The sequence below is a fragment of the Lacrimispora sp. 210928-DFI.3.58 genome (assembly GCF_020554865.1).
GTDB lineage: Bacteria > Bacillota > Clostridia > Lachnospirales > Lachnospiraceae > Enterocloster.
This window is the reverse complement of sequence record NZ_JAJCIC010000025.1, coordinates 1-57,671: the sequence shown is the minus strand read 5'-3', so window position 1 is coordinate 57,671 and position 57,671 is coordinate 1. Positions and strand designations below refer to the sequence as shown.

The window sequence follows — 57,671 nt, the reverse complement described above, 5'->3', positions numbered from 1 at the left end:
GGCATTTACAGGGGTATCCTATCTGACACCTCAGGACAGGAAGAATCTTCTGGGACACCAGGCCTATATGCTGGAGGCGGTGAAGAGCTTGTCAGATATTAAGCCGATTCCCATGAGGGTGGAGTGGGAGGACAAGGTACTGGAGGAGGAGTTTGCCTTTGGCATGGTGACGAATACCTTGAGCGTAGGCGGCTTTAGGGGGCTGGTGAACCAGTCGGTTGCCTTAAATGACGGACTCTTTGAGGTGCTCCTGATCAGGATGCCCAGGACGCCGGGGGATCTAAGCAACATCATCTCCTACATGTTCTTAAAAGAAGAGCCCAACGAATATGTGTACAAGTTCAAGACCTCCTCCCTGCGCATTACCTCTGAGAAAGAAGTGGACTGGGTTCTGGACGGGGAGTACGGAGGAGCCAGGACAGAGGTGGAGATCGCAAACCTGAGAGAAAAGGTGAAGATCATGCTGGGAAGTGAATAAATGGATGGCCGCCATAGCGGAAAAACAGAAGAAAACTGTCGAAAAATGTTGAAATACGGATAAAGTTAGTATATAATGATAAGTTGTGGAACTACCCACATTTACCTTTAAGCGAAAGGACGTTTATCAGTGGAAAAGGACGATTTTTTAAAGAAGCTGGAAAAGCTGGTCGAGCAGGCGAAGAAAAAGCACAATACGCTGGACGCTGGCGAGATCAATGATTTTTTTACCGGGGATAATCTGTCACCGGAGCAGATGGATCAGATTTACAGTTACCTGGAGAACCGCAATATCGATGTGGTTCCCGTACTGGACGAGGCGATGTTAAGCGGTGATCCGGCGCTCATGGAGGAGATTGATCTGGACCTGGATTTAGACGATGACAGCTTCATGAAGGACGCAGAGGAAGAAGAAATCGACCTGGATGCAGTGGACCTGTTAGAGGGGATCGGCACAGAGGATCCGGTCCGCATGTATCTGAAGGAAATCGGCACCGTACCCCTTCTTACGGCAGATGAGGAGTTAGAACTGGCCCAGCGCAAGGCTGATGGCGATGAGTCTGCAAAAGAACGGCTGATCGAGGCCAATCTCCGTCTTGTAGTCAGCATTGCGAAGCGTTATACGGGCAGAGGAATGAGCTTTTTGGATCTGGTACAGGAAGGAAACCTGGGACTGATTAAAGGCGTAGAGAAATTCGACTATACAAAGGGTTATAAGTTAAGTACATATGCAACATGGTGGATCCGCCAGTCCGTGACAAGAGCCCTGGCAGACCAGGCAAGGACCATCCGGGTGCCGGTGCATATGGTTGAGACGATCAATAAGATGTCAAAAATGCAGAGAAAGCTTACTCTGGAGCTGGGTTATGAGCCATCAGTGACAGAACTGGCAGAGGCACTGGACATGACAGAGGACAAGGTCATGGAGATCATGCAGATCGCCAGAGAGCCGGCTTCCCTGGAGACGCCAATCGGTGAGGAGGACGACTCCAACTTAGGCGATTTCGTGGCGGACAACAATGTTGTCACCCCGGAGGGAAATGTGGAATCTGTTATGCTCAGAGAGCATATTGATGCACTGTTGGGCGATCTGAAGGAGAGGGAGCGCCAGGTGATCGTGCTCCGGTTTGGCCTGGAGGACGGCCATCCCAGGACCTTGGAGGAGGTTGGCAAGGAGTTCAATGTCACCAGGGAGCGTATCCGGCAGATCGAGGCAAAGGCTTTGAGAAAGCTGAGAAACCCTGTAAGGAGCAAGCGCATCAGGGATTTCCTGTAGGCGAAACTGTGAAGGATAAAGAGGATGCTGCAGAAGCTTGTGTTTCTGCAGTATCCTTTTTAAGAATATGGACGATTTATCGAGAACAAAAGAAAGGAAGGGTCAGATGGCCTGTCAGGCAAGCAAGAGGAATTACCAGAGAGAGCTGGATAAGATACTAGAGGGCCTTGAGGGAAAAGAAAAGCGGCCTTCCCTGCTCCTCCACAGCTGCTGTGCGCCCTGCAGCAGCTATGTGCTGGAATATCTGAGCAGGTATTTTGATATTACTCTTTTCTATTATAATCCCAATATCTATCCCCCGTCAGAGTACGGAGAGCGGGTAGCGGAGCAGAAGCGCCTGATCGCGGAGATGAAGCTTGCGCGGCCTGTGCATTTTCTGGAGGGAAGCTATGACACGGAAGCATTTTACCGCATGGCAAAGGGACATGAAAAGGACAGGGAGGGAGGAGAGCGCTGTTTCCTCTGCTATGAGCTGAGGCTTCGGGAAGCGGCAAAGGCAGCAAAAGAGGGCGGATTTGACTATTTTACCACCACCTTATCCATCAGTCCCCTTAAAAATGCGGCAAAGCTCAATGAGATCGGCCTGGCTCTTTCCGAGGAAACAGGCATCCCCTATCTGGTGTCTGATTTTAAAAAGAAAAACGGCTATAAGCGTTCCGTGGAATTATCATCGGAATACGGACTTTACAGACAGGATTACTGTGGCTGTGTATATTCCATGGAGGAAGCAAAAGCGAGAAAATCAAGCGGTCATTGAGAAGTTTTGCTTGTGAAAAAATCGCTCAGGATTTTGCCGATTAACTTGACATGGGAAGTCGGATGTAATAGAATCATTTATGAGGGACATGGTTGCCAACTGTGTTCGAGAGTATAAAACAGTGAATAAGGAGAGTGTAGTATGATCAGCAAAACATTAACTATTGTAAATCCTTCCGGTTTACACTTAAGACCAGCAGGTGTGCTGTCTCAGACAGCTATGAAGTTCAAGAGCGATGTTACGATTGAGTGCGGGGAGAAGAAGATCATCGCAAAGAGCGTGCTGAACGTAATGGCAGCAGGCATCAAGTGCGGAACTGAGATCAATTTGATCTGCGATGGCGAGGATGAGGAAGCTGCTATGCAGACTCTGACCGAAGCGATCGAGGGCGGACTGGGCGAGATGTAATCAAACGTCTTATAGGACTGGCTGGGGATGTATCCATAAGGATGCATCCCTTTTTTTACGAGCGTTCCTGTTTTTTATTACGCTCGTTCCTCGCTTCATAAAAACTTACGGGAACCGCGAACTCAGCTTTGCTTCGTTTGCGCAGCAAATAGTTCGCGAGGTCTTTCACGAGCGTTCCTATTTTTTAATTCTTTGTTTGCAATTCTTAATCCTTCCTTACTTCCGTTGAGAAGAGAAAAAAGATATGTTATGGTAAATACAGGTATTATGAAAGAAGAAAAGTGAGGAGGAGAGAATATGAAAGGATGGAAAAAAATGGAAGAGGGAGCCGGGACACGCAGAAGGACAAAAATCCCGCAGGTGAGAGTATGGGGAACAGCGTTCCTGCTCTCGGCCCTGGTACTGGCGGGCTGCGGTGCTGGTTCCAGCAAGAGCTCCGTAGTGGCGGCAGAAACTGCGGCAGCCGCTATGGGAATGCCGGAAAGAGGCATTTATATGGCTGCCATGGATGCAGCGCCGGAAGAAGCGGCGTTTGAGGGAGAGATCCCGGCCAACGATAGCCTGGGGGATACGAAGCTGTCCTCGGAGTCAGGAAGCCTGCAGGCTGTAAGTACAGCCCGGAAGCTGATACGCAATGTCAGCATGGATGTGGAGACAAAGGAGTTTGAGACGCTGGTACAGTCTGTGACAGGGAAGATCACAGAGCTGGGAGGCTATGTAGAGCAGTCGGAGATGTCAGGAAGCCGTTTAAATTATCTGGGAGAAGCGATTCCCAGATATGCCTCCATTACGGCAAGGATCCCTTCTGAACGCCTTGATTCCTTTGTGGCAGAGGTGGAGGCCAGCGGGAATGTCACGAGCAGGTCAGAGTCCACAGAGGATGTGACCCTGCAGTACAGCGATGTGGAGAGCCGGAAAAAGTCTCTGGAGATCGAGCAGGAACGCATCTGGGCCCTGCTTGAAAAGGCAGATTCCCTGGATTCCGTGATCGCTCTGGAGGAGCGCCTGTCAGAGATACGCTATGAGCTGGAATCCCTGGGCTCCAGGCTGCGCCTTTATGACAATCAGGTAGAGTACAGCACAGTGAGGCTTTCCATATCCGAGGTAAAGGATCTGACCCCGGCAGCCCCTGAGACCACCTCAGCCAGGATCCAAAAGGGCTTTGAGGATAATCTGGAGGCACTTTCTCTCATGCTCACCAACGCGCTCATCGGCATCCTCACATCAGCGCCCTTCTGGCTTCCTCTTGTGCTGGCAGCACTGATCGTCTGGAGGCTGGTGCGCAGGATCAAGAGAAAGACAGGGGCAAAGGAGAAAGAGAAGAAGCTGGCAGGACTTCCGTTCAGAGCCAAGGAGATGAAGGAAGAGGAGAAGAAAGAGGACGATAAATAAATAGAAGAGTATCGATCAGAGGTATCAGAAGAGCAGGACAGCCGCCAAAATGGAGGAAGTCCTGCTCTTTTGTGTTGGGATTAATGAAAAAAACGAAAAAATAGCAGATAAAATATTATATATGCAGATAATTATTTGTTTAAAATAATAATTATCTAATTATCTGAAAATTTAATTGAAAAAATTGTTTACAAACGAGAAAAAATGTAGTATCATCTCAACTATAAAAAATAGTAACGCTCGTGAGAGACCTTGCGAACTATTTTTCATGCATCGCACGTAAGAGCCCAAAAGACAGGCTCTAAGTGCTCATAGCTATAAAAAATAGGAAATCAATAAAAGCCGCCGGAAATCCCCCACCCCACATATTTCCCGGAAGGCAAAAAGAAAGGATGAGAAAAGTTATGGACCCCAAACAGAAACTGCCAGGACTGTACGATCCGCGTTTTGAGCATGACAACTGCGGTATCGGTGCTGTTGCCAATATTAAGGGAATAAAAACGCACGAGACAGTCGATCAGGCACTCCACATCGTGGAAAATCTGGAACACAGAGCAGGTAAGGATGCAGAAGGAAAGACCGGTGACGGTGTAGGCATCATGCTGCAGATTTCCCATAAGTTCTTTAAAAAGGCTGCTGCTGCCTCCGGTATTGCATTAGGCGGAGAGCGGGAGTATGGTATCGGTATGTTCTTTTTCCCGCAGGATGAGCTTGCCAGGAACCAGGCCATGAAGATGTTTGAGATCATTGTGAAAAAGGAAGGCCTTACCTTCTTAGGCTGGAGGGTAGTCCCCACTGCCCCTGAGGTCTTAGGCAAGAAGGCCGTAGATGTGATGCCCTACATTGCCCAGGGCTTTGTGGCAAAGCCGGAGGGCGTAAAGGCCGGTATTGATTTTGACAGAAAGCTGTATGTGGTGCGCCGCGTGTTTGAGCAGAGTAATGAGGACACCTACGTGGTATCCTTAAGCAGCCGCACCATTGTATATAAAGGAATGTTCCTTGTGGGAGAGCTGAGGCTTTTCTTCCAGGATCTCCAGGATAAGGATTATGAGTCGGCCATTGCCATTGTCCACTCGCGTTTCAGCACCAATACAAATCCAAGCTGGATGCGTGCCCATCCCTACCGTTTCATCGTACATAACGGTGAGATCAACACCATCCGCGGCAACGTAGATAAGATGATCGCCCGCGAGGAAAATATGGAGTCCGAGTACTTTAAGTACGATATGCACAAGGTGCTTCCCATCATCAATGAAGAGGGTTCCGACTCCGCCATGCTTGACAATGCCCTGGAATTTATGGTCATGAGCGGCATGGAGCTTCCCCTGGCCGTGATGGTGACCATCCCTGCACCATGGGAAAATGACAAATACATGGACTCCGAGATCAAGGATTTCTACCGCTACTATGCTACCATGATGGAGCCCTGGGACGGTCCGGCCTCCATCCTGTTTACAGACGGTGACGTGGTGGGAGCTGTCCTTGACAGAAACGGACTGCGTCCATCCAGATATTACATCACGGATAACGGCTATATGATCCTGGCCTCCGAGGTAGGAGCCATTGATATTGACCAGACAAGGGTCGTGAAAAAGGACCGTCTCCGTCCCGGAAAAATGCTCCTGGTCGACACGGTACAGGGACGCCTGATCAGTGATGAGGAGCTGAAAAAACGCTATGCCACCAGACAGCCCTACGGCGAATGGCTGGATTCCAACCTGATCGATATCAAGGATCTGCCTGTTCCGAATAAGGGCGTTCCGGCCATGGAAAAGGAGCAGCGCTCAAAGCTCCAGAAGACCTATGGCTATACCTATGAACAGTACAAGACCATGATTCTTCCTATGGCTCTCAATGGTGCAGAGGCTGTTTCCGCCATGGGTGCAGACAGTCCTCTGGCAGTGCTTTCAAAGAAGCACCAGCCGCTGTTCAACTATTTTAAGCAGATGTTTGCCCAGGTAACGAACCCGCCCATTGACGCCATCCGCGAGGAGATCGTCACGTCCACCACGGTATATGTGGGAGAGGAGGGCAATATTTTAGAGGAAACGGCAGAGAACTGCAAGATCCTGAAGGTATCCAACCCGATCCTTACGGAGACCGATCTTCTGAAGATCAAAAGTATGAAAAAGGAGGGATTTAAGGTAGAGGTGATCCCGATCACCTACTACAAGAATACCTCTCTTGAGAAGGCCCTTGACCGCCTGTTTTTGGAGGTTGACAGAGCCCATAAGGACGGCGGAAATATCATCATCCTTTCCGACCGCGATATCGATGAAAACCATGTGCCGATTCCATCCCTCCTTGCTGTGTCCGCTGTCCACCAGCATCTGGTACGGACGAAGAAGCGTACCAGTATGGCTCTGATCCTGGAGAGCGGCGAGCCCAGAGAGGTCCATCATTTTGCCACCCTCTTAGGCTACGGCGCATGTGCCATCAATCCCTATCTTGCCCATGAGTCCATCCGGTATCTGATCGAGACAAAGATGCTGGATAAGGATTATTACGCAGCTGTGATCGACTATGACCTGGCAGTGCTCCACGGCATTGTAAAGATCGCTTCCAAGATGGGTATTTCCACCATCCAGTCCTACCAGGGCGCTCAGATCTTCGAGGCTATCGGTATCTGCAAGGAAGTGGTGGATAAGTATTTTACCGATACGGTCAGCCGTGTGGAGGGCGTTACCTTAAAGGATATTGCAAATGACGTGGATGTGCTCCATTCAGCCGCTTTTGATCCTCTGGGGCTGGATGTGGACCTGACCTTAGACAGCGTGGGAAGCCACAAGTCACGTTCCGGCCAGGAGGAGCATTTATACAATCCTCTCACCATCCATCTCCTTCAGGAGGCTGCAAGGACAGGGGATTACAGCATATTTAAGCAGTATACCGCAGAGGTTGACCGGAATGACAAGACCTATCACCTGCGTTCCCTGATCGATTTTCATTTCCCGGAGGACGGAGGCATCCCCTTGGACCAGGTGGAGAGTGTGGATTCCATTGTAAAGCGCTTTAAGACAGGCGCTATGTCCTACGGCTCCATTTCCCAGGAAGCACATGAGACCTTAGCCATTGCCATGAACCGTCTCCACGGCAAGTCCAACACAGGTGAAGGCGGCGAGAGCTTAGACAGGCTGGTTCCGGGACCGGCGAACAACAACCGCTGTTCCGCCATCAAGCAGGTGGCATCCGGTCGTTTCGGCGTTACCAGCCGCTACCTTGTAAGTGCCCAGGAGATCCAGATCAAGATGGCCCAGGGCGCAAAGCCCGGTGAGGGCGGACAGCTTCCGGGCAAGAAGGTTTACCCGTGGGTGGCAAGGACCAGGCATTCAACCACAGGCGTTACCCTGATCTCACCGCCGCCTCACCACGATATTTATTCCATCGAGGATCTGGCACAGCTGATCTATGATTTAAAGAACTCCAACACAAGGGCCAGGATCTCTGTCAAGCTGGTGTCTGAGGCAGGAGTGGGAACCGTTTCCGCCGGTGTTGCAAAAGCCGGAGCCCAGGTTATCCTGATCTCCTCCTATGACGGCGGTACAGGTGCGGCTCCCAGAAACTCTATCTACAATGCAGGCCTTCCATGGGAGCTGGGTGTGGCTGAGGCTCACCAGTCCCTGATCATGAACGGCCTCCGTGACAGAGTGGTGCTGGAGACAGACGGAAAGCTGATGACAGGCCGCGATGTTGCCATTGCCTGTATGCTGGGCGCAGAGGAGTTCGGCTTTGCCACAGCTCCCCTTGTTACCATGGGCTGCGTTATGATGCGTGTCTGCAACCTGGATACCTGCCCGATGGGCATTGCCACCCAGAATCCGGAGCTGCGCAAGCGCTTTAAGGGCAAACCGGAGTATGTGGTGAATTTCATGAAATTTATCGCCGAAGAGCTTCGGGAGTACATGGCAAAGCTGGGCGTGCGCACAGTGGATGAGCTTGTGGGACGCACCGATCTCTTAAGGCGCAAGAATAGCGATGAGATCCCATTCAGCCGCGCAAAGGAAGTGAATTTAAGCAGGATCCTGGATAACCCGTATGCGGGACAGAAGCTGGCCGGCTACAATGAAAAACAAGTCTATGACTTTAAGCTGGATGAAACCATTGACGAGAGCGTATTCTTAAAGAAGTTCAAGAGCGCCTTAAGCAATGGGCAGAAAAAGAGCATTCAGGTGGATGTGTCCAATGTGAACCGTACCTTGGGAACTATTTTCGGAGCGGAGATCACAAGAAAGTACCCGGAGGGGCTGCCGGAGGATACCTTTACCATAGGCTGCAACGGAAGCGGCGGCCAGAGCTTTGGCGCATTTATCCCCAAGGGCCTGACACTGGAGCTGGTGGGTGATTCCAACGATTACTTCGGCAAGGGTCTTTCCGGAGGCAAACTGATCGTATACCCGCCTCAGGGTGTGCAGTTTAAGGCAGAGGATAATATTGTAATTGGAAATGTGGCACTGTATGGAGCTACCAGCGGAAAGGCCTTCATAAGCGGTATTGCAGGCGAGCGCTTCTGTGTCCGCAACTCCGGTGCAACGGCTGTTGTGGAGGGCGTGGGAGACCACGGCTGCGAGTACATGACAGGCGGCTGCGTGGTAGTATTAGGTCCCACAGGCAAGAATTTCGCAGCCGGCATGAGCGGCGGCATTGCCTACGTGCTGGACGAGGACAGAAGCCTTTACAAACGCCTCAACAAGGAGCTTGTCTCCTTTGAGGAGGTAACAAATAAATACGATGTACTGGAGCTCAAGGGCCTGATCCAGGAGCATGTGGCTTACACCAACTCCGAGAAGGGCAAGAGGATCCTGGACAACTTCAGCGAGTACCTGCCGAAATTTAAGAAGATCGTTCCTCATGATTACCGGCGCATGATGAATGCCATCGTGCAGATGGAGGAAAAGGGATTGAACAGCGAGCAGGCGCAGATTGAAGCATTTTACGCCAACATCAGAGGCTAAGGAGGTGCAGGAAAATGGGTAAAATGACAGGATTTTTAGAGTATGAGCGTGAGACCAGTAAAGAGGTTGCTCCAAAGGAGCGCATAAAGAATTGGAAGGAATTCCACCTCCCCTTAAAGGAGGCAGAGCAGCGGTGCCAGGGAGCCCGCTGCATGGACTGCGGCGTCCCCTTCTGCCAGTCAGGTATGATGATCGGCGGCATGGTAAGCGGCTGTCCCTTAAACAACCTGATCCCTGAGTGGAATGACCTTGTATATACAGGCAACTGGCATCAGGCCTTTAACAGGCTGAAAAAGACCAACAGCTTCCCGGAGTTCACATCCAGAGTCTGCCCGGCTCCCTGTGAGGCTGCATGTACCTGCGGCTTAAACGGTGACCCGGTGACTGTGAAGGAGAATGAGCGCGCCATTATTGAGAAGGCCTATGCAGAGGGCTTTGCAAAGGTAAAGCCGCCAACGGTCCGCACCGGAAAGCGGGTTGCCGTCATCGGCTCCGGCCCTGCGGGCCTGGCTGCCGCAGACCAGTTAAATAAGCGGGGCCACAGCGTCACCGTATTTGAGCGCAGCGACCGGGTGGGAGGCCTTCTGATGTACGGCATTCCCAATATGAAGCTGGAAAAATGGGTGATCGACCGCAAGGTGGAGGTAATGAAGCAGGAGGGCGTCACCTTCGTGACAAATGCGGACGTGGGCAAAAACTACAAGGCAGCCAAAGTCATGAGGGATTTTGACCGCGTGATTTTAGCCTGCGGCGCCTCCAATCCCAGAAATATCGATGTAACAGGAAGAGATGCCCAGGGGATCTATTTTGCAGTGGATTTCCTAAAGGCCACCACAAAGAGCCTTTTAGATTCCAATTTAGAGGATGGAAATTATATCTCTGCCAAGGATAAGAACGTCATCGTCATAGGCGGCGGCGACACTGGAAACGACTGTGTAGGCACCTCCATCCGCCAGGGCTGCGCCTCCGTGACCCAGCTGGAGATGATGCCAAAGCCTCCTGTAAAGAGAGCCGACAACAACACCTGGCCCGAATGGCCCAGGATCCTGAAAACAGACTACGGCCAGGAAGAAGCCATAAGCGTCTTCGGCTCCGACCCCAGGATCTACCAGACCACTGTCAAGGAATTCATCAAGGATGCCGAGGGCAAGGTCTGCAAAGCCATCCTGGTAAGCCTGGCAGCCCAGAAGGACAATGAGACAGGAAGAGTCATGATGGTGCCCGTAGAAGGTAGCGAAAAGGAGGTCCCTGCAGACCTGGTACTGATCGCAGCCGGATTCTTAGGCACACAGGCATATGTAGCAGACGCCTTTGGGGTAGAGCTGAACAGCCGTACAAATGTGGCAACAGAGGCCGGAGAGTATCAGACAAATGTAGAAAAAGTATTCGTAGCCGGAGACATGCACCGTGGACAGTCCCTGGTAGTATGGGCCATCAGAGAAGGAAGAGAAGTAGCAAAGTCAGTAGACGAAAGCCTGATGGGGTATACAAACTTGGCATAGCTACAAGCAGTGCGCTCGCGCTTGCAAAAGGGCCGGAGAGAAAGGCAGCTTTTCGCTTTTCTCTCCGGCCCTTTTGCAAGCGCGAGCATACGGCGCCAGCCGTCCATCGAGATGTAGCGAAGCGGAATCGAGATGGGAGCACTGCGTTCCCGCGGGAGGCGTCCAACAAACTTTCCCCCGCCGGGCCCCCTAATCCAAATCCCTCAATCCCCCCAAAAACAATCTCTCAAAAAACCTTGCCCTCCCCCAAAAAATATGCTATCCTAACCCCATAAGCTCCCAGGCCGATCAGCACCTGGCATTCATCCGCCTCTATCAGAAAAGCGAAAAAGCGATTTCCCAGATTATAAAAAAATCTCATATATGGAGGCAACATCCCGAAACCATAACTATTCCGAACATGTTTACAACACATTTTTGCCATGTTAAAATATAATACAGATAAAAAAGCGTCTTTACAGCTACATAAAATCCCATCGTGAAAACTTAAAAAAGATGGATAGAATGAATAGATATAGAAACAACAGCAGCCCTTATGATCTTAGGAGAGCAGAAGGGAGAAAAAGAGGAAAGATTCAAGGAGAGCAGCAATGACCGCACTAAAAGTAGAAGATGTAAAGGCATTTACATCCAAATTGTTCGTAAAGGAGGAATTTGATTCCTTTTTGGTAAAAGAAGTAACTATTGTTACATACAATGTTTTTTCCATTGACGGACATATCCGGCAGGGATATTATACAGAGGAAGAGCTGGAGGAGAAGCGGATCGAAGAATTTTCCTCCTGGAGTATGCTGCGTCCTGTCTGCTTTTCCCTGATCAAAGGAAAAAAGCTGCCGGGAAGCTTTCGCATTGTGCTGCAGCTTCCACCGCAGAATGTGGAAAAATTTGCAAAGAGCGCAGGCGCTGGAATTGATGGCAGCCAGATACAGGGGCTGTATCTGAATATCCGTTACGAAGACGGCGCATTATACTGCATAACAGGTACTTCACTGAACTTTTTTACAATGGACAAGACACTGGAACTGGAATGGGATCAGGCTGTGAGAAATTTTATGCGTTCACATGGGATCGTCTGCACAGAGGATTCATGAGCCGGCCAATAGAGAAGGACCGGAAGCCAGTTTTCATGATATCACACAGGAAGGGAGGGATGTAACATGGACAAACATAAGCTGGAGGAAAAACTGAAAAAACTTACTGCCCAGGCTGCATCAAAGGAAAACAAGCTGGAAATGACACAGGTGCTGGACGCCTTTGCGGGAGAACAGGTGACACCTGAGGAGATGGAGGATATATACAGCCGTCTGGAGAAGAAAAAGATCCAGATATTGGCAGAGGAAGGTGGAGAACAGGACGGTTCCGGCGGAGAGGAGGCCTTTCTGGAGGAAGACACAGAAGACAGCCATGATACCGCCGCCAATATGGTCCGGGAGGGCTTTCGCTGGAATATGGACAGCATGGATGAGGACAATGGGGAAGGCTTTTCACCAGGATTTTCCGAGGAAGAGGAGGAGCGGGAAACAGGGGATCTGCTTGACGGCGTGCGCAGCTCAGATCCTATCAGGGAATATTTAAAAGAGATCGGTTCGATTCCTCTCCTGTCCCCTGAACAAGAGCTGGAGCTTGCAAAGCGGAAAACTGCCGGAGATGAGGAGGCAGCAAACCAGCTGGTGGAGGCAAACCTAAGGCTGGTAGTCAGCATCGCAAAGCGCTATGCAGGACGGGGAATGAGCTTTTTGGATCTGGTCCAGGAGGGCAATATCGGCCTTATCAAGGCAGTGGAGAAGTTTGACTACACCAAGGGCTACCGTCTGAGTACCTATGCCACCTGGTGGGTAAAGCAGTCCATCACCCGTTCCCTGGCTGACCAGTCCAGGACCATCCGCCTTCCCGTGCATATGGTGGAGGCCGTGAATAAGATCCGCCGGGCCCAGCGGGCTCTTTCCGTGGAGCTGGGCAGGGAGCCTACCAACGGTGAGGTCGCAAAGGCGGTGCAGATGCCGGAAAAGAGGGTGACAGAGCTTTTGCAGGCATCCGGCGATACGGTTTCCCTGGAAACGCCAGTGGGCGATGAGGATGGCTCCAACCTGGGAGATTTTGTGGCAGATGACACCAATGCCTCCACAGAGGAAAAAGCAGAGAGCATTTTCCTGAGGGAGGAGATTGAAGCCATGCTCCAGGGCCTAAGCCCCAGGGAGCGTGAGGTGATCACCCTGCGCTTTGGCCTGAAGACCGGCCATCCGATGACCCTAGAGGAAGTGGGCAAGCGGTTCAATGTCACAAGAGAGCGCATTCGTCAGATAGAGACAGCGGCCCTTAGGAAGCTGCGCAATCCCTCAAAAAGTAAAAAGATCAGGGATTTCCTGCCATAATGACTGTATAAAAAGCAAATTTATTAGCACTCATTTTAAATGAGTGCTAATTTTATATTGACATTTTCTGATTCAGGTACTAAAATGTACCTTGTGAACAAACTGTTCGGTCAAAATGTATGTCAGGCAGGAAAGCGAAAGGGCAAGTACGCCGTCATACGGTGAAATGATAAATGATATAAGAAAGAGGCGCATGAATTATGGCAAAGAAAGGCAGTTTATCAATTACAAGCGAGAACATTTTCCCTGTGATCAAAAAGTGGCTGTATTCTGACCACGACATTTTCTACAGAGAGCTTATCAGCAATGGCTGTGACGCGATCACAAAGCTGAAAAAGCTGGAGCTCATGGGCGAATATGAGAAGCCGGAGGATGTGGATTATAAGGTCCAGGTAAGTGTGAACCAGAACGACAAGACCATTACGATCACAGATAACGGCCTGGGCATGACAGAGGAAGAGATCGATAAATACATCAACCAGATCGCATTTTCCGGCGTCCAGGACTTTATGGAGAAGTATAAGGACAAGGCCAACGAGGACCAGATCATCGGTCACTTCGGCCTGGGCTTCTATTCCGCTTTCATGGTAGCCGACAAGGTGACCATCGATTCTCTGTCCTACCAGAAGGATGCAAAGCCTGTGCACTGGGAATCTGAGGGCGGTATTGACTTTGAGATGACAGAAGGGGAGAAGGCTGAGACAGGAACCAGCATCACCCTGTACCTCAACGAGGACAGCACAGAGTTCTGCAACGAGTACAGGGCAAGAGAGGTCATTGAGAAATATTGTGCCTTTATGCCGGTGGAGATCTTCTTAAAGAACGAGACAGCAGAGCCACAGTATGAGACCATAGAGAAGGACGAGCTCACTGAGAAGGACACCGTTGTGGAAACCGTCATTGAGCCGGCTAAGACAGAGGAAAAGGAGAAGGAGGACGGCACAAAGGAGACTGTTGAGGTAGAGCCCTCCAGAGAGAAATATAAGATCTTAAAGCGCCCTGTTGCCTTAAATGACATCCATCCCCTGTGGAACAAGCATCCAAATGAGTGCAGTGAGGAGGAGTACAAGGACTTCTACCGCAAGGTATTCAGAGATTACAAGGAGCCGCTGTTCTGGATCCACCTGAACATGGATTATCCCTTCAACTTAAAGGGAATCCTGTACTTCCCGAAGATCAATATGGAGTACGACAGCCTGGAGGGAACCATCAAGCTGTACAATAATCAGGTATTTATTGCAGATAATATCAAGGAGGTCATTCCGGAGTTCCTGATGCTGTTAAAGGGTGTCATCGACTGCCCGGATCTGCCTCTTAACGTATCAAGAAGCGCCCTTCAGAATGACGGCTTTGTGAAGAAGATATCTGATTACATTACAAAGAAGGTAGCAGACAAGCTCTCCGGCATGTGCAAGACAGACAGGGAAAACTATGAGAAATACTGGGACGATATCGCTCCCTTCATCAAGTTCGGCTACATTAAGGATGAAAAGTTCTCAGAAAAAATGGGCGATTACATCCTGTACAAGAACTTAGAGGGCAAGTATCTGACCCTTCAGGACTGCCTGGATGAGAACAAAGAAAAGCATGAGAATACCATCTTCTACGTGACAGATGAGAAGGAGCAGAGCCAGTATATCAACCTGTTCAAGGAGGAGAACATTGACGCAGTGATCATGCCTGCTGCCATTGACAATCCATTTATCAGCCACGTGGAGCAGAAGAAGGAGGGCGTGAAGTTCCTGCGCATTGACACAGACTTAAATGCCGCCTTCAAGGAAGAGGTAAAGGAGGATGACGAGGAGTTCAAGAAGTCCTCCGAGGAGCTGACAGAGGTATTCAAGAAAGCTTTGAATAATGACAAGCTGGATATCAAGGTGGAGAAAATGAAGTCTGCCGGAGTTGCCTCCATGATCACTGTATCAGAGGAAACACGCCGCATGCAGGATATGATGAAGATGTACAGCATGGGCGGCTCCATGGACATGAGCATGTTCGGAGGTATGGGAGAGACTCTGGTTCTGAATGCCAACCATCCTCTGGTAAAATATGTGCTGGAGAACAAGGAGGGGGAGAACACCCAGGTCATCTGCGAACAGCTCTATGACCTTGCAAGCTTAAGCCACGGCCAGCTGTCACCGGAACGGATGACAAAATTTGTAAGCCGCAGCAATGAGATCATGATGATCATGGCCGGACAGAAGGCAGAATAGATCAGGAAAACAGGTAGTCGGTGCCAAGGGGCCGGGCAGCATTGTCCGGTCCTTTTTACGTTTGGCTGTCCGGAGATATAGGGCAGAAACAGCCTGCTTCCCGCGGGCAACGAGGGTGTTGACTATTTCCAAAGGTTATTATATGCTGGAAGCATCTGTTTACAAAGGATAGGGGGAATACAGAAAATGGAGGGATGGACGATGAAGAAAAATCAGATGAGAAAATATATCACGGCCTTTGCATTGGGAACAGCAGTGTGGATGGCAGGAGCCATGTGTACATGGGCAGATCAGGGAACCCAGGCAGCCGGAGCGCCGGGGACATGGGTGCTGGACGAGAGCGGCCGGTTCTGCCATACAGATGAAAACGGCCAGCTTCAGCACAGCGCCTGGATCGAGGAGGGCGGAAGATGGAAATATGTGGATGAAGAGGGGCATATGATATTGTCTGCCACGAAGACCATTGACGGCATCCAGTATACCTTTGGAGCCGACGGGTTCTGGCTGGAGGGAAAGGAACGCCAGGCAGTGGAGCTGGAATTGGGAAGGATTGAGGGAAAAACATATAGAAACCGCTGGGCGGACATCCGTATGACCTTCCCGGAGGCTGCGGTCATGAAGCTGGGAGACGGCAGTAAGGGCACCTATCCCCTGGCAGGAGGAGAACATGTGGAGGAGGATGATCCGGAGCTGAGCTACCGCATTACACTGGATTTCCTGCAGCCGGAGACCGATATGGACACCTATCTGGGGCAGTTTGCGGCAGAGCAGGGAAAGTATGAGTACAAGATGGACTTTGCAGGCCCCATCTCCATCGGAGGCTATGAGTATAAGGCCTGCAGAACATCCCTGGCCTTCAGCGACGGCACGGCCCACCACTCTGACAAATATGTGAGAATGCTGGATGGAGTGATGCTGGAGCTGCATTTTGACTATTTTGACGAGCTGAGAGCGCAGGCGGACAGCGTGTTTGCAAGTATCTCTCCGGCAGAGTAGGAAGAATTGGGGGCTTAGCAAAGCCGCACCGGCCGTCCTCCCGGCAGCCGCGGAGCAGCATGCCGAAACTGGAGATGAATAGTGATTGCATTTTATGATACATACTGTTATAATAAGTAGTAATTAAAACTACGTGTTAAAATGCACGGATAGAAAAACCGGAGGACATTATTATGACTTATAAGATCATTGGAGACAGCTGCCTTGACCTGACAGAAGAGATGAAAAAGGATCCCAGGTATCAGATGATCCCTCTGACCCTGCAGGTGGGGAATACCCAGGTAGTAGATGATGAGACCTTTGACCAGAAGTCATTTATTCAGTTGGTAAACGCATGTCCGGAGAGTCCGAAGACTGCCTGCCCGTCACCGGAGATTTTTAAGAAGGCATATGAGGAGGCGGAGGCGGAGAGCATTTTTGTTATCACGATCTCTAATCATCTCAGCGGCAGTTACAATTCTGCCCTGCTGGCAAAGAAGCTTTACGAGGAAGAGATGGCGGAGAGCGGAAGGCAGGAAGAGATGAAGAAGGTGGAGGTGATCGATTCCCTTTCCGCATCAGCAGGAGAGCTGAACATTGCCCTGCAGATCCAGTCACTCTGTGAGGCCGGACTTTCCTTTGAGGAGGTCGTGGACAAGACACTTGTATTCAGAGACAGGATGAAGACCTATTTCGTCCTGGAAAGCCTGGAAACTCTCCGCAAGAACGGAAGGCTCTCAGGACTTCAGGCATTTTTTGCCACAGCCCTGAATATCAAGCCGGTGATGGGGGCAGACAGCGGCACCATCATCAAGCTGGACCAGGCAAGGGGCATCAACAAGGGCCTGCAGCGCATGTGTGACATTGCAGTGAAGGAGGCCGGGAATACGGCAGATAAGCGCGCAGTGGTATGTCATGTGAATAATCCCCAGCGTGCGATGTATGTCAAGGGAGAGCTGGAAAAGCGGGCTTCCTTTAAGGAAATCGTTATCACCAACGCCGCAGGAGTGGCAACCGTATACGCCAATGACGGCGGCATCGTACTGGCAATCGGAGAATAGATCGTAACAGTTCAGACGGCGGGGGAATCTATGAAAAAATAGCCGTCAAGCTTGCTTGTAAGGCCATTTTTTCATAGATTTCCACATCGGATGGACATCCGATGCTTCTTGTCCGGCCTAGCCGGGCAAGAAGACCGTCTGAACTGTTACGATAGATCAAAGGAAATATCAGGTTATGAGAGGAAAAAAATGGATGTTGGCAGCGGCCTGCTTTATGGGGCTGCTGCTTGCAGTTATAGCAGGCTTTTTTATCTGGCATGGGTCAAGGACCTCCTATGTGAGCTCGAAGCAGATGGAGCAGGAGGCATTTTTAGGGGAAAATGCCGGAAGCAATGAAAACGGAAGCTTCCAAAACAGAGAGGCGGGAAGAGGCGGGAACGCAGGATCCCCGGAGGGAGAGATCAATCTGGGCGGAAACAAAGGCGCTGAGGGCAGTGAGGATGGCAGCCGTGAGGGGGCAGATGCGCAGCTTTTTGAGAGCCGGGCGGAGGAGACGCTCGAAGAGGATAATGGCCCTATCCGCCTTGTCTTTGCAGGTGATGTCCTTCTCTCAGACCACGTGCTGGCAGCCTATGAGCGGGGCGGAGGCATCCGCGGCGTGGTGGATGAGGGGCTTCAGACAGTGATCGACAGCAGTGACCTGTTCATGGTCAATGAGGAATTTCCCTTCAGCAGCAGAGGAAAGGCGGCGGAGGACAAGCAGTTTACCTTCCGCCTGGCGCCGGAAAAGGTATCCCTGTTCCACGAAATGGGCATCGACATAGTGACCCTTGCAAACAACCATGCCCTGGATTTCGGCACAGATGCCCTGGTGGATACCTGTGATGTTCTGGATGAAGCGGGAATATACCGGGTGGGCGCCGGAAGGGATCTGGAGGAAGCCAGAAAGCCGGTGATCCTTGAGGTAAAGGGCAAAAGGATCGGCTTTTTGGGGGCTTCCAGGGTGATCCCCGTGGGCTCCTGGAATGCAACAGCCACAACGCCGGGCATGCTCACCACCTATGATCCCACCCTTCTTCTGGAGGATATCCGGAAGGTCCGGGAGAGCTGTGATTATGTGGTAGTATATGTGCACTGGGGGATTGAGCGCAGGGACAGGCCGGAGGAGTATCAGAGGGGTCTGGGGAAGCAGTACATTGATGCAGGAGCCGACCTTGTGATCGGCAGCCATCCCCATGTGCTCCAGGGAATGGAATATTATAAGGGAAAGCCCATCGTGTACAGCCTGGGGAATTTCGTGTTCGGGAGCAGCATACCGAAGACCGCCCTCCTGACAGCGGAGTGGGACGGGGAGGAGACCACCCTGTCGCTTACGCCGGGCACCTCCTCTGCCGGATATACAAGGGCGCTGACAGGAGAGCAGGAAAAGCAGGACTTTTACCAGTATATCACCGGTCTCTCCTATGGGGCAGCTGTGTCGGCAGACGGGGTGATCATGCCTGTAAATGAATCGCATGTGCCGGCGCTATAACGTATGACCGTTCCAGAGCCGTGACTGCCAGGTCTGCCTCTCTTTAAAACGCTTTGCAAAGCCGTTCAGCACCTGGCGCTTGTTGGCACTCCAGAGGGGAGCGATGAGAAGGCTCTTGGGGCCGTCGCCTGTGAGCCTGTGGATGGTGATAGAAGGGGGCAGAAGCTCCACACAGTCAATGACAAGGTCAATATAGGAATCCATTGTGAAAACAGGGAAGGGATGGGTTTGGTAGATATCTGCCAGATCCGTCCCTTTTAATATGTGGAGGAGCTGGAGCTTGATCCCATCTATGGGACGTGAGGCCAGATAGGCAGCCGTTTCCCTCATCATGTCCCGGGATTCTCCGGGAAGGCCCAGGATCACATGGACGATCACAGTGATGCCTGCTTCCTTTAGACCGGCAAGGGCAGCCTCAAATACAGGGAGCCCGTAGCCCCTCCGTATAAAACGGGCAGACTCCTCATGGATGGTCTGAAGTCCCAATTCGACCCAGACAGGCTTTATGGCATTTAGTTCCCTTAAGAGGGCGAGAACATCACCATCTAAGCAGTCAGGCCTTGTGCCGATGGAAAGGCCTGCAATATCCGGGTGGAGAATGGCCTGGGTAAACAGGGAGCGCAGATAGGGAACAGGGGCATAGGTGTTGGTAAAGGACTGAAAGTAGGCGATAAAGCCCGGTCCCTCTGACTGGAACGGCATTTTTTTCATCACGCGCTCCTTCGCCGCCCCGATCTGGTCACGGATATCCATGGAGGCCGGAGCAGCAAAGTCGCCGGAGCCGCCTTCGCTGCAGAAAATACAGCCTCTTGTGCCCAGAGTTCCATCGCGGTTAGGGCAGGTCATGCCTCCGTCTAAGGACAGCTTGTATATTTTGCGGCCAAAGGTGGTCTTCAATTCATAATCCAGGGAATGGTAGGGAGTATTGTTCCAGGTCAGGCTCACAGAGAGCGCTCCTTTCTGCAGTGTATGTTATGATCTTACCATTATATCACGTTCTTTCTATTTTTTTTATATCTCATCATAGAATATTGTATTGTAGTTCTCAATGGGTTTGTGATAAACTAATAACAAAGAGGGCGTTGCCCTCTGGACACTAGTTTATCTGTGGAAAAGGAGAGGGAAAATTATGAAGGGAAATGACATGATCGAGCTGCTTAAAAGTGGAAAAGCCGATGCCCTGTTTGCAAAGCTTTACGGGGAATCAGCAGTGAAGGAAAATGTTAGGCGCTACGAAGAGCTGTTAAAGGGGTATGGCAAGACCTTTGGGGAGGATCAGGATGTGCTGCTGTTCTCATCACCCGGACGTACGGAGATCAGCGGAAACCATACGGACCACAATCACGGCAAGGTGTTAGCCGGAAGCATCAACCTGGACTGTGTGGGTGTGGCTGCAAAGAACGGAACGGACAGCGTGCGGATCGTCAGCGAGACATATAACCAGGATTTCACCATCGACTTAAACCATCTGGAGCCCAGCGCAAAAAAAGCCGGGACCATTGATCTGGTAAAGGGACTGCTGAAGGGCTTTACGGAGGCAGGCTACCTGGTGGGCGGTTTTAATGCCTATATCACCAGCAATGTGATCAGTGCAGCGGGCGTCAGCTCCTCCGCAGCCTTTGAGATGCTTCTCTGCTCCATGTTAAATACCTTCTTTAATGAGGGACGTATGGACACCGTGGCCTATGCCCACATTGGCAAATACTCCGAGAACCATTACTGGGATAAGGCATCCGGCCTGCTGGATCAGATGGCCTGCGCAGTAGGCGGACTGATCACCATTGATTTTGTAGATCCCCAGGCTCCTGCAGTGGAGAAGATTGATTTTGATTTCGGCTCCCAGGACCACAGCCTGATCATTGTACAGACGGGAAAGGGACATGCGGACTTAAGCGCAGATTACTCCTCTGTTCCGAATGAGATGAAGAAGGTAGCACAGTTCTTTGGAAAAGAGGTGCTGGCCCAGATCACAGAGAAGGATGTGATCGATCACCTTTCTGAGGTGAGAGCATTTGCAGGAGACCGCTCCGTGCTCCGCGCCCTTCATTTCTTTGAGGAGAATAAGAGGGTAGAGGCAGAGGTAAAAGCATTAAAGGAGAACGATTTTGCTTCCTTCCTCACAAATATCACTGCTTCCGGCAACTCCTCCTGGAAATGGCTCCAGAACTGCTTTACCAACTCAAGCTACCAGGAGCAGGGCATTACTGTGACCCTGGCTCTCACAGAGATGTTCATTGCCGAGAAAAAGAGAGGTGCCTGCCGTGTTCATGGAGGCGGATTTGCCGGGGTTATCATGGCAATGCTGCCAAATGACCTGGTAGACGAATACATAGAGTATATTGAAAAGGCTACCGGAAAGGACAGCGCTTACAGGATGAGCATCCGCCCCTACGGCGCCGTATGCATCAATGATCTGCTTTGATCTATATACTTGACCGATAAAACAGGGATGCTTCCCATCAGCCCGCCATGTCAGGCAGCTGTGTGCAGCATCCCTGTTTTTTTATCTCTCCGTAGTGCTTCTGCGCAGCAGGACGGGAGTTATGATCTTGTGGATCGGCTCCTTCAGGGGGACGGGGCGCCTTTTCTTGCGCTCATTCATCTGCTCCACCAGAAGACTCACTGCCTCGTGGGCGATCCTGTCGATCTGCTGTCCCACAGTGCTGATGGGGATCACAGACTCGGTGGAGATGGGGGAGTTGTCAAAGCCCACAATAAGGTAATCTTCAGGCAGAGTACCGTATTTCTGGAACAAAAGATTTAAAAGGATATTGGCATGAGTGTCATTGGAGACAAAGATGCCCTTTTTGAGACCGGGATAATTCTCACTGATCTCCTTCAGGGCCTCTCCCAGCTTGTTTCTGGCCTCCTCATAGGTATTGCCGAAGCTCTTGTATATGATCTGGTGCTTTAAATGCTTTTCCTCACAGATATCCAGAAAGCCCTGTATCCTTCCATAGGCAGGAACCTCCGGTGCGGTGGGAGAATTGATGTGTATCAGGATATCACAGTCATGTTTTGCCAGAAGGCTGGTGGCCTGGATGGCGCCCATGTAATTGTCTGTGTTGACGCTGCATACGTACCTGTCTTCCCTCTCAATGGTGACAATGGGAAGCTGGAGCTCTGCCAGCTCCTTGGAGGGAATGGTATGGCTTAAGATGATCAGGCCCTCGATCTTGTAGGCCATAAGCTCCTTGATATACTGACGTTCGATATCCCCGTTTTCATTGCCGATGAAAACAAGGAATTTGTAGCCGTATTCCGCATAGGTGGACAAGATCTGGTTCAGCATCTCGGAGTAATAGTTGTTGAACAGATCAGGAATGATGATGCCCACAAATTCGGTCTTGCCGTTTGCCAGAATGCGGGCCACCTTATTTTCCTTGTAATTGAGTTCCTTCAGCGCATTGGCAATGATCTCCTGGTTCTCCAGGGTAAGAGAATCCGGGTTATTAAAGTACCTGGATATGGTGGTCTTTGAAAAATTCGTGTACTGTGCAATATCGCTGAAGGTCGGATTCTTTTTCTGTGCCATGTAAATCACATCCTTTTGCCGCCTGCAGAAGGCTGCTCCTGAAATTTCGAATTATGACAAGTATAGCACAAAGACGAAAAGAAAAACAGTAAGTAATGGGTTAAGTAACCGGTTTTGTAACATGTGCATAAAGATGGCCTATCAAAAACATGCATATGTTACAAAATTAAGATTGCCTTATTGACGCACAGTTGACAATATGGTAATATAAAGACATGTAAAGTAACCGGTTACTTTACCGATAACGTAACCGATTATAAAAATGAGACGAGGCTATATCAAGGAGGAAAGGATGCATGAAAAGGAAGAGATTGACGAGAGTCACAGCGCTGGCACTGACGGCGCTTCTGTTGCCCGCCGCGCTGACAGGGTGCAGATTTGGTTTTGCCAGTGATCCGGATGATCCGAATGAGGTGAAGACGGAGATACCGATCAATATGTCTGTGGATACCTTTGCATACGATGAAAGCCTGAAGGGAACCAGCATCACCCTTCTGAATTCAAAGGCTGAGATCCAGGTGGCACTGAATAAGATGAGTGAAGTATTTGAGGAAAGGTCAGGAGTACATGTGGAGGTCATGCCGGTCACAGATGGTGATTCTCCCTACACAAAGGTAGTAAGCCTTTACAACTCTGGAAATCCCCCTACGCTGTCCATCCTTGATACGACGGACGTGATCGCCCTTGCAGAGGAAAAGGCAGAGGATCTGACAGCGGAGCCATGGACAGCAGAGGCAGAGGAGTATCTGACAAGAGTGAATGACAAGGTGTACAGCCTTCCTCTCTGTATCGAGGGACGCGGCATCATATACCACAAGGCCGTGATCGAGGATACCCTGGGAAGAGAGTTTGATCCCGCCTCCATCAAGACCTTAAGTGATTTCAAGGGGATCCTGGAGGAGCTCCGGGCGGCAGGCATGGAGCGTCCCATCTCCCTGGCAAAGGAGGACTGGTCCTTAGGAGCCCATCACCTGCAGTACGCTTATGAGCTCTACGACGGAACCTCAGAGGGAGCTCAGGAGGTGATTGGGAAGATCAAGGCAGGAACCCTGGATCTCAGTACATATGACAGGCTTTCCCAGTTTCTGGATATGTTCGATGTGCTGAAGGAGTACAATGTGGCAAAGGCCGATCCCCTGGGAGCTGACTATGACGAGATGGCCATTGACCTGGCTGACGGCAAGACGGCCTTCTGGTTCAACGGCAACTGGGCATGGCCCAACCTGGAGGAGGCAGGTGCGGATACACAGGACGAATACGGCTTCCTTCCATATTTTGTGAGCGATGACGAGAGTGACTTTGCAAACAGCAATATCCAGGGATCCCCTTCCAAGCAGGTCATGATGGACGGGCAGATCGCAACGGATAAGCAGAAGGCCGCTGCAAAGGAGTTCTTAAACTGGATGGTATACAGCGAAATCGGACAGCAGATGGTGGTAAACAGCTGCAGCATCATTCCGCCATTTCAAAATAACCCATATGAGCCGGCAGATCCTTTGAGCCGCGATATTTACGAGAAGGTCCACTCTGGCAATGCATTTAACGCCTCAGCCATTGTTCCCAACGACCACTGGTCCATACTGGGAGCATCCATGCAGAAGTATCTGGCAGGAAGATGCGACAGGGCAGAGCTGATCAGGGAAATCGAAGCTTATTGGGCAGAACAGAAATAGGAGAGGTTCGGATTATGAAGTCAAAAAATAATGGAAAAGATTTCTGTATGTTTGCATTACCGGGAATGTTCTGCTTCTTTGCAGTTGTGATAATTCCCTTTGTTTACGGCGTTTATCTTACCCTGACAGACTGGAACGGAGTCTCCAAGGTAAAGAATTTTATTGGATTTGAAAATTTTGGAGGCGTTGTGCGCGACAGCCAGTTCTGGACTTCCTTAGGACTGACCTTCCAGTACGTGATCGCAGTGGTGATCCTGGTAAATGTCCTTGCCTTCGGCATTGCCTATCTCCTCACAAGAGGCATTAAGGGACAGGATTTCTTCCGGGCAGGCTTCTTTACCCCCAACCTGATCGGAGGTATCGTCCTGGGCTATATCTGGCAGTTCGTATTCTCCAGAGCCTTTGTCAGCATCGGAGAGGCCACTGGCTGGGAACTGTTTGCGGCCTCCTGGCTCTCCACGCCGGGCAAGGCATTTGCCGCCCTGGTGCTGGTGTCTGTGTGGCAGCTGTCAGGTTATATGATCCTGATCTACGTGGCGGGCTTTATGGGCCTCAGCGAGGATGTGATGGAGGCAGCCAGCATTGACGGAGCTGCCGGCTGGGTGAAATTAAAGAATATCATAATGCCTCTTATGATGTCATCCGTTACAATCTGCCTTTTCCTTACCCTGTCAAGGGCATTCATGGTCTACGATGTGAACCTGTCCCTGACAGCAGGAGGCCCCTACGGCTCCACACAGATGGCGGCCATGCATGTGTATGAGAAGGCCTTTACCTCCAGACAGTTCGGTGTAGGCCAGGCAGAAGCCCTCATCTTATTTATTGTTGTTGCATGTATCAGCGGTATCCAGGTATATCTGACAAAGAGACAGGAGGTAGAAGCATAATGAAGCAGACAACGGTTGGAGGAAATAAGCGGAAGGTGACAAACGCCCTTTTTATCGGATTACTGGTCATTGTTTTTATTGCCTATATGTTTCCCTTTCTGATGGTGGTCATCAATTCCCTAAAGCAGAAGCGGGATATCATCAAGAGCCCCTTTTCCTGGCTGTTCACCATCAAGGGACTGTCCTTTGACAACTTTGTGAAGGCATTTACACAGATGGACTTCTTAAATGCCTTTAAGAATTCCCTGATCGTGACAGGCTGTGCCACTGTGCTGGTAACCCTTTTGGCATCCATGCTGGCATACTATATTGTGCGCCACAGCAACATGATCTCCAATATCACCTTTGCGTTGATGGTAGCCTCCATGATCATCCCCTTCCAGGCCATCATGATCCCATTGGTGAGCATCTACGGCGGCACGCTGAACGTATTGAACCACAGGATCACTCTGATCTTCATGCATACAGGCTTTTCCATGGCAATGTCCGTGTTCATGTTCCACGGCTTTATCCGGGGGAATGTGCCGATTGCTTTGGAGGAGGCCAGCTGCATTGACGGCTGTACCCACGCGGAGACATTTTTTAAGATCGTGCTTCCTCTTTTGAAGCCCATTATCTCCACCATGGTGATCTTAAACTCCCTGGCCTTCTGGAATGACTTCCTGCTGCCATCCCTGGTGCTGACAGACAAGAAGCTTCTGACGCTGCCTCTTTCTACCTACAGTTTTTACGGGACATATTCCGCAGACTATGGTACAATCATGGCAGGGCTGCTGCTGTGCGTGATCCCGATCCTCATTCTGTATATCGTGCTCCAGAAGCAGATCATCGGAGGTGTGGTTGCCGGTGCAGTAAAGTAGTTAACTTATACCGCCTATGGGCGGCAAGACTTTTCGTATAAGGAATGCATGAAATATGACAGTGAATAAGATACATGTAAAAGCCCCGGGGGGCTGGATGAATGATCCGAACGGCTTCATATATTATAAAGGAGAATATCATTTGTTTTACCAATATTTCCCATATGATACACGGTGGGGGACCATGCGCTGGGGCCATGCAGTGAGCAGGGACCTGGTGGTCTGGGAGCACAGAGGAGTTGCCCTTTTCCCCACTATTTGCGAGGATCAGAACGGCTGCTTCTCAGGAAGCGCCCTGGAGTATGATGGGAAAATGTATCTGTTTTATACGGGAGTACACTATCATAAGCCCGATCCGAAGGACATCCACCATTGTCTGGATGAACAGTTTGACTCTGCCCAGCTCATGCTGTGCTCAGAGGACGGGAAGCATTTTGATAATTTTAAAGGGAAGCAGGTTATTATCCCGCCCATAGAGGATAAGCGTGTGGGAGACAGGACACATACCAGGGATCCGAAGGTGTGGCGTGGAAGAAACGGCTGGTACCTGGTCTTAGGAAGCACGACAGAGGATGGCAGAGGAAAGCTCTTATTCTACAAGAGCAATGACCTGGCCAGCTGGAGCTATGTAAACAGCGTATCCCATGAGCCCCACTGGGGCTGGATGTGGGAATGCCCGGAATACCTGGAGACAGAGGGCGGGAATGTGCTGCTGCTCTCCTCCATGGGCATCATAAAGGATGGAAAGAGGGAGGAGAATCAGATCATCTGTGCGGCAGTGGACTTTGAGGAGAAGGGCTGTGTCATGAGTCTGCCGGATACCTTCCAGTACGCAGATCATGGACTGGATCTTTATGCCACCCAGAGCATAAAGGATGAGGAAGGACGGCAGATCATGGTTGCCTGGCTGCGTATGCCGGAGGCTGTGGACGGGGAATGGATCGGCATGCTCTGTATGCCGCGGGTGATCGAGGTGAAGGAAGGCTTTGTCTATTTCAGGCCCCATCCCAATGTGGAAAGCCGCTACACAAGACAGATCACAGCACCCTCGGAGGCCGATGAGGCCGGCTACCGGGTAAGCCTTGATATGGAGGAGGGAGAGCGCCTGGATATAGGCGGTTATCAGATCTTCCGGGAAGGAAACAGGATCCATACGGACAGAAGCGCCGTGTTCGGCGGCCATAAGGAATACAGGCTTGCCTTTGAGACCCCGGAGCTGAGATCAGGCTGTCATCTGGATATTTATGTCAGCTCCAATATCGTCGAGGTATTTATCAATCAGGGAGAATATGTGATCAGCAATGCGGTCTACGGTTTGACCGGAAAGCTGCAGTTTGATTCCATGGAAAGGCTGAGGCTCTGCACCCTGGAGTCTTAAACAGGATCAGACAGATCAAATATCAAATAAGCGCCTGCGCTGTCCACGGACAAAAGAGTCCGGGGCAGTGCAGGCGCTTGTTGGTTTCGCTGGATATCAGCTGTTCTTGTGATAGGATTCCAGGAGCTGGTTCTTCATATGCCACAGCTCATTGGACAGGTCCACATGGACCTCGTGAGGGTTCATCAGACGCTTGGACTCATCCCACAGGGTATCCAGCTCCCTCTTGCAGTAGGCCTGGATATCCATTACCTTCGGGGACTTATATACGCAGGTTCCATTTAAGAATACAGGAACAAGGAGCTCCCTCACGGTGTAGCTTCCCGGAGCCAGCAGGGTCTTTTTCCAGGTCTCAATGGGATCAAAGAGAAGCAGGGAGTTGTTGGTATCAAACTTCTCGCCGACTAAGCAGATCAGGTCAGCGATGATCTTTCCTGTGGCCTTGTCGTATATACGCTGGATGGTCTTGTTGCCTGGGTTGGTGATCTTTTCTGCATTTTCAGAGAGCTTGATCTTTGGGATAAACTTTCCGCTTGCCTTGTCCTTTATAGCAGCCAGCTTGTAGACGCCGCCAAAGGAGGGGCAGTCCTTTGAGGTGATAAGATTGGTTCCCACACCCCAGGAGTTGATGGTGGCTCCCTGCATCTTCAGGCTGTCGATCAGGTATTCATCCAGATCATTGGAGGCAGAGATGACAGCATCGGAGAACCCGGCCTCATCCAGCATCTTTTTGGCCTTTTTGGAGAGGTAAGCTAAGTCGCCGCTGTCTAAGCGGATGCCGTAAAAGGTAAGAGGGATGTCGGCCTCCCGCATTTCCGTAAATACCTTGATGGCATTGGGGATGCCGGAGTTTAAGGTGTCATAGGTGTCTACTAACAGAATGCAGGCAGTGGGATACAGCTTTGCATAGGTGCGGAAGGCAGTGAGCTCATCGGGAAAGCTCATGATCCAGCTGTGGGCATGGGTTCCCTTTACAGGCACATCGAACATTTTGCCGCAGAGCACATTGGAGGTGCCGATGCAGCCTGCGATCATGGCAGCCCTTGCGCCGTAGGTGCCTGCGTCCGGTCCCTGGGCACGCCGGAGTCCGAACTCCATGACACCGTCCCCCTTGGCAGCATGGACAATGCGCTCTGTCTTCGTGGCGATCAGGCTCTGGTGGTTGATGATATTTAAGAGAGCCGTCTCGATGAGCTGGGCCTGCATGATGGGAGCGATGACCTTTACAATGGGCTCCCTGGGGAAGATCACAGTGCCCTCAGGAATGGCATAGATATCACCGGTGAATTTGAACTCATGGAGATATTCCAGGAAATCTTCCTCAAAGAGATGGAGGCCTCTCAAATATTCGATGTCGCTGTCATCGAAATGCAGGTCACGGATATATTCGATGGCCTGTTCAAGACCTGCGCAGATGGAAAAGCCGTTGCCGTGTGGATTAGTGCGGAAAAACGCGTCAAAGATCACGGTTTCGTTGGCGTCCTTTTCCTTAAAATAGCCCTGCATCATAGTGAGCTCGTACAGGTCAGTGAGTAACGTGAGATTTCTTTGGTCCATGATAGTTCCTCCTAGTTGTGAGCACTTAGCGAGGTGGCTCGTTTTATTGACAGAAGTATAGCATAGATTTTACAAAAGGCAAATAGGTTGATAAAAAAATAACGAGTCCATTGCCTGCCTGACAGGAGGGGCATCTTTGAAGGACAGCCTTTATTGATAATACTTTCATATGGAAGAATAAAAGAACTTTACGCAGGAAAAAACAGAAAATTACGGTAAACCATTTAGAAAAAAAGGAAAACCAGAAATCGCTTGTGTTTTGAAAATCAGGATGCTATAATCCACCTAACATACAGAGCAGGAGAACAAAGAGGTCTCAGCCGGAAGGCGAGGGGCCTCTTTTGTTTACGAAGCCGGATTGTCCTGTATGAAGCTGAGAATGAGGAGGAAATGATTATGAAAAAGAAATGGTTGTCAGTAGCTCTCACCGCGGCAATGACCGCAGGACTTCTTGCAGGGTGCGGTTCCTCTGCACAGCAGGCGGCTGCAGGAGGCAGCACGACGGCTGCAGCAGCTGCCGGATCCACTGAGGCTGCATCCGCCGCCGGGGAAACCGCAGCCACCGAGGCCGCTCCTGCCGGGGCAGCAGGAGAGGAGGATAAGGTCATTAAGATCGGTGTGATCTGTTCCCTGACAGGTGGTTCCGCCATCTACGGCGAGGGCGCACAGAACGCTGTTACCATGGCGGCAGAGGAGATCAACGCATCGGATCCGGAGTACAAGATCGAGATCGTCAACAACGGAAAGCTGATGGATGATGCAACAGATGCAAAGCAGGCGATCAATGCCTATAATGGCCTGATGGCCCAGGGACCGGAGGCGATCGTTGGCTGCTTCTTCTCCTCTGTTACCTTACCGATTGCAGAACAGGCGTCAAAGGACGGCATGCTCCTGCTGGCAACAGGCGCTACCAACAAGGATGTCACCTTAAAGGGCGACGCCATTTTCCGGAACTGCTTTATTGACCCCTATCAGGGCAAGATGGCTGCACAGTTTGCAAAGGAGCAGGGCTGGACTAAGGCTGCTGTGATCTATGCAAAGGATGACGATTACTCCAACGGCCTGAAGGATGCATTCATTGAAAATGCAGAGGCCAACGGCATTGAGGTGGTTTATACAGGTGAGTGCACCACAAAGGATACCGACTTTTCCGCTCAGGCCTCCCAGGTGGTTGCCAACGGAGCAGACTTCCTGTTCTATCCCTGCTTCTTAGACACCGTACCGCTGTTAGTAGGTGCAGCCAGAAATGCCGGCTTTGAGGGAGCGATCATGGGCGGCGATGGCTGGGACGGCTCCGATACCTCCGGCCTGGAGGCTGAGTTTGCAAACTGCTATTTCACCAACCACTATTCTTCTGAGGACACGGCTCCTGCAGTTGCCAACTTCGTATCCAAATATACAGAGACCTACGGAACAGAGAGCTTAAATGCCTGCGCAGCGCTGTACTATGATGCCATTTACATGCTGGAGGAGGCTGCAAAGAACGGCGGCGGCAGCGATACGGCCTCCCTTATAAAGGGCATGACCGGAATGACCTTCACCGGCGTGGGCGGAACCTTTACTCTGGATGCCAACGGTGATCCTGAGAAATCCGTAGCCATCAACACCTACGAGGATGGACAGGTAAAATGGATGATGACCCTTTCTCCTACCGGTGCAAAGGAATAATGAACGTTGTGATCATGAAATAAGAAGCTGACAGATGTGCATAGAAGTCTTCTCAATCGGCTGATATGCACATCTTGTCTTTTCCTGAAAGGATTTTGCTTATGACATTCTCGCTTTTCATTCAGAATCTGATAAATGGACTGAACCAGGGCGCCATCTATGCGCTGATCGCCCTGGGCTACACCATGGTTTATGGTATCATCCGAATGATCAACTTTGCCCATGGTGATTTTATCATGATCGGCGCATATACCTTATTCTATACCATACCGCTGATGGCAAACGCAGGAATGCCGGTATGGCTTTCTGTATTTCTGGCAGTGGTGGTATGCTCCCTTGTGGGCGTGCTGGTAGAGACAGTGGCCTACAAGCCGGTGCGGAAGGCCGGCTCCATGTCGGCGCTGATCACTGCCATGGCCATGAGCCTGTTTTTGGAGAACCTGGCTATGGTGCTGTTCGGAGCAAAGCCGCACAATGTGCCGAAGATATTTTCCCTGCCTGCCGTAAAGGTCATGGGAGTGACGCTGCCCATGAACGTGCTGCTGTCTATTATCATCGGTTTGGTGATGATGGTCTCCCTGCAGCTTTTCATCAAGAAGACAAAGCTTGGAAAGGCCATGCGGGCAGTGCCCCAGGACAGGGATGCCTCCGTCCTGACAGGCATCAACGTAAACAGGATCATCACCATCACCTTTGCCATCGGCTCCGGCCTGGCGGCAGTGGCAGCGCTGATGTACTGTGCCAATTATCCCCGCGTCACCAATGACATGGGCTCCATGATGGGTTTAAAGGCGTTTATCGCCGCTGTGCTGGGCGGGATCGGCATTATTCCGGGAGCCATGCTGGGCGGTGTCCTGGTAGGTTTGGTGGAGATCTTTGTGAAGCTGTTTGCACCGGGCTGGTATGAGGCAGTGACCTATAGCCTGCTGATCGTGATCCTGCTCGTAAAACCCTCCGGCATTCTGGGCAAGAATGTGGGAGAGAAAGTCTGATGGAGGTGGAATACAATGAAAAAGGCTTATAAAATATCCTACCTCCTGAATGTACTGGGGGTACTGGCGATATTCCTTCTGTTTGTCTTCCTGTTTGAGACACAGATATTCGGCACAAAAACACAGTATATCAAGGGAATCTGCACAACTGCCTGCTATACGATCATCATGGTGGCCTCTCTGAATCTGATCGTGGGCTGCATGGGAGAATTTTCCTTAGGCCATGCAGGTTTTGTATCTGTGGGAGCCTATGCCTCCGCCATTGTGTCGGGTGCGCTGGCAGGGAAGGGTCTTCCGGACCTGGGACTGCTGCTGTTGGCTCTGCTGGCCGGGGGACTTGCCTCAGCGGCGGCGGGAGTGCTGGTGGGTATTCCGGCCCTGCGCCTGCGGGGGGACTATTTGGCCATTGTTACCGTGGCTTTTGCCGAGATCATCCGCGTAGCTTTCTGCAACTTCGAGATCACCGGAGGCGGAAAGACGATGAGCGGCATCCTGAAGCTGGCGGATTTCTACTGGTGCTACTGGATCATGGTGGTGTGCGTGACTGTGATGTATATGTATGTGAGGAGCCGGTACGGGCGCACCGTAAAGGCCATCCGGGAGGATTATATTGCAGCGGCCTCCTCCGGCATCAATGTGACCTACTACAAGGTGCTGACCTTTGCGGTGGCAGCATTTTTTGCAGGGATCGGCGGCGGTATCTATGCCCACTATATGACAGCCATGATCCCCACCAATTTCAACTTTATGTACTCCGCAGAGCTTCTGTCCGAGGTCATTATCGGCGGAACGGGCTCCCTCACGGGCTCCATTCTCGGTGCGGCCTTTCTGTCCTCCCTGCCGGAGATGATGCGGCAGTTCTCCCAGTACAGAATGCTGGCCTACTCGGTGGTGCTGGTGCTGGTAATGATCTTTAAACCGGGCGGTATCTTCGGCTCCTGGGAGTTTTCCCTGTCGCGGCTTCTGAAGGCAGGGACCGGGAAGGCGTCTGTGAGGAAAGAAACGCCAAAACAGGCAGACAGCCAGGGAAAGGCAGGTGTATGACATGGCAGGAACAGAAAAGGAAAAAGTACCTGTCTTACGGGCACAGAATCTGGGGATCCAGTTCGGCGGCTTAAAGGCCGTGGACAGCTTTAATATGGAGATCGGAGAGTCGGAGCTGGTGGGTCTCATCGGGCCAAACGGCGCCGGTAAGACCACGGTATTCAATCTGATCACGGGTGTGTATAAGCCCACCGAGGGCTCCTTTTACCTGAATGGGGAATGCATGAACGGAAAGAAGACCCATCAGATCGTCCAGGCAGGCATTGCCAGAACCTTTCAGAATATCAGGCTGTTTAAGAAAATGTCTGTGATCGACAATGTGAAGGCGGCCATGCAGCAGGATCTGACCTACAAGCTGCCCCATGCGATCCTGCGCACCCCTCTGTACTGGAGGGAGGAGGAAAAGCTGACAGAGCGGGCCAGGGAGCTCCTTGATATCGTCCATCTGTCCGGCAAGGAGGACTACGATGCAGCGAATCTCCCCTACGGGCAGCAGCGCCGCTTAGAGATCGCCAGGGCATTGGCAACGGATATGAAGCTGCTTTTGTTAGATGAGCCTGCGGCAGGCATGAATCCTACGGAGACAGAGGAGCTGTTAGAGATCATCAACTATATCCGTGACCAGTTTAAGATATCCGTGCTTTTGATCGAGCATGACATGAGCCTAGTGATGAAGATCTGCCAGAGGATCCAGGTGCTGGATTTCGGCACCACCATTGCCTCCGGCACACCGGAGGAGATCGCAAATAACCCAAAGGTAATCGAGGCATACCTGGGCAAGGAGGACGAGGAGGTGCAGGCCAATGCTTGAGATCAATCATCTGGAGGTGTCCTATGGCGCAGTCCATGCCATCCACGGTGTCTCCCTGAAGGTAAATGACGGGGAGATCGTGTCCCTCATCGGTGCCAACGGCGCAGGAAAGACCACGATCCTTCGGACCATTTCGGGGCTGAAAAAGGCGGACAGCGGGGAGATACGCTTTGACGGGGCAGATTTGAGAAAAACGGAGCCCAGCAGGATCATTAACCTGAAGCTGGCCCATGTGCCGGAGGGGCGCCACATTTTTGCACAGATGACAGTGGAGGAAAACCTGGAAATGGGGGCCTTTGCAGACGGAAGCGGCATGGAGGCTGCCATGGCAGATGTGTATGAGCGTTTCCCAAGGCTTCGGGAGCGGCGCAGGCAGCTGGCGGGCACTCTCTCCGGCGGTGAGCAGCAGATGCTGGCAGTAGGCCGGGCCCTGATGTCAAAGCCGAAGATGATCCTGATGGATGAGCCGTCCATGGGCTTGTCTCCTCTGTTGGTAAAGGAAATATTTTCCATTATTAAGGAAGTAAATAAAAAGGGGATCACCATCCTTCTGGTGGAGCAGAACGCGAAAATGGCCTTGGCCATCTCCAACAGGGCCTATGTGCTGGAGACAGGAAGGATCTCCATCGAGGGAAGCGCAAAGGAGCTTTTGGATGATGCCCGTGTGAAAAAGGCCTATCTGGGACAATAGGAGGAAATGGATATGTCAGAGCAGAACTATTTTGCAATTGCGATCACAAGGACCTGCGGAAGCGGCGGGGGAAGCTATATCGGTAAGAAGCTGGCGGCAGATTACGGCATTGATGTGTATGACAGAAAGCTTTTGCGGCTGGCTTCGGAGAACAGCGGCATCAACGAGACCATTTTTGCCAATGCCGATGAGAACACCAGAAAGACGCTGCTGTACCGGGTGTCCAAGCGCATCTATAATGGTGAGATCATCCCGCCGGAGAGCGGAAACTTTGTGTCGGACCAGAATCTGTTCAACTACCAGGCAAAGGTGCTGCGGGAGCTTTTAGAGCAGGAATCCTATGTCTGCATTGGCCGGGCAGCAGATTTTGTGCTCCGGGATAAGCCCAATGTGCTTACGGTTTATCTGGACGCTCCTTATGAGAGCCGGGTAAAGCGGGAGATGGAGCGCCAGGGCATAAAGCGCGATGCGGCAGAAAAATATATTAAACGCCTGGATAAGTACAGGAATGAATATTATGTGTACCATACAGGAAAAAAATGGAAAAACCCGGAGAATTACGATCTGTGCCTGGATACGGCAAGTCTGGGATTGGACAATAGCGTGGCATTGATTAAGGAATATGTGCGGCTGAAATTCGGAGTGGTGGCCGGAAGATAACCTTCCTGGAGCAGGGAGATTCTGAGGGACCACAAAAAGATTGGAGGTAATAGAATATGAAGGAGCTTGCTTATTATGACGGTGCAGTGGGAACCCCGGATGAGCTGCAGGTGCCGTTTAATGACCGGGTACACTTTTTCGGAGACGGTGTCTACGATGCCACGGTGGGCGGAAACCACAAGGTGTATCTGTTGAAGGATCATCTGGACCGCTTCTATTCTAGTGCCAGGGCATTGGATATGAAGGTCCCCATGGAAAAGGAGGAGCTGGGAGAGCTCCTGACCTCCCTCCTGGCTAAGGTGGAGGGAGATACCCATTTTGTCTATTGGCAGGTGACCAGGGGAGCAGCCTCCCGCAACCATGTGTACGACGAGGAGATAAAGGGGAAGCTGTGGGTGATGATCCGTCCAAATAAGCTGCGGGACCCGGATGTGCCCATCAAGCTGATGACAAAGGAGGATACCAGGTTTTACCACTGCAATATCAAGACCCTGAACCTGCTGCCGTCGGTTATGGCAGCCCAGGAGGCCAAGAGGGCGGGAGTGGATGAGACCGTGTTCCACAGGGGAAACCTGGTGACAGAGTGCGCCCATAGCAATGTGTCCATCCTGAAGGACGGAGTGTTTTTCTCTCATCCCAATGACAATCTGATCCTGCGGGGAATATCCAAAACCCATATGATCGCTGCCTGCTACCGTCTGGGGATCCAGGTGATGGAGCGGGCATTTACCCTGGATGAGCTGATGGATGCAGACGAGATCATTGTCACCTCCTCCTCCAACTTCTGCCTTCACGCCTGCCAGGTGGACGGCAGGGAGGCCGGAGGGAAGGATCGGGGGACGTTAAAGGCCATTCAGGATGCTGTCATCGGAGAATATCTGGAATATACCGGAAAAACCAGCATTTTTTGAGGTTGTGAAAGGACGGTCGGAAAGGAGCTTTCTATGGATCGGGAAGGATTGGAAAAGCGGAATGTGGGGGAAAATCTGGATTCTCTGATGAATCTGGATCCCAGAGGCTACGGCGTGTGCCGTATCCTGTATGCGGGGAGCAGGGCCTGGGCCGGTGAGCCCCTTACCATGAGGGCGGCGGAAGCTCTCTGCAAAAGAGTGGGAAAGGGTGATCCGGTGTTCATTCTGACCGGGTTTGTGCTGCTGCCCCACAGGGTGCCGGAGATGGACGGCATGGTAAGCTCCATGCTGCTTGCCAGGGCGCTGGTGCTGGCTTTTGACGCAAAGCCCATCATCCTGTGCCCTCCGGACAGTGTGGAGGCAGTAAAAAAATGTGCCAGCGTGGTGGGGCTCCATATATATGAGGATATGAAGACCGTGATGGAGCTGCCCTTGAGCATGGGCGTTTTAAGCTTCACAAAGGACAGGAAGGAAGCCCAACGTCAGGCAGAGGCGATCCTGGCAGAGCTGACCCCGGCGGCTGTGATCTCCGTGGAAGCGCCGGGAGCCAATGAAGGGGGCCATTACCACAATGCGGCGGGCATGGATGTTACAGAACTGGAGGCCAAGACGGATGTGCTGTGGAATAAGCTGCGGAGTCTGGAAATCCTGAGCATTGCAATAGGAGATCTGGGAAATGAGATCGGCATGGGCACCATCGGGGAGCACATCCGGACATACGTGCCCTTTACAGCGCCGGGAGAGTGCTGCTGCGGCTGCGGCGGAGGAATACTGGCTGCCAGCACCGCTGACCATATCATAACAGCCACCTGCTCAGACTGGGGCTGCTATGGCATGATAGCAGCCCTTGCCTATCTGAAAAAGGATATGGAGATCCTGCACAGGGAGGAGCTGGAGGCAGAGCTCATGCGGGTGGCTTCCCGCAGCGGCATGATCGATATGACGGGCTCCCTGATCCCAGGCATTGACGGCTTTAACACCAGGATGAATACGGGTGTGGTGAGCCTGATGCGGCAGTGTACCGCCTATGCGCTCCGCTACTCCCACAATTCTGACCACTGGTTTGGACCGGTGCTGGAAAAGGGCTTCTTTTCATAGGAAGACACGGCAGAGCCAAAAACAGGAGAGGAGGGAGGAAAAAACGTGGAAATAGCGGCAGAGAGGAAGGCAGAAATAAAACGGAAGCCTGTGGGCGACCGGGCGGTTCTCCTGGAGTTTGGCAGCCGGATCGAGGAGGCGGTGAATTGCCGTGTGATGAGCTGGGAAAGGAGGATCCGCAGGGCGGGCATAGAGGGTATTGTGGAGCTGGTACCCGCATTTACCTCCCTTTTGGTCTGCTATGATCCCCTGGTAACGGATTACAGGAGGGTCTCAGAGGCTGTGCAGAGGCTGGAGACCGGGATGGAGCAGGATGAGCAGACAGCAGGAAAGCTGGTGGAGATCCCGGTCTGCTACGGCGGTGCCTTTGGCGAGGACTTAAGCTTTGTGGCAGAGCATGCAGGGCTGACAGAGGAGGAGGTCATAGGGATCCACAGCGGACGCGATTACCGGATCTATATGCTGGGCTTTTTGCCCGGCTTCCCCTATCTGGGCGGATTGGATGAGCGCATTGCCACTCCCAGGCTTACAAGCCCCAGAACCAGGATCCCCGCAGGCTCGGTAGGGATCGGCGGGGAGCAGACCGGCATCTATCCCATGGAGTCTCCGGGAGGCTGGCAGCTGATCGGCCGGACGCCGCTTACGCTGTTTGCTCCGGGGAGGGAGGGAAACATGCTCTATGAAGCAGGGGATACCATCCGCTTTGTGCCAGTGGGGCCGGAAGAATACGAGACGGTCAGCCGCGATCCCGGAAGCTGGAGCGTACGCCCGAAGGAAAAGAGGTGAGGCCGGATGGCATTGGAGATCATGGAAGCGGGCCCGCTGACTACGGTCCAGGACCGGGGAAGAAGGGGCTTTGCGGCCTTTGGATATCAGGAAAGCGGCGCATGTGACAAATATGCAATGGAACTGGGAAATATCCTGGCGGGAAATGAGAAAACAGGAGACAGTGGTCAGGCAGTGCTGGAGTTTACCCTAAAGGGCGGAAAGATCGGCTTTACCACCAGGGAGGTGATCGCCCTCACCGGGGCCGATATGGATCCCAGGCTCAACGGCAGTCCTATTCCCATGTACTGCGCTGTCACAGCAGAACCGGGAGATGTGCTGTCTATGGGAACGGCTGTCAGGGGACTTCGGGGATATCTGGCTGTATATGGAGGCATCCGGGTCCCCCTGGTGATGGGAAGCCGCTCCACCAACCTGAAATGCCGCATTGGCGGGCTTGAGGGACGGGCACTTCAGGCAGGAGATGTGCTGGAGACGGCCGGAGGGCTTAAGGAGAAAAAGACAGCTCCTCTATCCCTTGCAGATCCGGAGAATGAATGGCTGCGTCTGCCCTCCAACCCATACAGGATCATGGGAGCCCAGCGTACCGTGCTGGTGCGGGCAGTGCCGGGACCGCAGGCAGAGGCATTTACAGAGGAAGGGCTTCATACCTTTGAGAGGAGCTTTTACAGGCTGACAACGGATTCCAACAGGATGGCCTGCAGGTTTTCCGGTCCGGCTGTGGGTACATTTCATGGCTCCGACATCATATCGGACGGCATTGTGGAGGGTTCTGTCCAGATATCCTCGGACGGAATGCCTATAGTGATGCTGGCAGACCACCAGACAACAGGGGGCTATGCGAAGATCGGTACCGTTATCAGCACAGATATCCCGGCCCTGGCGCAGCTGAGGCCGGGGGAGCAGGCAGCCTTCAAGTTTGTGACCCCGGAGGAGGGGATCGCCGCCTGCAGACGGGAGGCAGAAAAGCTTGAATGGATCCGCAGCCGGTTTGGGAGTGCAGAAGGGCGTAAACAGAGGTGAGAAAGACATAGTACAAAATATGGAAACTCAAGATCTATGAAAAGACGAACTGCGCGAGGAGGAAGAAAAGATGGCCGGATATGGAGATTGGAAACCGTCAGAGGTTCGCAGGCTGATACGGGAGGGCAGGATCACATCGCCCACAACGGGAATGTGCAGCGGCTATGCCCAGGGAAACCTGGTGGTGCTCCCAAAGGAGCTGGCATGGGACTTTTTGCTGTTCTGCCAGAGAAATCCCAAGGCCTGCCCCCTTCTGGAGGTGGCAGACGGAGGGAGCAGGACCTTTGCAGAATTTGGCAGGGGAAGCGATATTGCCAGGGATATCCCCGGATACCGGGTATATGAGTACGGAAAACTGACAGAGGAATGCACCGATGTCTCCCGGTATTTTGAGGATCCTCATAGGGAGCTTGTAAGCTTTCTGATCGGGTGCAGCTTTTCCTTTGAGTCAGAGCTTTTGGAGGCAGGGATCCCCGTAAGGCAGATAGAGGAGGGGGTCAATGTGCCTATGTATAAGACCAACATCCCCTGTGCCCCTGCAGGCATATTTTCAGGGAACATGGTCGTCAGCATGCGGCCCATTCCATACCGCCAGATACCGGCGGCTGTGGCGATCACGGCAGCCATGCCCAGGGTCCATGGAGCCCCGGTGCATATCGGGGCCCCGGAGGCGATCGGGATCACGGATCTGGAGCACCCTGATTTTGGCGACATGGTCACGATCCATGAGGGGGAGGCTCCGGTGTTCTGGCCCTGCGGCGTGACGCCCCAGGCAGTGCTTATGAGCTCAAAGCCCCCATTTGCCATCACCCATGCCCCAGGGCATATGTTTATTACGGATGTGAAAAATGTGCAGCTGAAGCTGTAAAAAAGGCAAACTGCATGTGGAAAGAAAAAGGAGCTGGGATATATGTCAAAAATTGATTTGAACTGCGATCTGGGAGAAAGCTTTGGGGCATACCGGATCGGCATGGATGAGGAGGTCATCCCTTATGTTACCTCGGCCAATGTGGCCTGCGGCTTTCACGGCGGCGATCCCATGGTAATGGCAAGGACTGTAAAGCTGTGCCGCGAAAACCGTGTCCACATAGGAGCCCATCCGGGCCTGCCGGACCTTATGGGCTTTGGCCGCCGGAATATGACTTTGAAGCCGGAGGAGGCAAAGGCATATGTCCAGTATCAGATCGGCGCCTTAAAGGCCTTCTGTGACGGAGCAGGCCTCAGGCTGAACCATGTAAAGCCCCACGGCGCCCTCTATAACATGGCAGGAAAGGATTATGACCTGGCAAGAGCTGTCTGCGAGGCAGTGAGGGCAGTGGACAAGACACTGGTGCTGCTGGCTCTGAGCGGAAGCCAGATGATACGCGCGGCAGAGGATACCGGTCTGCCCTATGCCAGCGAGGTGTTTGCCGACCGGGGCTACCAGGCTGACGGCTCCCTGGTCCCCAGGACTATGCCGGGGGCTATGATCGAGGATGAGGACTATGCCGTGGGCCGTGTGATCCGCATGGCGAAGGAGGGGACTGTTACCGCGGTAGACGGAACCGAGATCTCCATACAGGCGGATTCCGTATGCGTCCACGGTGACAGCCCCAAGGCTTTGGCGTTTGTACAGAGGATACGCGGGGCACTGGAGAAGGCGGGGGTGGAAGTGCAGGCTTTTTAGAGCGTCATCATCCCCGACATCACACATCCCCCTGCCGCGCCGCAGGCCATCACCTCATGGATCTGCCTCTTATCCGGTTTAATACCGCCGATGGCATAAACGGGAATGTGAACCTGTCCGCACACCTGGCGGAGGAACTCAGTGCCTCTGGGGGGAAGGCCCTTCTTGCAGTCCGTAGCGTAAATGTGTCCGGCGGTCATGTAGGTGGCCCCTAAGCCTTGGGCTTCCAGGGCATCCTCCACAGAGTGGACAGAGGTTCCGATGACAGGAAAGCCGTCCAGTCTGCCGGCGTACTCCCGCAGCAGGGGCAGCGGAAGATGAATGGCCCTGCAGCCAAGATGCCTTGCAGCCTCCGGATAGGTGTGGAGGATACAGGGCACCTGGCGGGCCCTGCATATTGCCAGTACCTCCTTTGCAAGTTTTTCATACTGGTCTTCCGGCAGATCCTTTTCGCGCAGGATCACTGCCTTTGGACGGGAGAGGCAGACGCGCTCCATCTGCTCCAAAAAGGGGCGGGTGCAGAGCTGGCGGTTCGTGACTGCAATGATATCAGACATACACATAATCGTTCATGACCGGCTGGAGCTCATGCTCTAAGAGAGCGTGATAGACCTCATCCACGGATCTTCCGTCTGAGATCTCAAACTGGTCGTCTCCTTTCGTCTTGATTTCATCGGAGTGCTCGCCGATCCCGGTGCTGACACCGGCAGAAATTTTGGTGGCAGCGATATTTACCAGATTGTCACGGACACGGGCGCATTCCCTTGTGGAAACCGTGATGGAGGCAAAGGGCATGAACAGGCGGTAGGCGCAGACTACCTGCAGAAGCTGGGGCTCGTGGACATCCATGGGATTGATCCTGTCATTGTTGATGATGGGGCGCAGTCTGGGGCAGGAAAATGCGATCTCGGCATGGGGATATTTGCGCTGCAGCAGATAGGCGTGGATACCCGTGGCAAATGCATCTTTCCGGAAGTCGTCCAGGCCCAGCAGGGCGCCGAAGCCCACGCCCCTCATGCCGCCCATGAGAGCGCGCTCCTGAGCATTGATGCGGTAGGGAAAGATCCGTTTGTGCCCGGCAAGGTGCAGTGATTCATATTTGTCGGAGTTGTAGGTCTCCTGGAAGACGGTAACGTAGTCCGCACCGCATTTATGGAGGTAGGCATACTCATCGGAATTCATGGGATAGATCTCCAGCCCGATGACCTTAAAATACTCTCTTGCGATCTTACATGCTTCTCCAATGTAGGCCACATCCGATTTCTCACGGCTTTCCCCTGTCAGGATCAGAATCTCCTGGAGCCCTGTTTTGGCGATGGCTTCCATTTCCAGGCGGATCTGATCCGGCGTCAGCTTTGCGCGGTTGATCTTGTTGTGGCAGTTAAAGCCGCAGTAGATGCAGTAATTGGCGCAGTAGTTGGCAATGTAAAGGGGAGTGAACATGTTGACGCTGTTGCCGAAATGCTTGCGCGTCTCCCTGCGGGCCTCCTGGGCGATCTCCTCCAGAAGAGGAAGGGCGGCAGGGGAGAGAAGGGCGGCAAAATCCTCCGGAGTGCGGTTGTCATGTGCCAGGGCGCGGCGCACATCCCCTTCTGTATATCTGCCGCAGTCATAATTTTTGGCTGCTGTGACCACTCTGTCCATGATGTCAGACCGGAGAACCTCCATGCCCGGAAGATAGGTCATATGATCGATCCTGTTTTTCTTTAAGTCCTCCAGAATTTCTTCATTATAAATACTTTCGTTAAAATGCTCCTGTTCCATTTTCCTATTCCTCCTGGTAATCTAATCCTGCAAATATCCCGTCAAAGGAGAGGATGGGCTGGCACCCTTGTCAATGGTCCTTCCAAGGCCGGAGAGATAAGCGGCCCTTCCTGCTTCGATTGCCTTCTTAAAGGCCTCCGCCATAGCAGGAATATCCCCGGCAGTGGCGATGGCTGTATTTGCCATCACTGCGGCAGCTCCCATTTCCATGGCTTCACATGCCTGAGAAGGGCGGCCAATGCCGGCATCTACAATGATGGGCAGGTCGATCTCGTCGATCAGGATCTGGATAAAGGTTTTGGTGCAGAGCCCCTTGTTGGAGCCGATGGGAGAGCCCAGAGGCATAATGCAGGCAGCTCCTGCATTTGCAAGATCCCTGGCAGCATTCAGATCAGGGTACATATAGGGCATTACCACAAAGCCCTCTTTGGCCAGGATCTCCGTGGCCTTGATGGTCTCGTAGTTGTCCGGAAGGAGATATTTGGAGTCGTGGATGACCTCGATCTTTACAAAATTACTGCCGCAGACTTCGCGGGAGAGGCGGGCGATCCGCACGGCCTCCTCAGCATTTCTGGCGCCGGAGGTGTTGGGAAGGAGGGTGACGGTGTCCGGGATATAGTCCAGGATATTTGCAAGGCCGCCCTCATTTGCACGGCGCAGAGCCAGGGTAATGATCTGCGCCCCGGCCTTTTCCACACAAGCAGTTACCAGGTCAAGGGAAAATTTGCCGGAGCCCAGGATGAAGCGGGAGGTAAATTCATGGCCTCCCAGGATGAAATTGTCATTTTTCTGATTCATTGTATTGTTCCTTCTTTCTTTCATAAATGATGTGTAACTATTCAGGACGGTGGGAAATCAGCCGGGCAAGAAGATGCCCCGTTCTGAACAGTTACAATGATGGCACTAGGGTTCTTCCTCTCCCAACAGCAGCCGGGTGATCATGTTGGCCTCATGGGCAGCGCAGACGGCCACTCTGGGGGCCATGAGCCCGCGGCCGTGCACAGCCTCCGTGACCTCATCACCGCATAGGTAGAAGTTGGGACTGATCCTGCGGGTTCGGATGAGGTTGCTGCTGGCCGCGCCTGCCATCCCGGAAGCACAGACCAGCTTCTTTTCCGGAAAATGCTCCAGGATGCCATTTACCAGGACAGCTTTGGCCTCCGGCACATCAAAGGCCTCACAGATAATGTCGTCCCCGGAAAACAGCTCCTTTACATTCTCCTCTGTAACCCGGACAGTGTCCGTGGTGATGTCCAGATAGGGATTGATGCGAAAGAGCAGGGATTGTAAGGCCTCTGTCTTATACATCCCCACATGTTCCATAAAATACTGCTGGCGGTTTAAATTGGTCAGGTCTACAACATCAAAATCGATGAGGTGCAGATGGCCCACGCCGATGCGGGCCAGATAAAAGGCCGTGTTGGAGCCCAGGCCCCCCAGACCTGCAATGGCAACGCGTCCCTCTGTGAGAAGGGCCTGGGTTTCAGGGGAGTGGCGGGTGTTGAGGGCAGTGTAGATTTCATCTTTCGTGAATAATGGCATTAAGATCACCCTCCTCCTACAAAGCTTACAACTTCCATGGTGTCGGCCTCCGTCAGCGCGGTGGAGGAGTAGCGGGCCTTCGGGAGAATGGCGCCGTTTAGCTCCACAGCAATTCTGGCAGTATTGTAGCCCCTGTCTTCCAGGTAGTTGGCCACTGACATGGGGCAGTCAAGGCGGGTTGGCACGCCGTTTACGGTAATCCGTATCATTTTATGCAGGCCTCCTTTCTGCGGCAGCTGTTTGGAAAATAGAAAAGAGTCCACAAAGAAACGTACCCGCGGTGGTGCGCCCCTTCATGAACTCTTTGGTCCAATCTCAGCTATTCCAATATTCAGCTGTCTCTGATGTTAATAAGGTTGTAAATCAAAAGTTTGGATATCCCACAAAAAAGGGACCGCCAACAGCGGTCCCCATAATTTCTTATTACAAATGGCACGTCCCTACGTTGGCATTATCCAAATCAGGTATATGGGTCGAAGCTCTCTGCTTCCTCTCAGCCTGGTACACAAGCTCCCCGCAATTCAATTTACAGAAACAAGTATAAAACAGGCAAAAGAGGATGTCAATCTTTTTTTACATAGATTAGGTTGACATTTCCTGGTCCCATTATTATAATAAAGAAGTTCATTATGAAAAGCAATGAAGGAGACAGTAGCCCTTTCCTGAAGCCAAAGAGAGCCGGTGGCGGTGAGAATCCGGCGCAGGAGGGATTGGAGCGAAGATCACTCCGGAGCTGCCGGCTGAATCCCTCTGCAGGGTACTAAGCTAGGCCGTTTTCCCGGCGTTAAGGGGAGCGCATATGACAGTATGCAGTAACAGGTGGTGAAACGGGGCTTTTGCGCGAAGTCAGGCTCCCGTCCTATTACAGGGCGGGGGCTTTTTTGTATCATAGGAAACTCCTCCGGAGTCTCCTATGATACAAAAAGCCCTCCGGGCAGGATTCTATTTCATTTTATATTTACAGGAAATGGAAATAAAGCGCAGAGGCCTTAAGCATCGATCAAACGGAGGAATAGGAAGATGTATGACAAAGTTTCTACAGATCTGAAATTTGTGGAACGGGAAAAAGAGATCGAAAAGTTCTGGGAAGAACATCACATTTTCGAGAAGAGCATCAAGATGCGCGAGGGCTGCGAACCCTATGTATTCTATGATGGCCCGCCCACAGCCAACGGAAAGCCCCACATCGGACATGTGGAGACACGCGTGATCAAGGACATGATCCCAAGATACCGCGCCATGAAGGGCTACATGGTTCCGCGTAAGGCCGGCTGGGATACCCATGGACTTCCGGTAGAGCTGGAGGTGGAGAAGAAGCTGGGCCTTGACGGCAAGGACCAGATCGAAAAATATGGTCTGGAGCCATTTATCAAGGAGTGTAAGGAGAGTGTCTGGAAGTACAAGGGCATGTGGGAGGATTTCTCCAACACCGTTGGCTTCTGGGCTGATATGGAGGATCCCTACGTAACCTACCACAACGATTTCATTGAGTCTGAGTGGTGGGCATTGAAGCAGATCTGGGACAAGGGCCTTTTGTACAAGGGCTTTAAGGTTGTGCCTTACTGCCCGCGCTGCGGTACCCCCCTGTCATCCCACGAGGTGGCCCAGGGCTATAAGGATGTGAAGGAGCGCTCCGCCATTGCAAGGTTCAAGGTAAAGGGAGAGGAGGCCTACATCCTGGCATGGACCACCACACCCTGGACTCTTCCCAGCAACGTGGCACTCTGCGTAAACCCAAATGAGGAGTATGCAAAGGTAAAGACAAATGACGGCTATACCTACTATATGGCCCAGGCCCTACTTGACACGGTTCTGGGAGAGGGAAGCTACGAGATTCTTGAAACCTATAAGGGCAAGGATCTGGAGTACAAGGAGTACGAGCCTCTCTATGACTGCTCCGTTCCCTACGGCGTAAAGCAGCATAAGAAGGGCCACTATGTTGTATGCGATACCTATGTAACACTGACAGATGGTACAGGTATCGTTCATATCGCTCCTGCCTTTGGTGAGGACGATGCCAATGTGGGACGTAAGTACGACCTGCCCTTTGTACAGCTGGTAGATGCACAGGGCCATATGACAGCGGACACCCCGTTTGCAGGCAAGTTCGTAAAGGATGCGGATCCCCTGGTATTAAAGGATCTGGATGCAAGAGGCCTTCTGTTCTCTGCGCCTAACTTTGAGCACAGCTATCCCCACTGCTGGAGATGCGGCACTCCTCTGATCTACTATGCAAGAGAGTCCTGGTTCATCAAGATGACCGCAGTGAAGGATGACCTGATCCGCAACAACAACACCATCAACTGGATCCCTGATTCCATCGGCAAGGGCCGTTTCGGCGATTGGCTGGAGAATATCCAGGATTGGGGCATATCCAGAAATAGATATTGGGGCACACCGCTCAACATCTGGGAGTGCGAGTGCGGCTGCCAGCATTCCATCGGAAGCATCGAGGAATTAAAGAGCATGTCCGACAACTGCCCGGACGACATTGAGCTCCACCGCCCATACATTGACAATGTCAATATCAAGTGCCCGAAGTGCGGCGGCACCATGAAGCGTGTGCCAGAGGTCATCGACTGCTGGTTTGACTCAGGAGCAATGCCATTTGCACAGCACCATTATCCATTTGAGAATAAGGAACTGTTTGAATCCCAGTTCCCGGCACAGTTCATCTCCGAGGCGGTAGACCAGACAAGAGGCTGGTTCTATTCCCTGTTAGCAGAGTCCACATTGCTGTTCAACAAGGCTCCTTATGAGAATGTTATCGTTATGGGACTTGTGCTGGATGAGAACGGGCAGAAGATGAGCAAGTCAAAGGGAAATGCGGTAGATCCCTTTGAGACGCTGGCTGCCCATGGCGCAGACGCGATCCGCTGGTTCTTCTACACCTGCAGCGCTCCGTGGATCCCGAAGCGTTATCAGGATAAGGCTGTGACAGAGGGACAGAGAAAGTTCATGGGAACCCTGTGGAATACTTATGCCTTCTGGGTGCTCTACGCAAACATTGACGACTTTGACGCCACAAAGTACGCTCTGGAGTATGACAAGCTTCCGGTTATGGACAAGTGGCTTTTGTCAAAGATGAACTCCATGGTGAAGGCCGTGGACAACAGCCTGATGAATTACCAGATCCCGGAGGCTGCAAGAGCTCTCCAGGAGTTCGTAGATGACATGAGCAACTGGTATGTGCGCAGAAGCCGTGAGCGTTTCTGGGCAAAGGGCATGGAGCAGGATAAGATCAATGCTTACATGACGCTCTACACCGCCCTTGTGACCGTGGCAAAGGCTGCTGCTCCCATGATCCCATTCATGACAGAGCAGATCTACCAGAATATCGTGAGAAAGATTGACAAGGATGCCTTAGAGAGCATTCATCTGTGCGACTTCCCGGCCGTAAAGGAAGAGTGGATTGATGAGAAGCTGGAGTCCGATATGGACGAGGTGCTTAAGACTGTAGTAATGGGACGCGCTGCCAGAAATACTGCCAACATCAAGAACCGCCAGCCCATTGCACAGATGTATGTAAAGGCTGACCATCCTCTGTCAGAGTTCTATATTGAGATCATTGAGGATGAGCTGAATGTGAAGAAGGTAACCTTTACAGACGATGTGCGTGCATTTACCTCCTATACCTTCAAGCCCCAGCTCAAGACCGTAGGGCCAAAGTACGGCAAGCTCTTAAACAAGATCCGCCAGGCCCTCACAGAGGTGGACGGAAGCGCAGCCATGGATACTCTGAATGAAAAGGGCGCCCTGACCTTTGACTTTGACGGCCAGGAGGTTTCCCTCACAAAGGAGGATCTGCTGATCGATGTGGCCCAAAAGGACGGCTATGTGACAGAGGAGGACAACTATGTCACTGTTGTGCTGGATACCAACCTGACTCCGGAGCTGATCGAGGAGGGCTTTGTGAGAGAGCTCATCAGCAAGATCCAGACCATGAGAAAGGAAGCCGGCTTTGAGGTAATGGACCATATCAATGTGTATCAGGATGCCAACGACAGGATCGCAGAGCTGTTAAAGGCACATGCGGACGAGATCAAGGCAGAGGTGATGGCGGACTATATCACGATCGGTCAGATCAAGGGTCATGCTAAGGAGTGGAATATTAACGGCGAAAATGTAATGCTCGGTGTTGAAAAGACCATGAAATAATGGTAATATGAACGGCGGGGGATTAAATAAAGAACTGAGAAAAGTAACTGTTCAACAGGCCTGCACAGTTACTGCGCTGACCGTAAGATAACCTGGGCCAGCAGGCAGAATCCCATCGGCGAAGCCGGTTTTAAATGGATTTTTGACGTAGCTGTAAGGGTACTGAACAGATACCTGAAAAACAAAATAGGAGGACGGGCCAATGAATAAATCAGGCTTTGATAAGGCCACATTTAAGCACAGTGTCATTTACAATGTAAAGAACATGTTCCGCAAGACCATCGATGAGGCAACACCCCAGCAGGTGTTCCAGGCAGTGGCTTACGCTGTGAAGGATGTTATTATTGACGAGTGGATCGCTACCCACAAGGAATATGAGAAAAAGGATGTAAAGACCGTATACTATCTGTCCATGGAGTTCCTTATGGGACGCGCTCTGGGCAACAATATCATCAATATCTGCGCACGGGAGGAGATCAAGGAGGCGTTAGATGAGCTGGGCTTTGATCTGAACCTCATTGAGGACCAGGAGCCGGATGCGGCATTAGGAAACGGCGGCTTGGGACGTCTGGCTGCCTGCTTCCTGGATTCCCTGGCAACCCTGGGCTATCCGGCTTACGGCTGCGGCATCCGCTACCGCTACGGCATGTTTAAGCAGAAGATCGAGAACGGCTTCCAGGTAGAGGTGCCGGACAACTGGTTAAAGGATGGCAATCCATTTGAGATCCGCCGCCCGGAGTATGCTGTGGAGGTAAAATTCGGCGGCTATGTGCGTATTGAAAACAGAAACGGCGCAAACCATTTTGTACAGGACGGTTATCAGAGCGTCCGTGCCGTGCCCTACGACCTGCCGGTGATCGGCTATGGCAATAACGTGGTAAATACCCTGCGTATCTGGGATGCAGAGCCTATCAATACCTTTAACCTGGATTCCTTTGACCGGGGCGATTATCAGAAGGCAGTGGAGCAGGAGAACCTGGCAAAGACCATCGTAGAGGTGCTTTATCCCAATGACAACCACTATGCAGGCAAGGAGCTGCGCTTAAAGCAGCAGTACTTCTTTATCTCCGCCAGTGTTCAGAGAGCTGTTCAGAAGTACAAGGAGACACATGACGATATCCGCAAGTTCCACGAGAAGGTGGTATTCCAGTTAAATGATACCCATCCGACCGTTGCGATCCCGGAGCTTATGCGTATCCTTCTGGATGAAGAGGGCCTGACCTGGGACGAGGCATGGGAGGTTACCACAAAGACATGTGCTTACACCAACCATACCATCATGTCAGAGGCTCTGGAGAAATGGCCGATCGAGCTGTTCTCCCGCCTGCTTCCGCGTATCTACCAGATCGTGGAGGAGATCAACCGCCGCTTCATGAACCAGATTCAGTGCATGTATCCGGGCAACCAGGAGAAGGTGCGCAAGATGGCTATCATCTACGACGGACAGGTGAAGATGGCTTATATGGCGATCGCAGCAAGCTTCTCTGTTAACGGTGTTGCAAGGCTCCACACAGAGATCTTAAAGCACCAGGAGTTAAGGGACTTCTATGAGATGATGCCTGAGAAGTTCAACAACAAGACAAACGGTATCACCCAGAGAAGATTCCTGCTTCACGGCAACCCGCTTCTGGCTGACTGGGTAACCTCCAAGATCGGCAATGAGTGGATCACTGATCTTCCGCACATCAAGAAGCTGGAGATCTATGCAGACGACGAGAAGTGCCAGCAGGAGTTCTTAAACATTAAGTACCAGAACAAGGTGCGCCTTGCAAAATACATCAAGGAGCACAATGGAATTGACGTGGATCCGCGCTCTATCTTTGATGTGCAGGTCAAGAGGCTTCATGAGTACAAGAGACAGCTTATGAACATCCTCCATGTAATGTACCTGTACAATCAGTTAAAGGATAACCCGAATATGGATATGGTTCCAAGAACCTTTATCTTCGGCGCAAAGGCTGCAGCAGGCTACAAGAGAGCAAAGCTTACCATTAAGCTGATCAACTCTGTTGCTGATGTGATCAACAATGACCGTTCCATCAACGGTAAGATCAAAGTAGTATTTATCGAGGATTACCGCGTTTCCAATGCTGAGCTGATCTTTGCAGCTGCTGATGTCAGCGAGCAGATATCCACAGCCAGCAAGGAGGCATCCGGTACAGGCAACATGAAGTTCATGTTAAACGGTGCGCTGACCTTAGGAACCATGGACGGCGCCAATGTGGAGATCGTAGAGGAGGTAGGCGCAGACAATGCATTTATCTTCGGCATGTCCTCTGATGAGGTTATTAACTATGAGAACCACGGCGGGTACTATCCAATGGATATCTTCAACAACGACCAGCAGATCCGCCGTGTGCTGATGCAGCTGATCAACGGCTACTATGCACCGGACAACCCAGAGCTGTTCAGGGATATCTATGATTCCCTGCTGAACACAAAGAGCAGCGACAGGGCGGATACCTACTTTATCCTGAAGGATTTCCGGTCCTATGCAGAGGCTCATGAGCGCATTGACGCTGCCTACAGGGATGAGTCCTGGTGGGCAAAGGCTGCCATCATCAATGTGGCAAACAGCGGCAAGTTCACCTCTGACAGAACCATTGAGGAATACGTGAGAGATATCTGGCATCTGAAAAAGGTGACAGTGGAGATTTAAAAGCCAGGGCCATCCTGGCAGGCTCCGGCTATCTGAAACAGGGTGGCCGGAGTATTTTGGTATTGCGGGAGCGCAACCTTATATTGTACGGAGGAAGAAAAATGAAGATTCGCGACATATTGGCACAGGACAAAATTACTATTTCATTCGAGGTGTTTCCTCCAAAGACAGAGGATGCCTATGATTCCGTGGAGAGAGCAGCAGCAGAGATTGCAACATTAAAGCCGGATTTCATGAGCATCACCTATGGAGCAGGCGGCGGGACCAGCGACTATACGGTGGATATTGCCTCCACCATCAAGGATACATACGGTGTAACGCCTCTGGCCCATCTGACCTGTGTGTCCTCTACAAAGGAAAAGGTTCACCATGTGCTGGACCAGCTGAAGGAAAAGGGGATTGAAAATGTACTGGCTCTCCGGGGAGATATCCCAAAGGACGGCAGAACACCGGAGGTATATCACTATGCCTCGGAGCTTATCCGGGAGATCAAGGATTCGGGAGATTTCTGCATCGGCGCAGCCTGCTATCCGGAAGGCCATGTGGAATCTGCCAACAAATCCATTGATATGGATTATCTGAAGCAGAAGGTGGAAGCTGGCTGTGATTTTGCCACCACACAGATGTTCTTTGACAACAGCGTGTTCTACAGTTATTTGTACCGTATCAGGGAAAAAGGGATCACAGTTCCCATCATTGCCGGTATCATGCCCATTACCAGCGCAAGCCAGGTAAGCAGGAGCGTTCAGATGTCAGGCTGCTATATGCCGGCCAGGTTCATGTCCCTGGTGGACAAGTTTGGAGATAAGCCGGTTGCCATGAAGCAGGCGGGCATCGCCTATGCGACGGACCAGATCATTGACCTGATCGCAAACGGCATCAAGGGGATCCATGTATATTCCATGAATAAGCCGGATGTGGCAAGGAAGATCAAAGAGAATTTATCGGAAATTTTAAAGTGACCGTAAGATAAACTGGGCCAGAAGGCAAAAATCCCATCGGCGGAGCCGATTTTAAATGGATTTTTGCTCGTAACTGTGAGGGTACTGAACAGTTACACCGTTTGAAATGTACAGGAGGCAGCGTTTTGGATACAGCATCAATTGAGCGGAGGGAAGTGCTGCGCTATCTGGGCTATAAGGGCCAGGAGGCAGACGAGGCAGTAAGTGCCATGGTGGAGGAGTCTATCATGCAGCTGGGGGAGGCTGCGTCTCCCAAATATCTGTGCAGGCTGTTCCCACTCTCTATGGACGGTGAGGGGAAGATCGATGGGGGCTGCTTTCAGGCAGAGAGCAGAAATTTATCAAAAAATCTAAAGGACTGTGAACAAATACTGGTGTTTGCGGCCACCTTAGGGCTCGGGGCGGATCATCTGATCCAGAAATACAGCCGCCTCCAGATGAGCCGTGCCGTGATCCTGCAGGCTGCCGCCGCTGCTATGATCGAGGAGTACTGCGATGAGACCTGTAAGGCGCTAAAAGCACAGTATGAGGAACAGGGCTGGTATCTGCGCCCCAGATTCAGCCCGGGCTATGGGGATTTCCCTTTAAGCTGTCAGGGGGCGATCCTGGACGGTCTGGAGGCGGGAAAACGGATCGGCATCAAGCTGACGGACAGCTCGCTTATGATGCCCTCCAAATCCGTAACTGCCGTTATGGGACTTTCACGGAAGCCCTACCGCTGTGATGTCAGGGGCTGTGAGGCCTGCGGGAAAACGGACTGTATGTACCGCAGATAAAGGCAGGGGGCACCGTGCCGGCACATTAGAATATATGGACAACAGGACTGAGAAAATATAAGAGAGGTTGTAGTAAAATGATACGTTTTAACTGTGATTACAATGAAGGAGCCCATGAGCGCATTTTAAGGAGGCTTGCAGAGACAAACCTGGAGCAGACTCCGGGGTACGGGGAGGACAGCTACTGTAAGGAGGCTGCCGGAATCATAAAAGGGCTTTGCGGGAGAAAGGATGCAGACGTTCATTTCCTGGTGGGAGGAACCCAGGCAAACCTGACTGTGATCAGCTCTGCCCTCCGTCCTCATCAGGGAGTAGTGGGAGCGGAAAGCGCCCATGTGAATGTCCATGAGACAGGAGCCATCGAGGCCACAGGCCATAAGGTGATCGCCCTTCCCTCAAAGGATGGAAAGGTAACGGCCGGACAGGTGGAAAAGCTGTGGCTGGATCATATTTCAGATGACAGCTTTGAGCACATGGTGCAGCCCAAAATGGTCTATATCTCCAATCCCACAGAGCTGGGGACCATTTACACAAAGGCGGAGCTGGAAGCGCTGTATAGCGTTTGTAAAAAGTACGGCCTGTACCTCTTTGTAGACGGCGCGCGGCTGGCCTATGGCCTGGCTGCCCAGGGAAATGATGTGGATCTGCCCACGCTGGCTGCCAACTGCGATGTGTTCTATATCGGGGGGACAAAGGTGGGAGCACTGTTCGGCGAGGCAGTGGTGATCACGAATGACCAGCTGAAGCCGGATTTCCGGTATCACATCAAGCAGAGAGGCGGAATGCTGGCAAAGGGCCGTCTCTTAGGCATCCAGTTTACGGAGCTTTTAAAGGACGGGCTGTATTTTGAGCTGGGAGCGCACGCAGATAGGCTGGCAGACAGGATCAGAGAGGCCTTTGTGAAAAAGGGATACCCCTTCCTGGTACCAAATACCACCAACCAGATATTTCCGGTGGTGCCTGACAGTGTACTGGAAAAGTTGAGAGAAAAATACGTATTTACATACCAGGGCCGGGTGGACGAAGAACACAGCGCCATCCGCATCTGCACCAGCTGGATCACCAGTGAGAAGCAGGTGAAGGAGCTGGTAAATGACATCAATGAGGGATGAGCCGGAACCTCGATCGGAGGGAAAGATGAATATTTTAGAGGAAATGAAGGCACGCCGCCTGTTCTGTGACGGCGGCATGGGAAGTCTGTTGCAGGCCCAGGGCTTAAAGGCAGGAGAGCTGCCGGAGCTGTGGAACCTGACTCACCCGGAGGTTATAAAGGAGATACACAGAGAGTACCTGAAGGCCGGAGCCGATATCATGACTACCAATACCTTTGGTGCCAACAGACTGAAATATAAGGAGAACCTGGAGGATGTGGTGACAGCGGCTGTCCGCAATGCAAAGGCGGCTGTGGAGGAGGAGGGACACGGATACGTGGCCCTGGACCTGGGCCCCACAGGAAAGCTCTTAAAGCCTCTGGGAGATCTGGAGTTTGAGGCTGCCGTGGACCTGTACAGGGAGGTCGTGGCAGCCGGTGCGGCAGCCGGAGCTGATCTGGTGCTGATCGAGACCATGAGCGACAGCTATGAACTGAAGGCGGCTGTCCTGGCAGCAAAGGAGGCAGGCTTTGGCCCGGATGGAAAACGCCTCCCCATCTTTGCGACTGTGATCTATGATGAGAAGGGCAAGCTCCTTACAGGAGGCAATGTGGAGTCCACGGTGGCTCTCTTAGAGGGACTGAAGGTGGATGTGCTGGGCATCAACTGCGGCCTGGGACCTGTGCAGATGAAGGGGATCCTGGAGGAGATCCTAAAGGTATCCTCCACTCCGGTGCTGGTAAATCCTAACGCGGGCCTTCCCAGAAGCGAGGGCGGGAAAACGGTCTACGACATCAATGCGGCCCAATTTGCCAAGGTTATGGAGGAGATCGTTTCCATGGGAGCCGTCATAGTGGGCGGCTGCTGCGGGACCACGCTGGAGCACATCAGAGAGACGGTGGATCGCTGCAAGGACATGCCGGTGGTATGGCCGGAAAAGAAAGGGCGCACGATCATTTCCTCCTACTCCCAGGCAGTGCTCTTTGACAGGAGGACTGTGATCATAGGGGAGCGCATTAACCCTACAGGAAAATCGAAATTCAAGCAGGCCCTGCGGGATCATAATCTGGAATATATCTTAAGAGAAGGCGTGGCCCAGCAGGACAACGGAGCCCATGTGCTGGATGTCAATGTGGGTCTCCCTGAGATCGACGAGCCATCCATGATGGAGGAGACCATAAGGGAGCTGCAGAGCGTCATTGACCTGCCGCTGCAGATCGACACCTCCAACATCGAGGCCATGGAGCGGGCCATGAGGTGCTACAACGGAAAGCCCCTGATCAACTCCGCCAACGGAAAAGAGGAGGTCATGAGCCAGGTATTTCCGCTGGTGGCAAAGTACGGAGGCGTGGTGGTAGGACTCTGCCTGGATGAAGCAGGTATACCGGAGACAGCAGACGGGCGTATCGCAGTGGGACGAAAGATCATTGACAGGGCGGCACAGTATGGGATCGGGCCTGAGGACATTATCCTGGACGGCCTGTGCATGACGGTCAGCTCCGACAGCAAGGGGGCCCTTACGACCTTGGAGACCCTGCGGCGTATACGGGATGAGCTGGGAGGAAAGTCTATTCTGGGTGTTTCCAACATTTCCTTTGGTCTTCCGCAGCGGGAGATCATCAACAGCGCCTTCTTCACCATGGCAATGGAGTGCGGTCTGAACGGAGCGATCATCAACCCAAACTCGGAAGCCATGATGCGTGCATTTTACAGCTTCAATGCGCTGATGGATCTGGATCCCCAGTGCAGCCAGTATATCGGCATCTACAGCGGCCAGACGGCAGGGCTGGGCCAGACATTTTCAAAAGGAGGAAATGGGTCGGGAAATGCCGGAATGAGCGGAGCCGGGAGCGCAGGAGCTGCCGGAGGTCCGGGAGCCGGGGATAACAGCCAGGCTTTGATGAGCTCCATTGAGCGCGGACTGAAGGAGAAGGCCCATGAGGCTGTCTCTGAGCTTCTAAAGGAGAAGGAAGCCTTGGTGATCATCAATGAGGTGATGATCCCGGCCCTGGACCATGTGGGAAAGGGCTTTGAGAAGGGCACTGTGTTCCTGCCCCAGCTGCTCATGAGTGCAGAGGCGGCAAAGGCGGCCTTTGAGGTGATCAAGTCCAGCATGGAAGGCAGCGGCCAGGTCCAGGAGAAAAAGGGGAAGATCATCCTTGCCACGGTAAAGGGAGATATCCACGATATCGGAAAAAATATTGTGAAGGTCCTTTTAGAAAACTACAGCTATGATGTGATCGACCTGGGCAAGGACGTGCCTCCTGAGAGGATCGTGGAGGAGGCGCTGAAACAGCAGGTGCCTCTGGTGGGCTTAAGCGCCCTTATGACGACCACGGTGCCAAACATGGAGGAGACCATCCGCCAGCTCAGAAAGGAAGCGCCGGAGGTAAAAGTCATGGTAGGCGGAGCTGTGCTGACAGAGGATTATGCCCGGACCATTGGGGCTGACGCCTACTGCAGGGACGCCATGGCATCGGTTCATTTTGCAGAGCAGCGTTTTGGAGGAATGTAAGGAAAAATAGAGAAGAGCCTGGTAAGCCTGGTCCTATCTGTGTCAGTCTGATTGACTGCTCAGGGCCAGGCTTCTTTCTGTTTGTGAAATAGAAATCAAGAGATCTACATAGGATATACAAAGGGGGCATTTGCCTGAAACGGGAGAGAGAAGGAGGAAATGGATTGGGAAAAGGTCAGATGGAGTTCTTTGCAAAAGGAATGTGGATAGGAGGGACTATGACGGTTCCCGGAGTCAGCGGAGGCTCCATGGCAATGATATTGGGGATCTATGATAAGCTGATACAGGCAGTCAGCCGTTTTTTCAGGACTCCGGCTGAGAGTATGGGAATCCTTTTCCGTTTTTTGGCAGGAGCAGCCCTGGGAATGGTGCTCTTTTCAAGGCTTATCACATGGCTGCTGACGACCAGGGCCAATGTGCCTCTGCGGTTTTTCTTTCTGGGGGCAGTGGCGGGGGGGATCCCCATGATCTACAGAAAGGCCGGGATCAGGCGGCTGGGATGGGAGACTGTGGCCTATCCTGCCATCGGCATCCTTGCGGTAGTCCTTCTCTCATTTCTGCCTGCCGGAGTATTTCTGCAGGCAGAAATGACGGGCGGAAGGAACTTGATACTCCCGCTCCTGGGAGGTGTTATCATTGCCGCAGGCCTGGTGCTTCCGGGGATCAGTGTTTCACAAATGCTCTATATGCTGGGGATGTATGAATCCATCATGAAAAGCATCAGCTCCCTGGATATCCTGCCTCTGATCCCATTGGGGATCGGAGTGGCGGGAGGGACCTTCCTTGTGGCAAGTCTGCTGGAGGGCTTATTAAAGCGGTATCCACAGCCTGCCTATCTGATCATATTGGGATTTATGCTGGGAAGCCTGCCGGAGCTCTATCCAGGCATTCCTGCCGGGGCGGGGCTTATGGGCAGCGGGGCAGCGGCAGCGGCCGGGTTTTGGGTGCTCTTTTGGATGTCATCAAAGGGCTAAGGCCTGGCAGCAGATGTTTTGGTGAGCGCCTGCTACATCCGCTTATCTCCCCAGAATACCAGAGCCACGGTACCGGGGCCTGTATGGGAACCGATGACCGTGCCGAAGTTTGTGATGAGGGGCCTCTCCTTTAAATGAGGGAAGGCTTCCTCCACCATGGCCAGGAGCTGGGCAGCGTCCTCCGGACAGGAGGAGTGGGCGATGAAGCATTTGCCGCTGTAGCCTGTGCCGTCTTCTGCGTGAAGCTTCATGCGGTTCACCAGCTCCTTTAAGGCCTTTTTCTTGCCTCTGCACTTATCGCGGGGAACCAGCTTGCCCTCTGCGTTCAGATCCATCATGGGACAGATGTTCAGCATATTGCCGAAGAAGGCAGCGGAGGCAGAGATACGCCCGCCTCTGCGCAGATGGCTTAGGTCGGAGGTGAAAAACCAGTGGTGGATCTTCAGCTTATTTTTCTCGATCCAATCCACAAGGTCATCATAGCTCATACCTGCCTGCATGTGTTCCCAGGCGCTGTCCAGAAGCAGGCCGTAGCCGATGGAGGCGTCCAAGGTATCGATCACAGTGATCCTGCGGTCGGGAAAGCGCTCCTGCATCTCCTCGCGGGCGATCACGGCAGAATTATAGGTGCCGGAAATACCAGAGGAAAGGGTCAGATGAATGATATCCTTTCCTTCTTTTAATATGGGCTCAAACATGGCCTCATACTGCTCCGGGTTTACCTGGGAGGTGGTGGGCATGGCACCCTCACGGATCTTTTGATAAAAATCCTCAATCGAAATGGACTTTCCGAGATCATCGTCATAATCCCTGCCATCCATACGGAAGTGGAAGCAGGCATATGGTATCTGCCGCTGGGAGAGATAGGCGGCTGGCATATCAACAGTAGAACTGCATGTTATCATATAGGAATTTTCCATGAGATATCTCCTTACGTTTGCTGGAAAAAGTATAACATGGCGAAAATAGGGTGTCAAACATATATGAACATTTTTAACAAAGTTGTCACCGGAGGGGCGATGAAGGGGCCGGGCCTTTCGTTATTTTTGCTGGTCTTGAGTTTCCTCATTTTGCGCTCTGGCTGCCGGGAGGGCGGCTGGCGCTCCGGTTTCGGACATAAGAAGCACTAAGACA

46 protein-coding genes and 1 riboswitch (1 of these 47 running past the window's edge) are annotated in these 57,671 nt (G+C 52.1%); of the genes, 37 read left to right on the top strand and 9 right to left on the bottom strand.

Annotated features, from left to right (window positions below; genetic code table 11):
• The 13 genes from LIZ87_RS15105 to LIZ87_RS15045 all read left to right on the top strand — a co-directional run.
• Nucleotides 1-478 carry the 3' portion of a diacylglycerol/lipid kinase family protein gene (locus LIZ87_RS15105; protein WP_178313228.1) on the top strand. Its footprint begins 416 nt before the window's first position, so only the last 478 of its 894 coding nucleotides appear in the window; its start codon lies beyond the left edge, outside the window; the stop codon is at nucleotides 476-478.
• 129 nt (nucleotides 479-607) lie between these two features.
• Nucleotides 608-1,753 carry an RNA polymerase sigma factor RpoD gene (gene rpoD, locus LIZ87_RS15100; protein ID WP_227148187.1) on the top strand — a complete coding sequence of 382 codons (1,146 nt, stop codon included), beginning with the start codon at nucleotides 608-610 and terminating at the stop codon, nucleotides 1,751-1,753.
• 106 nt (nucleotides 1,754-1,859) lie between these two features.
• Nucleotides 1,860-2,510 (top strand): epoxyqueuosine reductase QueH, encoded by a 651-nt coding sequence (locus LIZ87_RS15095; protein WP_178313230.1) that lies wholly within the window; start codon nucleotides 1,860-1,862, stop codon nucleotides 2,508-2,510.
• Nucleotides 2,511-2,651: 141 nt separating this feature from the next.
• A complete protein-coding gene (locus tag LIZ87_RS15090) occupies nucleotides 2,652-2,918 on the top strand; it encodes an HPr family phosphocarrier protein (RefSeq protein ID WP_178313231.1) in 267 nt (88 codons plus the stop codon).
• A 297-nt stretch (nucleotides 2,919-3,215) separates the two neighbouring features.
• Nucleotides 3,216-4,310, top strand: coding sequence for a DUF4349 domain-containing protein (locus LIZ87_RS15085; RefSeq protein ID WP_227148183.1), 1,095 nt, complete (start codon nucleotides 3,216-3,218; stop codon nucleotides 4,308-4,310).
• Nucleotides 4,311-4,714: 404 nt separating this feature from the next.
• Nucleotides 4,715-9,262, top strand: a complete 4,548-nt coding sequence (gene gltB, locus LIZ87_RS15080) for a glutamate synthase large subunit (RefSeq protein ID WP_227148181.1) — start codon at nucleotides 4,715-4,717, stop codon at nucleotides 9,260-9,262.
• A 14-nt stretch (nucleotides 9,263-9,276) separates the two neighbouring features.
• Nucleotides 9,277-10,764 (top strand): glutamate synthase subunit beta, encoded by a 1,488-nt coding sequence (locus LIZ87_RS15075; RefSeq protein WP_227148179.1) that lies wholly within the window; start codon nucleotides 9,277-9,279, stop codon nucleotides 10,762-10,764.
• A 590-nt stretch (nucleotides 10,765-11,354) separates the two neighbouring features.
• Nucleotides 11,355-11,855, top strand: a complete 501-nt coding sequence (locus LIZ87_RS15070) for a DUF5721 family protein (RefSeq protein ID WP_227148177.1) — start codon at nucleotides 11,355-11,357, stop codon at nucleotides 11,853-11,855.
• Between the two features lie 66 nt (nucleotides 11,856-11,921).
• Nucleotides 11,922-13,136, top strand: a complete 1,215-nt coding sequence (locus LIZ87_RS15065) for a sigma-70 family RNA polymerase sigma factor (protein WP_178317358.1) — start codon at nucleotides 11,922-11,924, stop codon at nucleotides 13,134-13,136.
• 200 nt (nucleotides 13,137-13,336) lie between these two features.
• A complete protein-coding gene (gene htpG, locus LIZ87_RS15060; protein WP_227148176.1) occupies nucleotides 13,337-15,349 on the top strand; it encodes a molecular chaperone HtpG in 2,013 nt (670 codons plus the stop codon).
• A gap of 201 nt (nucleotides 15,350-15,550) precedes the next feature.
• Nucleotides 15,551-16,345 (top strand): hypothetical protein, encoded by a 795-nt coding sequence (locus tag LIZ87_RS15055; protein WP_178316080.1) that lies wholly within the window; start codon nucleotides 15,551-15,553, stop codon nucleotides 16,343-16,345.
• A gap of 173 nt (nucleotides 16,346-16,518) precedes the next feature.
• Nucleotides 16,519-17,385, top strand: a complete 867-nt coding sequence (locus tag LIZ87_RS15050) for a DegV family protein (protein ID WP_178316079.1) — start codon at nucleotides 16,519-16,521, stop codon at nucleotides 17,383-17,385.
• A 175-nt stretch (nucleotides 17,386-17,560) separates the two neighbouring features.
• Nucleotides 17,561-18,856: a CapA family protein gene (locus LIZ87_RS15045; RefSeq protein ID WP_178316740.1), complete on the top strand. Its 1,296-nt coding sequence runs from the start codon at nucleotides 17,561-17,563 to the stop codon at nucleotides 18,854-18,856.
• On the opposite strand, the gene LIZ87_RS15040 is transcribed toward LIZ87_RS15045, so the two are convergent.
• Complete coding sequence (locus LIZ87_RS15040; RefSeq protein WP_178316747.1) at nucleotides 18,851-19,795, bottom strand: TIGR01212 family radical SAM protein; 945 nt, start codon at nucleotides 19,793-19,795, stop codon at nucleotides 18,851-18,853. The two genes, LIZ87_RS15045 and LIZ87_RS15040, sit on opposite strands and share 6 nt — an antisense overlap.
• Before the next feature lie 190 nt (nucleotides 19,796-19,985).
• On the opposite strand from LIZ87_RS15040, the gene LIZ87_RS15035 reads away from it, so the two are divergent.
• On the top strand, nucleotides 19,986-21,278 hold the full coding sequence (locus LIZ87_RS15035; RefSeq protein WP_178316741.1) for a galactokinase: 1,293 nt from the start codon (nucleotides 19,986-19,988) through the stop codon (nucleotides 21,276-21,278).
• 81 nt (nucleotides 21,279-21,359) lie between these two features.
• On the opposite strand, the gene LIZ87_RS15030 is transcribed toward LIZ87_RS15035, so the two are convergent.
• Nucleotides 21,360-22,391, bottom strand: a complete 1,032-nt coding sequence (locus tag LIZ87_RS15030; protein ID WP_178316742.1) for a LacI family DNA-binding transcriptional regulator — start codon at nucleotides 22,389-22,391, stop codon at nucleotides 21,360-21,362.
• A 296-nt stretch (nucleotides 22,392-22,687) separates the two neighbouring features.
• On the opposite strand from LIZ87_RS15030, the gene LIZ87_RS15025 reads away from it, so the two are divergent.
• From LIZ87_RS15025 to LIZ87_RS15010, 4 genes are read left to right on the top strand one after another with little or no spacing between them, the layout of a single operon-like run.
• Entirely contained in the window at nucleotides 22,688-24,064 is a 1,377-nt protein-coding gene (locus LIZ87_RS15025) for an ABC transporter substrate-binding protein (RefSeq protein ID WP_178316743.1), read from the top strand.
• A gap of 14 nt (nucleotides 24,065-24,078) precedes the next feature.
• On the top strand, nucleotides 24,079-24,951 hold the full coding sequence (locus LIZ87_RS15020) for a carbohydrate ABC transporter permease (protein WP_227148175.1): 873 nt from the start codon (nucleotides 24,079-24,081) through the stop codon (nucleotides 24,949-24,951).
• Nucleotides 24,951-25,811 carry a carbohydrate ABC transporter permease gene (locus LIZ87_RS15015; RefSeq protein ID WP_178316745.1) on the top strand — a complete coding sequence of 287 codons (861 nt, stop codon included), beginning with the start codon at nucleotides 24,951-24,953 and terminating at the stop codon, nucleotides 25,809-25,811. Before LIZ87_RS15020 ends, LIZ87_RS15015 begins: the two co-directional genes overlap by 1 nt.
• 55 nt (nucleotides 25,812-25,866) lie before the next feature.
• On the top strand, nucleotides 25,867-27,189 hold the full coding sequence (locus LIZ87_RS15010) for a glycoside hydrolase family 32 protein (RefSeq protein ID WP_227148174.1): 1,323 nt from the start codon (nucleotides 25,867-25,869) through the stop codon (nucleotides 27,187-27,189).
• Nucleotides 27,190-27,285: 96 nt separating this feature from the next.
• On the opposite strand, the gene LIZ87_RS15005 is transcribed toward LIZ87_RS15010, so the two are convergent.
• A complete protein-coding gene (locus LIZ87_RS15005; protein ID WP_178317348.1) occupies nucleotides 27,286-28,746 on the bottom strand; it encodes a nicotinate phosphoribosyltransferase in 1,461 nt (486 codons plus the stop codon).
• Nucleotides 28,747-29,142: 396 nt separating this feature from the next.
• On the opposite strand from LIZ87_RS15005, the gene LIZ87_RS15000 reads away from it, so the two are divergent.
• The 12 genes from LIZ87_RS15000 to LIZ87_RS14945 all read left to right on the top strand — a co-directional run bounded on the left by LIZ87_RS15000 (nucleotide 29,143) and on the right by LIZ87_RS14945 (nucleotide 40,096).
• Nucleotides 29,143-30,414, top strand: coding sequence for an ABC transporter substrate-binding protein (locus LIZ87_RS15000; protein WP_178317349.1), 1,272 nt, complete (start codon nucleotides 29,143-29,145; stop codon nucleotides 30,412-30,414).
• Nucleotides 30,415-30,515: 101 nt separating this feature from the next.
• Nucleotides 30,516-31,406 carry a branched-chain amino acid ABC transporter permease gene (locus LIZ87_RS14995; RefSeq protein ID WP_227148173.1) on the top strand — a complete coding sequence of 297 codons (891 nt, stop codon included), beginning with the start codon at nucleotides 30,516-30,518 and terminating at the stop codon, nucleotides 31,404-31,406.
• A 15-nt stretch (nucleotides 31,407-31,421) separates the two neighbouring features.
• Nucleotides 31,422-32,450, top strand: coding sequence for a branched-chain amino acid ABC transporter permease (locus tag LIZ87_RS14990; protein WP_227148172.1), 1,029 nt, complete (start codon nucleotides 31,422-31,424; stop codon nucleotides 32,448-32,450).
• Nucleotide 32,451: 1 nt separating this feature from the next.
• On the top strand, nucleotides 32,452-33,261 hold the full coding sequence (locus tag LIZ87_RS14985) for an ABC transporter ATP-binding protein (protein WP_178316175.1): 810 nt from the start codon (nucleotides 32,452-32,454) through the stop codon (nucleotides 33,259-33,261).
• On the top strand, nucleotides 33,254-33,952 hold the full coding sequence (locus LIZ87_RS14980; RefSeq protein WP_227148171.1) for an ABC transporter ATP-binding protein: 699 nt from the start codon (nucleotides 33,254-33,256) through the stop codon (nucleotides 33,950-33,952). Before LIZ87_RS14985 ends, LIZ87_RS14980 begins: the two co-directional genes overlap by 8 nt.
• A gap of 12 nt (nucleotides 33,953-33,964) precedes the next feature.
• Nucleotides 33,965-34,612, top strand: coding sequence for a cytidylate kinase-like family protein (locus LIZ87_RS14975; protein WP_178316173.1), 648 nt, complete (start codon nucleotides 33,965-33,967; stop codon nucleotides 34,610-34,612).
• Between the two features lie 56 nt (nucleotides 34,613-34,668).
• The gene (locus LIZ87_RS14970; RefSeq protein WP_178316172.1) at nucleotides 34,669-35,523 is read left to right on the top strand and encodes an aminotransferase class IV; all 855 of its coding nucleotides are present in this window, start codon (nucleotides 34,669-34,671) and stop codon (nucleotides 35,521-35,523) included.
• 33 nt (nucleotides 35,524-35,556) lie between these two features.
• Complete coding sequence (locus LIZ87_RS14965) at nucleotides 35,557-36,621, top strand: DUF4392 domain-containing protein (RefSeq protein WP_227148169.1); 1,065 nt, start codon at nucleotides 35,557-35,559, stop codon at nucleotides 36,619-36,621.
• Between the two features lie 45 nt (nucleotides 36,622-36,666).
• Nucleotides 36,667-37,407, top strand: coding sequence for a 5-oxoprolinase subunit PxpB (gene pxpB / locus LIZ87_RS14960; RefSeq protein ID WP_227148167.1), 741 nt, complete (start codon nucleotides 36,667-36,669; stop codon nucleotides 37,405-37,407).
• Between the two features lie 6 nt (nucleotides 37,408-37,413).
• A complete protein-coding gene (locus LIZ87_RS14955) occupies nucleotides 37,414-38,430 on the top strand; it encodes a biotin-dependent carboxyltransferase family protein (protein ID WP_178317077.1) in 1,017 nt (338 codons plus the stop codon).
• 70 nt (nucleotides 38,431-38,500) lie between these two features.
• Entirely contained in the window at nucleotides 38,501-39,298 is a 798-nt protein-coding gene (locus LIZ87_RS14950) for a putative hydro-lyase (RefSeq protein ID WP_178317076.1), read from the top strand.
• A gap of 42 nt (nucleotides 39,299-39,340) precedes the next feature.
• Nucleotides 39,341-40,096: a LamB/YcsF family protein gene (locus LIZ87_RS14945; protein ID WP_178317075.1), complete on the top strand. Its 756-nt coding sequence runs from the start codon at nucleotides 39,341-39,343 to the stop codon at nucleotides 40,094-40,096.
• Here LIZ87_RS14945 and LIZ87_RS14940 read toward each other — a convergent pair.
• From LIZ87_RS14940 to thiS, 5 genes are all read right to left on the bottom strand, one after another.
• On the bottom strand, nucleotides 40,093-40,659 hold the full coding sequence (locus LIZ87_RS14940; RefSeq protein ID WP_442912204.1) for a thiamine phosphate synthase: 567 nt from the start codon (nucleotides 40,657-40,659) through the stop codon (nucleotides 40,093-40,095). The two genes, LIZ87_RS14945 and LIZ87_RS14940, sit on opposite strands and share 4 nt — an antisense overlap.
• Complete coding sequence (thiH, locus tag LIZ87_RS14935) at nucleotides 40,646-41,860, bottom strand: 2-iminoacetate synthase ThiH (RefSeq protein ID WP_227148165.1); 1,215 nt, start codon at nucleotides 41,858-41,860, stop codon at nucleotides 40,646-40,648. Before thiH ends, LIZ87_RS14940 begins: the two co-directional genes overlap by 14 nt.
• 21 nt (nucleotides 41,861-41,881) lie before the next feature.
• Nucleotides 41,882-42,658: a thiazole synthase gene (locus tag LIZ87_RS14930; RefSeq protein WP_227148163.1), complete on the bottom strand. Its 777-nt coding sequence runs from the start codon at nucleotides 42,656-42,658 to the stop codon at nucleotides 41,882-41,884.
• Nucleotides 42,659-42,763: 105 nt separating this feature from the next.
• The gene (gene thiF, locus LIZ87_RS14925) at nucleotides 42,764-43,402 is read right to left on the bottom strand and encodes a sulfur carrier protein ThiS adenylyltransferase ThiF (RefSeq protein ID WP_227148161.1); all 639 of its coding nucleotides are present in this window, start codon (nucleotides 43,400-43,402) and stop codon (nucleotides 42,764-42,766) included.
• 5 nt (nucleotides 43,403-43,407) lie between these two features.
• Nucleotides 43,408-43,611, bottom strand: coding sequence for a sulfur carrier protein ThiS (thiS, locus tag LIZ87_RS14920; RefSeq protein WP_227148159.1), 204 nt, complete (start codon nucleotides 43,609-43,611; stop codon nucleotides 43,408-43,410).
• 211 nt (nucleotides 43,612-43,822) lie between these two features.
• Nucleotides 43,823-43,929: riboswitch (TPP riboswitch) on the bottom strand.
• Between the two features lie 493 nt (nucleotides 43,930-44,422).
• On the opposite strand from thiS, the gene ileS reads away from it, so the two are divergent.
• The 7 genes from ileS to LIZ87_RS14885 all read left to right on the top strand — a co-directional run bounded on the left by ileS (nucleotide 44,423) and on the right by LIZ87_RS14885 (nucleotide 56,537).
• On the top strand, nucleotides 44,423-47,560 hold the full coding sequence (gene ileS / locus LIZ87_RS14915; RefSeq protein WP_178317017.1) for an isoleucine--tRNA ligase: 3,138 nt from the start codon (nucleotides 44,423-44,425) through the stop codon (nucleotides 47,558-47,560).
• Between the two features lie 202 nt (nucleotides 47,561-47,762).
• Nucleotides 47,763-50,219 (top strand): glycogen/starch/alpha-glucan phosphorylase, encoded by a 2,457-nt coding sequence (locus tag LIZ87_RS14910; protein ID WP_227148157.1) that lies wholly within the window; start codon nucleotides 47,763-47,765, stop codon nucleotides 50,217-50,219.
• A 101-nt stretch (nucleotides 50,220-50,320) separates the two neighbouring features.
• On the top strand, nucleotides 50,321-51,181 hold the full coding sequence (gene metF / locus LIZ87_RS14905; protein WP_178316296.1) for a methylenetetrahydrofolate reductase [NAD(P)H]: 861 nt from the start codon (nucleotides 50,321-50,323) through the stop codon (nucleotides 51,179-51,181).
• Nucleotides 51,182-51,306: 125 nt separating this feature from the next.
• On the top strand, nucleotides 51,307-51,957 hold the full coding sequence (locus tag LIZ87_RS14900) for a vitamin B12 dependent-methionine synthase activation domain-containing protein (protein ID WP_227148155.1): 651 nt from the start codon (nucleotides 51,307-51,309) through the stop codon (nucleotides 51,955-51,957).
• 77 nt (nucleotides 51,958-52,034) lie between these two features.
• Nucleotides 52,035-53,069 carry a threonine aldolase family protein gene (locus LIZ87_RS14895; protein WP_178316448.1) on the top strand — a complete coding sequence of 345 codons (1,035 nt, stop codon included), beginning with the start codon at nucleotides 52,035-52,037 and terminating at the stop codon, nucleotides 53,067-53,069.
• A gap of 25 nt (nucleotides 53,070-53,094) precedes the next feature.
• The gene (locus LIZ87_RS14890; protein WP_227148209.1) at nucleotides 53,095-55,563 is read left to right on the top strand and encodes a homocysteine S-methyltransferase family protein; all 2,469 of its coding nucleotides are present in this window, start codon (nucleotides 53,095-53,097) and stop codon (nucleotides 55,561-55,563) included.
• A gap of 164 nt (nucleotides 55,564-55,727) precedes the next feature.
• On the top strand, nucleotides 55,728-56,537 hold the full coding sequence (locus LIZ87_RS14885) for an undecaprenyl phosphate translocase family protein (RefSeq protein ID WP_330664634.1): 810 nt from the start codon (nucleotides 55,728-55,730) through the stop codon (nucleotides 56,535-56,537).
• Nucleotides 56,538-56,569: 32 nt separating this feature from the next.
• Here LIZ87_RS14885 and LIZ87_RS14880 read toward each other — a convergent pair whose 3' ends face one another.
• Entirely contained in the window at nucleotides 56,570-57,457 is an 888-nt protein-coding gene (locus LIZ87_RS14880; protein WP_227148153.1) for a DegV family protein, read from the bottom strand.
• Between the last annotated feature and the right edge of the window lie 214 nt (nucleotides 57,458-57,671).

Excerpts from the sequence above, each read along its gene's own strand:
- LIZ87_RS15095 (WP_178313230.1), top strand. The coding sequence starts at position 1,860 with ATGGCCTGTCAGGCAAGCAAGAGGAATTACCAGAGAGAGCTGGATAAG.
- LIZ87_RS15090 (WP_178313231.1), top strand. The coding sequence starts at position 2,652 with ATGATCAGCAAAACATTAACTATTGTAAATCCTTCCGGTTTACACTTA.
- LIZ87_RS15085 (WP_227148183.1), top strand. The coding sequence starts at position 3,216 with ATGAAAGGATGGAAAAAAATGGAAGAGGGAGCCGGGACACGCAGAAGG.
- gltB (WP_227148181.1), top strand. The coding sequence starts at position 4,715 with ATGGACCCCAAACAGAAACTGCCAGGACTGTACGATCCGCGTTTTGAG.
- LIZ87_RS15075 (WP_227148179.1), top strand. The coding sequence starts at position 9,277 with ATGGGTAAAATGACAGGATTTTTAGAGTATGAGCGTGAGACCAGTAAA.
- LIZ87_RS15070 (WP_227148177.1), top strand. The coding sequence starts at position 11,355 with ATGACCGCACTAAAAGTAGAAGATGTAAAGGCATTTACATCCAAATTG.
- LIZ87_RS15065 (WP_178317358.1), top strand. The coding sequence starts at position 11,922 with ATGGACAAACATAAGCTGGAGGAAAAACTGAAAAAACTTACTGCCCAG.
- htpG (WP_227148176.1), top strand. The coding sequence starts at position 13,337 with ATGGCAAAGAAAGGCAGTTTATCAATTACAAGCGAGAACATTTTCCCT.
- LIZ87_RS15055 (WP_178316080.1), top strand. The coding sequence starts at position 15,551 with ATGAAGAAAAATCAGATGAGAAAATATATCACGGCCTTTGCATTGGGA.
- LIZ87_RS15050 (WP_178316079.1), top strand. The coding sequence starts at position 16,519 with ATGACTTATAAGATCATTGGAGACAGCTGCCTTGACCTGACAGAAGAG.
- LIZ87_RS15045 (WP_178316740.1), top strand. The coding sequence starts at position 17,561 with ATGAGAGGAAAAAAATGGATGTTGGCAGCGGCCTGCTTTATGGGGCTG.
- LIZ87_RS15035 (WP_178316741.1), top strand. The coding sequence starts at position 19,986 with ATGAAGGGAAATGACATGATCGAGCTGCTTAAAAGTGGAAAAGCCGAT.
- LIZ87_RS15030 (WP_178316742.1), bottom strand. The coding sequence starts at position 22,391 with ATGGCACAGAAAAAGAATCCGACCTTCAGCGATATTGCACAGTACACG.
- LIZ87_RS15025 (WP_178316743.1), top strand. The coding sequence starts at position 22,688 with ATGAAAAGGAAGAGATTGACGAGAGTCACAGCGCTGGCACTGACGGCG.
- LIZ87_RS15020 (WP_227148175.1), top strand. The coding sequence starts at position 24,079 with ATGAAGTCAAAAAATAATGGAAAAGATTTCTGTATGTTTGCATTACCG.
- LIZ87_RS15015 (WP_178316745.1), top strand. The coding sequence starts at position 24,951 with ATGAAGCAGACAACGGTTGGAGGAAATAAGCGGAAGGTGACAAACGCC.
- LIZ87_RS15010 (WP_227148174.1), top strand. The coding sequence starts at position 25,867 with ATGACAGTGAATAAGATACATGTAAAAGCCCCGGGGGGCTGGATGAAT.
- LIZ87_RS15005 (WP_178317348.1), bottom strand. The coding sequence starts at position 28,746 with ATGGACCAAAGAAATCTCACGTTACTCACTGACCTGTACGAGCTCACT.
- LIZ87_RS15000 (WP_178317349.1), top strand. The coding sequence starts at position 29,143 with ATGAAAAAGAAATGGTTGTCAGTAGCTCTCACCGCGGCAATGACCGCA.
- LIZ87_RS14995 (WP_227148173.1), top strand. The coding sequence starts at position 30,516 with ATGACATTCTCGCTTTTCATTCAGAATCTGATAAATGGACTGAACCAG.
- LIZ87_RS14990 (WP_227148172.1), top strand. The coding sequence starts at position 31,422 with ATGAAAAAGGCTTATAAAATATCCTACCTCCTGAATGTACTGGGGGTA.
- LIZ87_RS14985 (WP_178316175.1), top strand. The coding sequence starts at position 32,452 with ATGGCAGGAACAGAAAAGGAAAAAGTACCTGTCTTACGGGCACAGAAT.
- LIZ87_RS14980 (WP_227148171.1), top strand. The coding sequence starts at position 33,254 with ATGCTTGAGATCAATCATCTGGAGGTGTCCTATGGCGCAGTCCATGCC.
- LIZ87_RS14975 (WP_178316173.1), top strand. The coding sequence starts at position 33,965 with ATGTCAGAGCAGAACTATTTTGCAATTGCGATCACAAGGACCTGCGGA.
- LIZ87_RS14970 (WP_178316172.1), top strand. The coding sequence starts at position 34,669 with ATGAAGGAGCTTGCTTATTATGACGGTGCAGTGGGAACCCCGGATGAG.
- LIZ87_RS14965 (WP_227148169.1), top strand. The coding sequence starts at position 35,557 with ATGGATCGGGAAGGATTGGAAAAGCGGAATGTGGGGGAAAATCTGGAT.
- LIZ87_RS14955 (WP_178317077.1), top strand. The coding sequence starts at position 37,414 with ATGGCATTGGAGATCATGGAAGCGGGCCCGCTGACTACGGTCCAGGAC.
- LIZ87_RS14950 (WP_178317076.1), top strand. The coding sequence starts at position 38,501 with ATGGCCGGATATGGAGATTGGAAACCGTCAGAGGTTCGCAGGCTGATA.
- LIZ87_RS14945 (WP_178317075.1), top strand. The coding sequence starts at position 39,341 with ATGTCAAAAATTGATTTGAACTGCGATCTGGGAGAAAGCTTTGGGGCA.
- LIZ87_RS14940 (WP_442912204.1), bottom strand. The coding sequence starts at position 40,659 with ATGTGTATGTCTGATATCATTGCAGTCACGAACCGCCAGCTCTGCACC.
- thiH (WP_227148165.1), bottom strand. The coding sequence starts at position 41,860 with ATGGAACAGGAGCATTTTAACGAAAGTATTTATAATGAAGAAATTCTG.
- LIZ87_RS14930 (WP_227148163.1), bottom strand. The coding sequence starts at position 42,658 with ATGAATCAGAAAAATGACAATTTCATCCTGGGAGGCCATGAATTTACC.
- thiF (WP_227148161.1), bottom strand. The coding sequence starts at position 43,402 with ATGCCATTATTCACGAAAGATGAAATCTACACTGCCCTCAACACCCGC.
- thiS (WP_227148159.1), bottom strand. The coding sequence starts at position 43,611 with ATGATACGGATTACCGTAAACGGCGTGCCAACCCGCCTTGACTGCCCC.
- ileS (WP_178317017.1), top strand. The coding sequence starts at position 44,423 with ATGTATGACAAAGTTTCTACAGATCTGAAATTTGTGGAACGGGAAAAA.
- LIZ87_RS14910 (WP_227148157.1), top strand. The coding sequence starts at position 47,763 with ATGAATAAATCAGGCTTTGATAAGGCCACATTTAAGCACAGTGTCATT.
- metF (WP_178316296.1), top strand. The coding sequence starts at position 50,321 with ATGAAGATTCGCGACATATTGGCACAGGACAAAATTACTATTTCATTC.
- LIZ87_RS14895 (WP_178316448.1), top strand. The coding sequence starts at position 52,035 with ATGATACGTTTTAACTGTGATTACAATGAAGGAGCCCATGAGCGCATT.
- LIZ87_RS14890 (WP_227148209.1), top strand. The coding sequence starts at position 53,095 with ATGAATATTTTAGAGGAAATGAAGGCACGCCGCCTGTTCTGTGACGGC.
- LIZ87_RS14880 (WP_227148153.1), bottom strand. The coding sequence starts at position 57,457 with ATGGAAAATTCCTATATGATAACATGCAGTTCTACTGTTGATATGCCA.